Below are 56917 nucleotides of genomic sequence, written 5' to 3'. Positions count from 1 at the left end.
GGAAGGATTTCGGGTTGACATGGAATTCGGCTCTCGAAACGGGCGGAGTTCTGGTCGGTGATGAGGTGAAGATTACGATTGACGTGGAGCTTGTTCGCGACTGAGCGGAGCCTCCCGGCTGCTCCTGCCAGGAGGCTCATGGCCGTCTGTTAAACTAGGTTCATGAGTCTTTGGAATGGTGGGAGCACCGGGAGTGAATTGTTCTGAATACCGGGAGTCAGGAGCGAGGATTTTCGGGTATGTTTCAGTTGAAGCGAGCCGTGTGGTTTATCCGGTTTTTCGGCTTTCACTCCTGCACCCATAGACCTTATAGCAGAGGCTCTAGACAAGTAGAACCTGATCCAGTTTCTCTGAGCACGAAGCAGCGCCCACCTTCCAGTTCCACCTCTGATCGCACCATGCACCATCCGTTCGAGAACGTTCTGGCCCACCCTGGTTCAACTTTCGGCGGCATTCGTCTGCCCTTAGCTCAAATGGGTAAATCCTTTCATAGAGCCGCGATGCTCCTCTTTGTCGTTTCTCTGGGGACCATACCGCTCCTTGCGCAAGGTGTCCCTCCATCCTCGAGTAAAGTGTGGCATTCCAAGGCAGAGCAAAGCATTGCGCGCGATTTGGCGCCACCGGCAAACCCGCCTTTCACCGTGGATACTGCAAAGGTTTACACCCTGCCGGAGTTAATCGATCTCGCGGAGCAGCACAATCCTGAGACGCGTGTGGCCTGGCAGATTGCGAAAACAAGGGCAGCCGCTCTGGGTGTGGCACGCAGCGCTTTATATCCAACGATTGCAGCTACGGCTGTGGCGAATACATCGCGGGTGAGAATCCTCTTCGGCTCGGATTTCTTTCGGCAGACTTATGGGGTCTTTGAGCCGCAGCTTCATCTTGAGTATCTGATCTTCGATTTTGGGGAGAGAGGCGGCGCAATCGATGCGGCGAAGGCGAACCTTATGGGTGCCGACTTCGCCTTTAACGACACGCACCGGAAGATCATCTTTCAAGTAGCCGCTGCCTACTATCGGCTGCTGAATGAGTTGGGCCAGCAGAGCGCAGCCGAGGCTAGCCTCAAGAATGCGCGGGCGGTGCAGGAAGACACGGAAGACCGGCTCACCCACGGCCTGGCAACCAAGCCGGATGCTCTGGAGGCGGAGGCGGCAACAGCACAGGCAGAGTATGACCTGCAGGCGGTACTCGGAGCCGAAGAGATCGCGCGCGGAGATCTGGCCACGGTTCTCGGGCTGCCGCCGGAGACCCCCATTCAGGTTCAGAATATTGAGGATCTTTCCGCTCCGCTCGATTTGATGGATTCAGTGGATAAGGCCGTAGATCGTGCCTTTCAGCAGCGTCCCGACTTCAAGGTACAGGTGGCCAGGTTGCGGGCGGCGGAAGCGGGTACCAGGCAGGCGCGCTCAGCATATTTCCCGACACTCGGTTTTTCAGGAAGCGGCGGTTTGCAGCGCCAGTTTGGCCAGCAGGCTGATCTGCCTCCAGGATATGTCAGCGGTGAGACATGGAACGTTAGCCTGGGACTAAAGTGGACCGTTTTTGACGGCGGGCGAAGGGAACATGAGATAGCCCAGGCCGCGGCGGAAAAACGGGCCGCGCAGGCCGAAGTGGATACACTGCGGGATGGAATCGCCAACGAGGTCTGGGCTGCGTATTCCAATGTCAAAACTGCGCAGCGGCAGCGGCAAGCGGCGCAGGCTCTCCTTGCCTCCGCCAGCCAGTCGTACGCCGCGGCGCGGGAATCGTATCAGTATGGTGTTCGAAATCTTCTTGATGTAGTCTCGGCCCAGAAAGTCCTGGCCCAGGCCAGCTCGGTAGATATTTATACCCGTACGCAACTCTTGTTGCAGTTAGCGAACTTGGCTTTCCGCACGGGCGATCTTGTTCAGACGCCGTCGAGGCCGACCCCCTGATTCGGAAGAAAGAACCAAGAAAGGTAAGCTGACTCGTGCAATCCTCTTCAAGAAGGTTGGCAGCGTTTGCAGGCATTGGCAGCCTTATTATGCTTAGCGGATGCGGCCGTGCGCCATCCTTCAACATCCTGGGATCGTTTTTCCCCGCGTGGCTGCTCTGTATTGTGGCAGGGATATTACTGGCCGTCGTAGTCCATTGGCTGCTGGCGCGCGTTGAGCTGGATAAGGAGATCGAGTGGTCGATCGTTGTCTATCCTTGCCTCGCCCTGTTCTTCGCCTTCACCCTATGGCTGGTCTTTTTTAATCAAGGATTATGACATTGAACGCCACTCCAGAGACCCGTCGTCGTATCGGTCGCATCCTGAGCGTTGCGATCATTCTGTGTGCAGCTATCACGGGACTGTTGGTTGTGTTGCAGACGACAGAAAATCCGCGGACTGACGATGCCGAAGTTTTTGCGAATTTTATCGGTATCGCGCCCGTCGTGAACGGGCCCATCATGAAGCTGAATGTCGCGGATAATCAGGCTGTAAAACAGGGTGACCTGTTGTTCGAGATTGATTCGCGCCCCTACGCGTATGCGCTTGCCAGTGCGAAGTCCGCGAAGGCTTCCCTTGAGGGCCAGATTACCGATGAAAGCCTTAGAATCGCGGCACTGAAGAGTGGTGTGAACGTGGCGCAGGCCAATGCGCGAAGCTCTGATGCCAACGTGGCCCGAGCCGCTGCCGCGGTGGATGAGGCAAAGGCGGATGTGGCGAACTCCAAGGCGGCGCTGGCGCGTGCCGAGGCAGAGCTCACGTATGCCGGTAACAATCTTCATCGCCTGGAGCCTCTGCTTGCCAAGCAATTTGTAACTGTAGATCAGATAGACCAGGCGCGTACGCTGGTAGCTACCCGGCAACAGGCTGTGCAGCAGGCACGTTCGCAGCTGGCCTTGTCTGGCGCCAGGCTTGAGTCAGCGAATGCTCTGTATAAGCAGGCATCCGCAATGCTGGAACAGAGCCACCAGCAGGTGCACCAGGCATCGAGCAGCGTTACCACGCTGGATCCGCTGACCGCGCAGCGCTCTGGGAAAAGCTCTGCGATCGATACTGCACAATATGATCTCGACCATTGCAATATATACGCGCCCTTTGATGCACGCGTCACCAATCTGACGATATCGGAAGGCGCATACGCGCATGCTGGTCAGCAAATTTTCACGCTGATTGACACGCGGACCTGGTGGGTGATGGCGAACTTTCGGGAGACGCAGATACGGCACATCCGGCCTGGAATGCCGGCGTATGTCTATGTCATGTCCAGGCCCAATGTACGCTTTGATGCGGTAGTGGATAGCGTCGGATTCGGTGTGGCGCCCGACGCGGACATTGTGGGCCGCTTCTCGCAGGGGCTGCCAGACGTCCAGCGGACGCTTAACTGGGTACACCTGGCTTCCCGTTTTCCAGTTCGCGTGCGGATCAAGGCGAAGTCCGACGAGCTGTTTCGACTCGGTGAATCTGCCGTGGTGGTGATTCATGGTGAACCTTCGTTGACCGCGAAGAGGTAAGCAATGGCGACCACTGCGACCAATCTTCGCGGGACGAGTTCCTATGCCGACTGGTTCGTCGACTTCTTAAAAAAAGAACTCGCGCCCTATCCCGGGCGCGGAACGATCGTGGCCCGCATGGTGATCTCCGCGACCATCACCATGATCCTGATCATGACCTTCCGTCTGCCAGGCGGCTCCATAGGTCCGCTGTACGCCTTTGTTATCTCGCGTGAAAATCTGCTCTCAAGCGCTCGCTCCGCACTGGTCGTTGTTCTCTCATTCGCAGCCGGTGCGGCCTTTATTCCCATCGGCGCCAGGATGTTTGCGTCCACCCCGCTCACGCACTTTGCATGGGAAGCGGTGAGCCTGTTCATCATGTTTTTCCTCCTTCGCGCGCTGCGTGATTTCAACGTGGCTGTTGCCTTGGTCACCGTCGGAACGAACGCGTCTGCCATCTGGTATCTGCCTGGTCCGGCGGAGACCAACCTGGAACTCACGCTGTGGGCAACTTTAGTTCCGGCTGTTGGCGCGCTCGTGACCTTTGCAGTGGAGGCCGTCTTTCATGCCTTCAACAAGCAGGATGAGGTGCTGTCTGGCCTCTCAACGCGCTGGAGCGCGATGGAGAGCCTCTTGTTGAGCTATGCGAACAATGAGCCCGTATCCCACGATATAGAACGCAGGGTTGCACAGCTTGCGCTCGTGGGCGCTGGGTCATTGCGGAGGCGGCTCACGCGTTCAGACTACGACTCACTCTATCGAGTACAGATGATGGCGGTAGTTTCGCTCACCGCCCGTTCCATCGATCTTGCCGCTGTAATTGCCCAGCAAAAGGTAGAGCTTTCAACCGAGGAGAGGCAGCGCATCCGCCAGCTCGCGGCGCATATTGCCAGGATCCGGGAGTGCATTGTTACCAAGTGCAAGCCGGAAACATGGAGCGTGCCCCGAAACGCCTCGTCGGCGCTTCGTTTGCTCCCTGACTTGGAAAGAATGGTCTCTCTTATCCCGCGAGTCTTCGAGGGGTCGATTTCGCTGGAGCCTTATCAGGAGTCGGGGCACGAGCCGACTACGCAGAAGAAGGGCATCTTTGTGGATGATGCCTTTCAAAATCCTGAGTACATCAAGTTTGCCCTGACCGGATGCCTTGCCGCCATGATCTGCTACATCCTCTATGTGTCGCTGGCGTGGCGCAATCTCTCCACCGCAATTGTGACTTGCCTGTTGACAGCGCTGTCCGACATCGGCTCCTCTCGGCAGAAGCAGCTCCTGCGTATTGTCGGTGCCCTCATTGGTGGCTTTATCTTTAGTATGGGTGCGCAGGTATTTATACTCCCATACATCGATTCCATCTTTGGCTTTAGCATGCTATTTGCTGCTATTACCGGTATTGCAGCCTGGGTTGCTACTTCAAGCCCACGTCTTTCTTACTGCGGCCTTCAGATAGCATTTGCCTATTTCCTCGTTAACCTGAACGAGTTTACGATCCAGACCTCGCTCGGGATCGCACGTGATCGCGCCGTCGGTGTTCTGCTGGGCATCTTCGTGATGTGGCTGGTATTTGAGCGCTTCCATCCAAAGCCGGCCGCGCAACGCATGATCGAGGTCTTCGTGGAGAATTTGCGCCTCCTGGCTCAATTGGTTGTCAAACCAGGAGAGGCAAACGATCCGAAGTCGCTGGCACGGCTTCGCAGATTGCGCGATCAGATCTACCAGAACTTCACGATTGTGAATGCGCAGGCGGATGCGGTTCCATTTGAGACGGGCGCGATGCGCGCGCCACACTTGATTGCGCAACAGAAGATACATCGCTGGCAGGCCCAACTACGCACATTCTATCTGCTGGAAATTCCTCTCGTGCAGTTCCGGATCTTTGGCTTGCACGGCGAGATGTCAGAACCTGTCCGCGATGTGGAGCATCGTTTTCAGCAGAACTGTGCAATCATTCTGAATCGCATGGCCGATTGCTTGATCGTTCAGTTTGGGGAAAAAGAATGTACCCCGCCGCCACGTCCCGAGCTCGAGAAGCTTATCGATTCTGCAGTTCCTGCAGAGGAGCCTACTCCTTACCATCGCGATAAAACCATGTTGGCGATTTCCCGCGATATAGCGTCGCTGCTGGAAGGGTTAGACGACGACATGTCCGCAGTTCCACTCTTTCAGGAGAATTGATTCATTTTGTAACTGCAGTGGGAGCAATATCCGCAACCATGTTGCGAGGAAGAGAAGGCTATCGCGCTTGTCCGGTGAGAGGCTGTATCGTTCGGTTTTACTTCTGGTGCTGTATCTCTCCCTTTGCCTCCATGGCCGTCTGGCTGCGGCGGAGATGGATCGTTCCATAGATGAGGGGAAACATGATGAGGCGAAACAGCTTTTTGCCGAAACCGATGCCATCGGACCTCAGCGTTTTCTGGCGGTTCATGGACGCCGCTCCCTGATCCAGGGCTATGCTACGCATGGTCTCGAAGTATGGGGTTACCCGTTGCAGATCGTCAACGGATACCAGGTCGGATTTCGCAGTCAAGGTTCGACGACGGAAATTGACGGCGCGGCCTTGTTGAGAAAGATAAGTTATGAAGCGGAGGCAGTTACAAGGACCTATATAGGTTCTGACTTCATCGTTCGAGAGAGATTGTTCGTCCCGCTGAATCAGGCAGCAGCCATTCTCACTTACACCATCGATAGCCAGCACGCGGTCGATATCGTCGTTCACTTCACTCCAGTTCTAGATCTTATGTGGCCCGCGTCGATCGGAGGACAGAGCACGAGCTGGAATACCGCTGCATATGTACTATCCGAGCCGTCCCGCCGATTCTCCGCGTTTGTCGGCTCTTCCGATACTATTTCACACGATGAGCCTGTGAATAGTGCGCAGCCAGGGTCGGGCGAAAAGCGCTTCGCATTTACGATGCGCGCCGGAGGGAGTAGCGGTCCTCGATCAGCAACCGTGGTGGTCAGCCTTCTCGATCCATCCGCGTCCGAGCCTGCAAATGTAATGCAGAAGCTGCTTACGGCCCGAGAAGATCTGGAGCGCGAAGCGCATGCGCACTATGCCGCATTGGAGTCCAACTCGCTCGAGATCATCACGCCGGATGAGAACGTAAACCGTGCGCTGGCGTGGGCTGGAATTGCTCTTGACCAGTCATGGGTGTGCAATCCATATCTGGGTTGTGGCCTGGTGGCCGGGTATGGACCCTCAAGAGACGCGCGCCGTCCGCAATATGAGTGGTTCTTCGCAGGGGATGGACTTATCGCGATTGACGGGCTGTTATCTTCCGGCCAATATGACCGCGCCAGGGAAGCCCTGCTGTTCATCGACAAATATCAGGACCGCAAGACGGGCATGATCTGGCATGAGCTATCGCAAAGCGCGAGCTTTCTCGATTGGGTGAATCAGTATCCGTATATGTTTGTTCACGTGGACATTACGTTCCAGTATCTGAGTACTGTGGCGCGATACCTCTCCACGAGTGGCGATAAGCAATTTGTTATCGATCATTGGTCCTCGCTGCAATCTGCATATGACTATTGCAAGTCGCTCTCTAAGTCGGCAGATAGTCTCCCACGAATTCCATCCAGCAAGGAAGGGAGCAATGAGCAGGATCGACTGACCGACGAGTTAGGATTGTCGCTCAGTTGGGTTGAGGCTTCCGAGTCCTTTGCGCAGCTTGCTGAAGTTGCCGGGCATGCGGCGGAAGCTGCGGAAGCAAGACAGGTGAGCGAGCGAGCACGGAAGTCCATCGCAGGCCGTTACTGGATGAAAGACAGTAGCCGCTGGATCGATGGCTACACTGTGTCCGGCAAGCCTGTTGTGGGAGGCGGTATTGGAGGCATCCATCTTATCGATCACCACATTTTGCAGCAGGCTCAGAGCGATGTTGTTCTAAGTCGGATCGCATCCTCGGATTTCCAGACGGATTGGGGAACCAGAAGTATCGCCTCCAGCTCTCCACGTTTTAATGCCAATTCCTATGCAAGCGGCAGTGTCTGGGCGACTGGCACCACAAGCACCGCGTCAGCATTTTGGACCGAGCATCAGCCCTATACAGCTTTCCCGATCTGGCGCTCGCTGATCCAGTGGAATTCGCTCGACTCCCTGGGGCATCTGCACGAGGTATTAGCAGGAGACTTCTATCATCAGCAGACGGAGTCCGTGCCGGAGCAAACCTGGTCCTCGGCTGCGTTTCTATCCTCGTCGGTCCACGGACTCCTCGGCCTTGAAGTCGATGCACTGACAAACCATGTGACATTCTCTCCCCATCTGCCTGCACAGTGGGATAGCCTTCGCGTCAATCGTGTCAGGCTTTCCCATGGGAGCATGGATCTTTCTGTCGTGAGCACGAGAGAGGGGTTGGAGCTTACGGTGGAAAATGAAGGCGCTCCGCTAGCTCTTCGATTCGCGCCAGAGATCCCGCTGGGAGCCCGGCTGGAAGGGGCATTGCTGAACGGCAAGCAGGTTCGAGCCACACTGGAAAGCCATGACCAGGATTCTCACGCGGTCATGGATCTTCAGATTCCTCATGGAAAGACGCACTGCTCCATTCGCTATCAAGGCGGGGTCTCCATCGGCGTATCGCAGCGCGCGCTGCTCGCCGGGGAACCGAGCAGGGGAATCAAGATAACGGATGTGAGGTATAAGGGAGATCGCCTTGTGATCCAGGCAGACGCCACTGGCTTCGAGGCGACGATTTTTCTGCGGACCACCGAGAAGATTGTTAGGGTGACGGGAGCCGAGCTGCATCCACTGTCGAATGGCTCGGCGGAGCTAGCGATTGTTCCCGCTGCGGATAGCGCGGCTTCGCCGTCGACGTACCGGCATGTTGAGGTCGTGGTGAATTTCTCCCCATCCAAGGGGAAATCCACTCGGGCAAAGACAGAACTCACGCAGTAGATCGCATCATTCGTGCTGCATCGCTCATCCAATCTTTCATGGGACTGACTGTTTCTGTACTGGATCTTGTGGCGATGCGCCACGACGAATCTGCCGGCGGTGCGATTGCGCGCTCGGTGACCCTGGCGCAGCACGTCGAAGAGTTGGGATACAAGCGCTTTTGGCTGGCGGAGCATCACGCAATCGCAGGACTGGCTTGCTCGGCCACTCCTCTGCTGATCGGGCATGTGGCGGCGGCGACTAAGAGGATTCGAGTAGGCAGCGGTGGAGTAATGCTGCCAAACCATGCGCCTCTGGTGGTGGCTGAAGAGTTTGGAACGCTGGAGGCATTGTATCCGGGGCGTATCGATCTTGGCCTGGGCCGCGCTCCGGGAGGCGATGCTGCCACCATGCGGGCGCTGCGACGGGATCTGCGGCAGAGCGGGGATGACTTTCCTGAGCTGCTGCAGGAGTTGCGCACCTATCTGGGACCAGGAAGGCCGGGGCAGGCGGTTCGGGCGATTCCCGGTCAGGGGAGCAACGTCCCAATCACATTGCTGGGCTCGAGCGGCTTCAGCGCGCAACTAGCCGGGATGTCAGGGTTGCCGTTCGCATTTGCGGCGCACTTTGCTCCGGCGTATCTGTATGCAGCCGCCCAGTTGTATCGCGAACTATTCCGTCCAGGCAGTGTCCTGCAAAAGCCATATCTGATAGTCGCCGTGCAGGTGATTGCGGCGGAGACGGACGCTGCCGCCCGGCGACTGTTCACCACACCCCAGCAACGCTTTCTTCAATTGATACGAAACCAGCCACTGGAATTACTACCGCCCGTGGATTCCATGGATTCCTTATGGCATGAGTGGGAGCGCGATGCCGTGGAGAGCAAGCTGAGCGCGGCCATTGTTGGATCGGAGGCAACCGTGAAGGCGGGGCTGGAAAGGCTTGTGAACGAGACTGGTGCCGATGAGGTGATTGTCGTGACGGATACGTATGAGGAGGCCGACCGGCTGCAGTCCTATGATCGCGTCGCCCGCATCGCCAGCACGATCGAGAGGCCAGGCGCGGCACGCGAAGGCCAGCCCTGATTCTCAGCCGAAGTCAGCGCAAACGACGGGCCGCCTTCAGGCAGTATGCAAGACGGCCTGAATAGCTTCGGTTGCGCGGCCGTAGTCAGAGAGTTCGAGCTTGAGTTGCTTGCGTCCGGCAGGCGTCAAGCGGTAGAAGCGCACCTTCCGGTTTGTCTCGGAGATTCCCCAGTCGGCTGTTACCCAGCCTTTCAGCAGCATCTTTTGCAGTGCCGGGTAGAGCGAACCTTCTTCGACAGCTATCACGTCGCCAGATAGCGCGTGAATGCGCTGGGCAATCGCATAGCCGTGGAGCGGGCCAGAACGCAGCACGCGCAGAATCAGCATGGTCAAGGTGCGGGGAGGCATCATCATGGTTCAGGCATATCCTTCATAGGCATAGATAGTCTATGCCTATGAAGGAAGGATACCGCTGCCTTGCCTGGCGACTGTGCTCGGGCAGGCATTCAAGAAATTCTCTTGCGGATCGCGCAGATTTTAAGCAGTCTCCAGTCTGGTCCGCTATCCTAGATTCCTACCAATGGCACTTCTCTCGCACTTCCGGTCCCTGACCGCGCAACAGCGCCATGCATTCTACGCGTGTTTCCTTGGCTGGTCGTTGGACGCCTTTGACTACTTCCTGCTCGTCTTTTGCCTCTCGGCAATTGCCGGGGACTTCCACCGCAAGACCTCGGAGGTCGCCGAGGCAATCTTTCTTACGCTGGCATTTCGTCCCGTGGGTGCATTTCTCTTTGGCCGTCTGGCCGATCGTTTTGGGCGGCGGCCAACGCTGATGCTGAATATCGTCTGCTACTCGGGACTGATGGTGGCCTGCGCGTTTGCGCCATCTCTGCATGCGTTGCTGGTGCTTCGCGCTCTCTTCGGAATCGCGATGGGCGGAGAGTGGGGCGTGGGCGCCGCGCTCGCCTTTGAATCGCTGCCGAAAGAGGGACGGGGCTTCTTTTCCGGATTGCTGCAGGAGGGATATGCGGCCGGCTATCTGATTGCTGCTGCGGCTTACGGAGCGTTGTTTCACTTTGTGGGATGGCGGGGCCTCTTTCTTATAGGAGCTATCCCGGCAGTGCTCGTCTTTTACATCGGCTTCAAGGTGGAAGAGTCGCCTGCATGGTCGCGGCAGGACGCCAGATCGAATCTGGCAAAGCGAACGGGCTTTCTGCAGAATCTCCGTCAGTATGGATGGAATTTTCTGTCCCTTGTTGTGCTCATGACGGTGTTTACCGCCTTCAGCCATGGAACGCAGGATTTGTATCCTACGTTTCTTGAGAAGGACCTTGGCTTTAGTCCTTCGGTAGTTGGTGTGGTCGGCATCCTTTACAACATTGGGGCGATCTGTGGCGGGATCCTCTTCGGGTCATTGTCGGAGCGCTGGGGCCGCAAACGGGCCATTATTGCGGCAGCGTTGCTGGCGCTTCCTGTGATTCCTCTTTATGCGCTCTCTCATTCGGTGTACTGGATCGCTGCGGGGGCGTTTTGCATGCAGTTCTTTGTGCAGGGTGCATGGGGAGTGGTGCCTGCGTATCTCAGCGAACTCTCACCCGGCCCGGTGCGGGCGACCTTTCCAGGATTGGCGTATCAGTTAGGCAACCTCATCACCTCCAAGAATGGCGTGCTGCAGGCGCGCGCGGCGGAGCGGATGGGTGGACTGGGGCGGGTTCTCGCCGCGACCGTGCTTGTAGTTGCGCTGCTGCTTGCTCTCGTTACGAGCGTAGGAAAGGAGTCTCGCGGAGCCGATCTTGGCGGCTAAGCTGACTGATCGCTCTCACGCTGCATCACGCGTCGCGCCCCATCCTGAGGGTAACTGGGAGTGGAGCGCGCGACGATTGAATGGCAGAGCATCCTCTACGCCGCTTGCCAAGCAGCGTGGGGGTTCGTCATACTGACTTGGCGTAAATCCATCTTTCGCAGGTTCTCAACTTGGCCCGTCAGCTATTCACCGCCCGCCTCATGGAGAAGATCTGCCTCTCCGAGCGTACGCAATGTTTTCACCTGACATTTGTCGTCGAGGAACTCCGCTCGCTCGAATTCGTTCCCGGGCAATTTGTCTCCACTGTGGCGCAAGACCAGGGCGGAAAGATGCAGACTCGCGCGTACTCAATTGCTTCTGCGCCCCGTGGCAATCAATTCGATCTATGCGTGAATCGCGTGGAGGGAGGATTTTTTTCGAACCTCGTGTGCGATATGGAAGTGTGCGAGACGGTCAACTTTCATGGACCGCATGGTCTCTTCCTGCTGCGCAAGCCGCTGACAGACGGAATCTTTATCGCGACGGGAACCGGTATTGCGCCGATGCTGGGATTTACGCAATATCTCTTTCCCGAGGATGGCGAGGATCGCAGCGAAGGAAGAGAGTTCTGGATGGTCTATGGCACACGCTGGGAGACGGAGTTGTACTACCAGAACTATTTTGAATCCATCGCCGCGAGACATCCGAACTTCCACTACGTTGCTACGCTGAGCCGTGCCTCCGCGGACTGGCAGGGCAATCGCGGTTATGTGCAGCAGTATGTGCGCCACATTGTGGAAGAGCGCGCCCTGCTGTGCCATGCCTCACCAACGGATACCGTGGGCGAGAGAAACGGCTTCGATATCCACGCCTATATCTGCGGCCTGAACGAGATGGTCTCTGCGAATCGCGACCAACTGCTGGCGCTGGGCTGGGATAAGAAGCAGGTTATTTTTGAACGCTACGACTGAGAGAAGATTCTCCTAAAGCTTGAAGAGTTCGCGCAGGCGGCGAGTCTGCGTACGGCTGACGGGAATCTCGGTTTGTTTGCGATCATCCATGCGTAGCTGATAGCTGGACTTGAACCACGGCACAACTTCCTTAATGTGATTGATGTTCACGACAAAGGAGCGATGTGCCCGCCAGAATATCTCGGGGTCAAGCAGTTCCAGCAACTCTTCCAGCGTACGGCACTTCGATTGACCTTCCAGTGTGCGAGTGGCCACGGAGATCACACCTTCCTCAATCGAAGCAAAGCAGATCTCCCCCTGATCCGCCAGAAGCAGACGATTCTGCGTCTGCAGCACAATCTTGCCGCTCTGTGGGCGGGGAGGCAGCTTCTGTTGTTCCAGCAATCGCAGGAGCGCGTTGAGGCGCGGATCCGCGGCAATTGCAGACGCTGTTGCCGGATGCTCCTGCGCAGAATCATCCTGCTGCTGTTTCTCCAGGCGTTGCCTTGCGCGGGTGAGAGCCTGCAAAACGCGAGCACGATCAAACGGCTTTAGCAGATAGTCGATTGCGTTGACGTCGAAGGCTCGAACGGCGTATTGGTCAAAGGCCGTCGCAAAGATAATCTGCGGCATGGGCGTGGCGGGCTTCTTATCCAGCAGCTTCTTGATCACGGCAAAGCCATCGAGGCCGGGCATCTGCACGTCGAGGAAGACGATGTCGGGGTGATGCGTCTGTATCAGGTCTACAGCCTCAAATCCGTTGCTGCCTTCGGCCAGGATCTCTACTTCGCCGGTTGCGTCGAGAAGATATTTGAGCTCGTCGCGCGCCAGTTGTTCATTGTCGATAATGAGTGCAGTGATGGGCATCATGTTTCAATCTTCCAGTGTAGGAAGGGCAGGAAAGCAGGGTCAACTGCGGTGAGAGAAGCGCTCACGAGTGAAAGGCGCGCAACCGTGCTGGTGTGTTGTCCTTCGCCAGGTCGTGGCCGCATCGTACGCAGAACAGATCGGTCATGCTCACGCTTGTGTAGCAATTTCCGCATGCAGCGGAAACCTGGTGGGCGCATTGCGGGCAGTAATGGTAGTCGCTCTGCACGTCGGTGCCGCAGACGGGGCAATGTGTCACCACGGGCTGGCGCAGCATGAAGTAGAGCACCGCCCCAATTCCGCCGGGCATCACGCAGCAGATAGTGATCCAGAAGCGCCGGCTCATAGTGCGCCGCGGAGCGTCCCGGCTTACATAGCCGATCATGAGCATGTATAGGGCCGCCAGCGCGCTCCACGACAACGCAAAGTAGATGCGAACCCCAATGGGCGGGCCGCCCGGATGATGTTGATGCGCGGGCAGCACAACCCAGAAAAGATATTGGGTTGCAACGAAGGCGATGGCTGCCAGTGCTATCGACCAGCGAGGAATGAGCTTCATCTCCTCGTTAAAGGTGAATGGCTCAGGATCACGAATTGGAATGTTTTCGCTCATCGGATTCGTTGATGCCGGCAATGCTAGCTGTTGCGTTTTCCATGCCGTATTTCCGGCCCATTTCTCCAACTCGCGATAAGCGCGGCAATCAAGGCAGTAAAGAGCAGCAGAATGAGCAGGGTGACTTGGGTAACAAAGCTTCCAAAGTGCTCCTCGGCGATGAGGTTTTCCATGCTTTGCCAGAGAGCTGGTGAGAGCAGGACCAATATTCCCAGCGACGCCATGATGGCGAGGGCACGGCTGTGCCGCCGCTTTTCGTTCCGTTCGCGGCCGAAGAAGATCTTGCAAGCGACTTTCCGCCGTGTCGTTTGTGCGGTACGCATTTCCCCGTCGGCGTTCAGTCCAGCCAATGCCTGAATCAGCATCGGGTCCGGCGTGTATTCCCCAGGGTTCTCGATCGATGGATCAGGCCGATACGTGCTCATCGAAGCGCCTCCCGGCGTTCCGCGTCTTCAATGTGTGGTTTCAAGGCAGCCAGCCCGCGATACAGGCGGGACTTGACGGTGGAGAGCGGTGTGCTGGTGACGCTTGCAATCTCATCGAGGGAGAGGTCGTCATGGAAGCGCAGCAGCAGCACCTCCCGATGCAGGGGATCCAGGGAAAGCAGGGCCTCGGCAACGCGCTGGCTGTCTTCCAATTTCCGGTAGTTGTCGAAGGGCGTTGGATCACTGGCGGCGATGTCCAGAGGGCGGTTGTCTTCGCTGCCCTCGCAAAGCTCCTCCAGGCTGGCCATGGTTCGCTTGCGGCGTACGTCGATCACCAGGTTTCTGGCGATGGTGTAGAGCCAGGTATCGAAGCGCGCCTCGCCTTTAAATTGTGCGCCACGGACGAGGACTCGCATCCATGTTTCCTGGAAGAGGTCCTCCGCCAGTTCGCGGTTGCCCGTGAGGTAGAGCAGATAGCGAAATAACCGATGCTGGTACTGGACGATGAGTTGATCCAGCAAGCCGGGATCCTGTCGGCGAAGCCCCTGCGCAACCCGGGCATTTTCACGGCGCGACTGCTCGATCGAGAGAGACGTGGCGGACATGGCAATTACAGAGACGGGACTGCTGGCGGGAAAGTCGCGTCCGGAGAACAGTTTTCGTATTTTTCCGGTAACAGCCAAAGGATTCTCCAAAAAATGCTGGTCTGCCGGCGCAGATGCCCGTATATATCCAGTATCGTCTGCCCGAGCGGTTCGGGCAAGGACTCGCAAGGGCGGGTAGGGAGAAGGAAGAAAAGGGGGCCAGGAGGGGATCGGCGCTTCGCTACGATGGTGAGTGAAGGACGTTCTTCACCCGCCACCGCAGCCGATTCGATACCGCCGATGTTACAGAAACGGAGGCAGTTACTTCTGGCCCCAGAAATCCGGAGCACCCTTGACCCAGGAGTCCGGGGGGTAGCTTATCTTTGGGTTAATGGCAAAAAGGTGCGACTCGACGGATTCTATCGTGGACGCGGTGAGCTCCCTGATTTTCTGCATATCTTCCGCACTTACGACGGATGCGAATTTTTCCTGGTCTTTCATACTCGCGTCCACTTCCGCCAATGACTTCATCGGGGAGACCGCGATGTATCTTCCCCCGCTGCCCGTGCCGTACATCTTCTCGAAGGTGGCCCAGTGTGCATCAGGCATCTTTTCGAAGGCTTTCACATACAGCTTGGACAGCGTCTCCCAATCCTTCCGATGGCCGGGGCGTATCTGGAAGACCGAGATATCCATGTAACGCATATCCTCGATCTTGACTGGAGCCCGCAAGCTTAAATCTTCGCGAAAGGCGTAGATGCTGTTTTCAAATGTATCGAGCAGGTCGCCGTCCGCCACGCTTGCGCTGTCCAGCGCCGCTGAGAGCGTGGGATTCTTCCGGGTGGCATCGATATCCTTCTGATATTCCTCAAAGGAGGGGTAGCCGACCAGGAACAGCGACCGTGCTTTGCCCGAGAGGGCGTCCATCCCGAAGTAGTGTTGCTGCCAATTGGCGGCGGAGAATGCCTGGACAAATGCGCTCTCCGTCTTCGCGTGCATGTTACCTCCTCGGCCTGGCTTGAGACCCTCGTTCAACAGGAGCAGTACCTTGGGTGGTGGCGTGGTGCCGCCGGCCTGCCCTTGTGCCAACGCGTTACCTGACCCCGCAAAACCAAACCCTGCGAACAGCAGACACGACACTGCCAATGCCTCGAAATGCTTGTTCATAACTGATTGCCTCCTCAGGCGCGAAGTGCGATGTGCCAGGGCGTCGGCGATAGGAGGAGAGTCTTCGGCAGTTAGGAGTTACAACCCTGGGGATTCTGGGAAGGTATCGTCGTCCGTTCCTGGGCTCGAAAACCATACCTCTTCCAAGGACAAACGCCAACGGAAATCTTCAGCGCAATATTTGGGTACGGTAGAGAGGAGGTGGCCGGATGGCGCAAGCGGGACATGGAATAGACTGCTAAGAATGGAAATACTATACGGTCTGCACCCGGTGGAAGAGGCGTTGAAGGCCGGCAAGCGTCGTTTTGACCACGTTTGCGTCGCGCGGGAGCGACAGGATCAGCGTCTTCAGCAGATTATCGATGCCTGCCGCCAGGCTGGGGTAAGCCTTCGCGTGGAACCGCGGGAACATCTCACTCATCTGGCGAAGACTACCGCGCACCAGGGCGTAGTCGCGCTCGTTCGCGGGCAGGCGCCGCTCGAACTGGAAGATCTGCTGGAAACGCCGGATCACCAGCGGTTTCTGCTGGCGTTGGATGGGGTGGAGGATCCACAGAACCTGGGGGCTCTGTTGCGGACGGCCGATGGCGCCGGAGTCACCGGTGTGGTGCTGACGGAGCGCCGCGCTGCCCCCCTGAGCGCCGTCGCGGTGAAGGCTTCAGCCGGTGCCGCTGAGCATGTTCGCATGGCGCGGGTCGTGAACCTGGTGCGCGCGCTGGAGGAGATCAAGAAGCGGAACATCTGGTGCATCGGTTTAGATGAGCGCGGCACCATGGACTACGACGAGTTTGACTATACCGGCGAGTGCGCGCTGGTGCTCGGCAACGAAGGCCACGGGTTGCATGATCTGGTTCGCCGCACCTGCGACCATCTGATGCGAATCCCCATGGCGGGTGCGGTTTCCTCGTTGAACGTCTCCGCGGCCGGAGCTGTCGTGCTGTACGAGGCGGCTCGCCAACGGCGCGTGGCCAGTCGCGGCAGCCGCACTCCGGCTGCGGAACCAGCAAAGCCAAAGAAGCAGAAGGGGCTTGGCTCATGAGGCTGCTTCCGGCTGCGGCAGCGCGCATCTCTCTTGTCTCGATACTTTTACTGGTGCCTGCGAGTTCCCGGGCGCAGGTCTCTACTACCACCGCCCACAAGTCTCCCCAGAGCCATTCGAAGACGGCGGGGACGTCCCACCCGGCGAAGGGTGTGGACGCAGGTCAGACGATGCGCGGAGAGGCGAATTCCGGACCGAAGGCCACGGACGCGGAGCGCGACGCGGCGACCTTTACGGGCTACGATCTCGATGTTCGCCTGACGCCGCAAACCGAGTCGCTGGCAGTGCGCGCGCTTATCAAGGTCCGCAATACTTCGGATAAACCGCTGGCCCATCTACCCTTGCAACTCTCCTCGACGCTTATCTGGCAATCGATCCGGATAGCGGGACGTGAAGCTGTCTTTGGCCGCCAGACAGTGCAGAGCGACGCGGACCATACCGGCCAGTTGCACGAAGCGGTGGTGGTGCTGCCGCAGCCGCTCGCCGCGGGGAAGGATCTGACGCTGGATGTGGTGTATAGCGGACGTATTCCGCTGACCGCTCACCGGCTGGAGGCAATCGGCACGCCGGCTGACCTGGCCCGACACTCGGATTGGGATCGCATTTCGGAGAATTTTGTCGGGCTGCGTGGATTTGGCAACGTGATCTGGTATCCGACGTCGTCGGTGCCGGTGATGCTGGGCGATGGCGCGCGGCTCTTCACCGAGATTGGGCGGCAAAAGCGGAAGCAGTCGGCCGCGAAGGTCAGCATGCAGGTGACGCAGGACTTCTTCGGAGTCGCCCCCAATGTCGCGGTGCTGAATGGGCATAGCGTTCCCGTCCAGGGACCGCCGCCCGGAGAGGCGCCCTCGCCGAACGTCCCCCAGGTCATCCAGTGCAGCCTGCCTGCCACGACGCTTGGCTTTGCAACGCCAAGCATCTTCATCGCGAACCGCTATCGTCACGATGGGGATGGCTTGCGGATGTTTACGAGGGGCGCCAATGAGGTCAATGTTCAGTCCTACATGACGGCGGCGACCATGGTGCAGCCCCTGTTGCGCGAGTGGCTCGGCTCCAATGCGAAGACGCCGCTGACGATCCTGGATCTTCCCGAGGCAGAGGACTCTCCTTATGAGGTTGGCGCGGCGTTGTTTCTGCCCATGGCGGATGCCAAGCCGGAACAACTGACCGGGCCCCTGAGCCACGCCCTGGCGCATGCCTACTTCTCGTCTCCGCGGGAGTGGCTGAATGAGGGCGTAGCGCACTTTATGGCGAACCTGTGGATCGAGAGAATGCGGGGACGTGCAGCTGCCATTCAGGCCATGGATGGCAGCAGGAGCGCTCTCACAATCGCGGAGCCGGGCAGCCCCGGAGGAGAGGCTGGCGAGTCGCTGACCGATACTTCCGATGCGATCTACTATCGAACGAAGGCGAGCTACGTGCTATGGATGCTGCGCGATCTGGCTGGGGAAAATGCGCTCTCCGCCGCATTGCGCGGCTACAAGCCCGCCGACGACCTTACGCCGGAATACTTTGAGCGTCTGCTGGAGCAGGCCAGCCGGAAGAATGATTTGCAGTGGTTCTTCGATGACTGGGTATACCACGACAAGGGACTCCCCGACCTGTCGATTGCCGGAGTCTTTCCCAGCAAGAGCTCGGTGATCGGGTCCTACCTGGTGGCGGTGGAAATTGCTAACGATGGATACGTGCAGACGGAGGTGCCGGTGAGCGTGCGCTCGCAGGACACAAAGGTGACGGATCGCGTGCGCCTTCCGGCGCGGACGCACACCACGCATCGCATCGTGATTCAGGGCACCCCGGTTGAGGTCACGGTGAATGACGGAAGCGTGCCGGAAGTCGCCTCCAGCGAGCACTCGCGCATGCTCGACAACACTCCTGCGCAGTAGGTTGGCTGCGGCTGGCGCTAAGGACTGGTTCGGCTAGCTTTTAGGGACTGGTCCGGCTGGAGTGCTTCACCGGCTTGGCGGCTGTTGGCTCGAGGACGGGCTTCTGGAGTGTGCCCGTTACGAGGCTGGTCGAGCCGTCCTCGCTAAGGCTTAATTTCAGCGCCCGATCAAAGGAAATGCTTCCACTGGCCGCGACGGACTGGCCTCCGCGCGTGAGTGTGCTGTGCTCGATCGTGAGCTGCTGGTTCGCGATGGCGCCTTCAGCCTGAAAACGATCAAAGCGGGAGAGCGGCGAGCTGCCGTCGGCGAAGAAGGAGCCGCGCGTCCAATCCCAGCGATAGCTGCCTCTGGCCGAGGACTCAAACTCATTGTCGGTATATCCGGTGACGTCGAAATGGGTGTTGAGGCTGAGCGTGCCGCTCCCCCATTTCTCGTGGAAGAGAGGCGCGATCTCGGCGGCATTGGTCCTGGTGAGTTCGACATCGGCCGCGTAGTGAGGCTTGCCGCCGGTTGCGTCGAGTGCTCCGCTGGCATGCAGAGTGCCTCCCAGCGCATGCCCATCGAGAGACGAGATCTGTACATGGTTGCCGTCAATGACGAGCGTCGCACGGACATCGTGGACCGCCATTTCAGAGAGCGTGAGCGTACCCGCTTCGACCGTACCCTTCATCGCTGGCCAGGGAAGGGATGTGCGGCCATCGATGCGGGCCAGCAGATCCTTGAGCTTCCCTTCGCGCTCGCTACCACCCAGCAGGGCGGCTTCAACGTGGGTAGCGTCCAGGGCGGGGAAGCGCAGAGCGAACTCGGCGCCACAGCCCTTCTCCAGATGGCATGGAATGCGATAGCGAAGAGCACCCTCTCCGCTGATTCCGGCATAGGTAAAGGAGAATGGTGTCCACGACACCTGATCTTCGCTGAAGGTAGCCGTGGCTGAGGCCACATCCACCGGCGCTGGCAGAAAACCGGAAGCGATGCGCGCGTTGCGGAGCTGAAGCGTGCCCTCGGCGGTATCGACCGCCACGGGGTGATCCACATCGCTGACCGGCACCAGCCATGGGCCGTGAATCGTCAGGTCGATTGCGGCCTCCCCTTGCCGTGCCAGCGGTGCAAGCGCGGAGGCCAGGAATCCGAAATTCTTTCCAATGGCTGTCAGGTCCTTGATGGGGGCTTCTCCGGCAAGGTGAAAGGAGAAATTCTTTGCGGTGAAGCGGCCATCGGCCATCAAGGGCGAGGCGCCCGTTCCTGTCAGCGCGAACGGCTTCAACAGGAGAGCCGGCTCAAGAACGGCCGGTGCTGCCGCTTGCAGCTTACGGTGGCCGCGATGCGCCGGGTGCGGCTCCTCAACCGGCTTGCCGTCGGTTGTTGCCAGCTTTATCTGCGGAATGAGTAGCGGCTTTTCCAGATCGGGCATCGCCAGCTCGAGCGCATTCACCGTAGCGGAGCCATCCAGGATCGCGTCGGCATAGCCTTCCTGGGGACCGAAGCGAAAGTCGCCGTCGACGGTGCCGCGCGCGCGCAGGCTGGGAGCAAAGTCGCTACGGATGGAGCGAATCGACTCCAGCAAGGCGGAGACCGGAACCTTCTCCATGTGAAGCTGCACGTCGGGCTGCGGCTGTGTGGAAAGAGCGTGGACGGACCCGGCGAGCATCAATTTTCCGTTGCCGATGGGTGAGGTGCAGGCCAGGCCTTCGAGCGAGCTGGTGCCGTCAAGGTAGCTGCCCTGGCAGGTTGCGTCCATGTCCAGCGGCTCCAGCGGCGCAAATTCAAGGCGGTGCACGCCATTGGCGCGGATTCTCGCCTTGATCTGTGCATTGGCCGCGGTGCCTGTAATGTCTGCGCGAACGTCAAGATCGCCGCGCCAGCCCATATCTCGGCCAGCCAGCAGGCGGCTGAGTTGGCCCAGCGGAGCCTTGACCCATTCGGCATGGAGCACCATCCCCACCTGTTGCAGCTCCGTCGCGCGGTGGAAGGTTCCGTCCATGCGGACAAGGCCGGTATCGGAGAGTGCGAGGTCGAGATCGGTGCGAACCGGCTGCGCCTCGAATCTCAATCTCCATTGCCCCGGCTGATCGAGCCAAATAGAGACGTCGGCATTCAAAAAGGACAGGGGCTGCTTTTCGTAGCCCTGTTTAAAGTTGATCCGCGCATTCCTGGCCGCGATGTATGGGAAGCGCAGGGTTGCGCCAGGGCGGCTCTGCACGGTGGGAGCGATCTCGCTCTGCGAAGCCTTGACGAGGATTGAGTCAAAGTTCCAGTGGCCCTGGCCATCGCGCGCGAGGTTCAGGCTCGGCTCATCGAAGCTGATGCGACCGATCTCCAGCCGTCCGCGCCACAAGGAGGAGAGCCGGATGGACGCGATCACATTGGCGGAGCGCAGCATCGGCTCGTCTCCGAATGCGGGGTCTTCCTCTACCTCGAAGTCGGAGATCTCAAAGCCTGGCACTGGCAAAAGGTGCAGGCGGACGGTGGACATGTGTACCGGTCTGCCGATACTGGAGCTGATGCTGGTGGCGATGCGGCGCTTGTAGCGGCTGATATTGAAGAGTGGAGGCAGCACTACCGCCGCGATCAGCAGGACGATCGAAATCAGCAGCAGCCATTTGGCCCACGATGGCTTTGCAGCAAGCGGGGAGGCGCTAGATCCGGAGTCCAAGTCGTTCCTTCCTAGCGCACGATGTGCAGGGTTCGACTCCAGCGCGTCTGGTCGAAGAAGTGGAGAACCATGTGGCCGATAAAGCTGATTCGGTCGCCCGCGCTTTGTTTATTAATCTGGTCGCTCGGTGTAATGAAGGACCAGTAGACGAACAGTGGTCTGCCGACGATATTCGCCCGGGGAACGAAGCCCCAGTAGCGGCTATCGAGGCTGACCGTGCGATTGTCTCCCATGGCAAAGTATTGTCCCGCAGGCACCACCAGATCCTCGCCCTGAATATGTTCCGGCAAGTCCAGCGCCCAGCTGGCGGTTACGTCACTGCCTTCTCCCGGCTTGATGGCGGGGAAGTCGTCGCGATAGGGGTAGTAGTCAACATCGCTCGGCTTGGCGGCCTGCGGCTCGTTCTGCTCCTGCCCGTTCAGATACACGATGCCGTTGCGCAGGTGAATACGGTCGCCCGGGATACCCACCACGCGCTTTACCAGGTACAGATCCGGTTCCCCGGGCTTGAAGAACACAATGATGTCGCCGCGCCTGACATTGCGATAGTGGGCGAGCGGCATCCAGTTGGAAGGCGGCGCCAGTGCAATCCGGTCAACCAGCACGTGATCGCCAATCAGCAGGGTCTTCTCCATCGAGGAGGAAGGGATTTCAAAATTCTGGAAGATGAAGGTGAGCACGAATAAGCCAATCACCAGAACGCTGCAGATAGAGGCGAGTGCCTCGAAAGGAGTCTCCTCTACTGGCTTGATCGATTGGCTGCTCTGTTCCGCCGGGGTTTGGTCCATCGTCTCCTGCAACGTTTCTCTCGCAAAGGATTGCAATGCCTTGGATTCTGCTGCCAGGGAAAATGCTTTAACGCACAACCCGGAACATTCTGTTCCAGCGGGCAAAACTTACGACGTCCTTTGCCGGAACTTTCCCGTGTCCAAGTCTATCATCCTGCATTGCTTCGGTTGCCGACGGACGGCGCAGCGAAAAGTAGATCACGAATGGCCTGCCGACGATGTTCTGCATGGGCACGAATCCCCAGTACCGGCTGTCGCGGCTATGGTCGCGATTGTCTCCGAGAACGAAGTAGGAGTCCTGCGGGACGATAAGCTCTCCGTTGCGTACGTCCTTGCGCATCTGCATCCACCAGTGCGTATCCACGCCGGGATCGGTATAGATCTGCGCGGGGAACTGGTCGCGGAAGCTATCGTGGCTTATGTCTTCAAAGACCGCATACGGCTCCGAGACCGGTGCGCCGTTGACGAACAACTGTCCGTGGTCGAGGTGGATTCGATCCCCCGGAAGACCCGCGACCCGCTTGACCACGTGATCGCTGGGATCGAGCGGGAAGTGGAAGACGACGATATCCCCGCGGTGTACCTGCTGATAGGGCAGCACCTCTCCCCAGTGGCCATTCGGCCCGTAGATGGCCTTGTTCACCAGCAGAAAGTCGCCTACGAGTAGGGTCTTTTCCATCGACTCGGACGGGATGCGGAAGGGCTGGACCACGAACGTGAGTAAAAAGAGTGCAATGACAATGATGCCCATCAGGGAGGCAAAGGTCTCCAGCGGGCTGGGGAAGATGATCTCAGGTTGAGGCGGAAGCGGCACAGGCGCGACCGTGCCTGCGACCGTGGGCGTCTCGGTCTGCGCGGGGGAGTAGGAGTCCGGAAACTCGGATGACTGCTGCTCGCTCAAAACTTCTATATCTCCGACGCTGGGTTTAGGGCCTCGGTCTGCTGGCGCAATCGTTCAAAAGCGCGCCGCGCAGCTTCTTGCTCGGCCTTCTTTTTCGTCGATCCGATGCCACGCGCAAGCGCCTTGCTGCGAACCGGCTGGTCAGCAAGCCGAACCTCTACCAGGAAGCGTTTGCGATGGTCGGGACCGCTTTCACCCTTGACCACGTACTCCGGCGTCCCGCTCTTCTGTGCCTGCAGCAGCTCCTGCAGAGCGGATTTGTGGTCGCCGATGACTCCGTCGCCGCGCAGCTTCTGGCGCAACTCCCCGCAGAATGGCCCAACTACGGTGCGCTCCACGAAGTTTGCTGCAGCTTCCAACCCGCCGTCCAGATAGAGTGCACCCATCAGGGCTTCCATGCAATTGGCCAGCAGGGCTGTTTTTTTTCTGCCTCCGCTGCGTTCTTCGCCCTTGCCCAGCAGAATGTAGTTGCCGAGTTGGAGCGAGGCTCCGATCTGGCCCAAGTGCCTGCGGCTGACCAGATTCGCGCGTAAGCGGGTCAACTCGCCTTCGTTCAGCTCCGGATAGCGTGAGTATAGGGAGGTCGCTACCAGTAAACCGAGAACGGCATCTCCCAGAAACTCCAGTTGCTCGTTGTCTGAGGCCCCGCCGCTCTCGCTGTCTTGCTTTGCTCCGCTCTCGCGGTCTTTCTTTATTTTGGATGCCTTGCCGGCATCGTGGGCCTGTTCGGCGGCATTTTCATATGCCAGGGAGCTATGGGTCAGGGCCAGCGTCAGCAGAGGTTTCCTGTGGAAGGTATACCCCAAAAGCTCTTCGACCTTTGCCAAACCCTCCATGTTTCTTCCCTTTGCTTACTTTAGACGATTTTTCTTTTTGCTGCGGCATCGCAGTATGTTGCAGGCAGCCGCAGCAATGGTAGCTAAGGGTTTACGGTTTTGCGGCGACTGGAGCGGCATCGTTGCCGGCAGGCTTGTGCTGGGGGACAGCCCAGGGCTCCTTCAGTCCTTTTTCGGCTGCCAGGCGGGTATCGGCCTGGCCATCCCGTACCGTCAATGCCGCCTTGTACTCCTCTACCGCATCCTCACGACGATCGTTAATGTCATAGATCCTGCCGAGATAGATGTGCGACCACGCCAGCATGCGCGGTTCCTTGGAGACACGGATGGTCTCCTCGAATCGATCGACAGCGTCCTGTGTATTGCGGTTGAGAATCGCGCACCGGGCGAGGATAAAGTTGGCTCGCGCGGCGTCGCTGGTGTGTTGCGCAAGAGCTTTCTGCGCGAGGTCCGCCGCTGCGGCAGTGTCGCCCTTGATCAACTTCAGCTCGGCCAGGTCAAGTCCGCGAAGTTGCCTCGGGCTCCGGCGGAGGACATCCTGCGATCCCTCCTGCGCAAACTCGATGTTCTTGATGCGGCGGATCTGGGTATCGACATCCATTCCATAGACCATCTCGCCGATGCTGTCCTTCAGACTGGCCGGATCATTTTCGAAGGATTTGAGCGCGTCGTAAAAGTAGTTCGTAAGCACGTAGCCATGGGACATGGATTCCCGCACACTCTGCTGGCGGATAGCCTCGGTCTTCTGCTGGTATTGCGTGCGTTCGCGATCGACGCGTTCGAGGTCACTGCGACGTACATTGGCGGGAACCTTGTATTCCGGGATGCCCGTGTCCATGGTACGGGCCTCAATGGCGCGCACCAGGCACTCCACCACAAGCGACACGATATCGCTGCGGAAGACATAATCCAGCGGCGCCTCACGAACCGTTTTGAGGATAGGGAGAAGGCGATCGGTGGAGGACGCTCGCGAGAAGAGCAGCGGCTCAATTTCGTAATGCAGGTAGGCGTGGCGCACGTCCGTCATCCGTATCTTCCCATTGACGGGCGAGGCCACGACCAGATAATCCGATGCATAGATGCGAGCATTGATGTCGCCAGGAGCCAGCATCGGCTCCAGAACCACGAGAAAACGCCTCCCATCGTACGTACTGGTCGGCATCTTCAGATAGACATTGGTCGCCAGAATCATCTTGGTCAGGGGATCGTGGAGCTGGGCAACCTGCTCTTCATAAGCATTCCGGTTTGCGGCCCAGACAACGTGCAGACCCACTGTATTGGCAAAGCTCCGCAGTAACGGCAGAACCTCGAGAATCTGGGTTGAATCCGGCGGCAGCTCCGGCAGATCCACGCTCGGCGCCAGTTCGGGTGGCGGCGTCAGGTACAGGGCAAGGGAGATATATTGCGCCAGATCGCGGCTGCTGCTGGAAAGCTTGTGTTGCGAGATATAGGCACAGAGGCCATCGCGTGCTGTGCGCGCCTCTTCCGAGGTCTGGAGCACCGCGTCCATCTGCTGCCGTACCCGGAGACGAATGGGGTCGGAGCTTTCCAGTTCGTCGTCGTAACCGCAGGCGTTCAACCCGGCTGCCACCGTAAACAGAGCTTCGCTGACTTGCAGGCTGATAGTGGGTCCGGCGCGGTCAACCAGGGCTGGTGCCTTCTCCTGCCCAGGCCTCGACGAGGAAGAGGAACTTTGGGCCGGCGTATCAGCCGGTTCTCCCGTGTCCACGGCAGGTCCGTTCGAGGAGGACGAGGAAGCGCCCTCAGGATGAGCCGGAGCCTGTTGTGCAAGGGTCGGCACTGCGGTCGGCACGGCAAGCAGGGTGGCGACGCAGAGGGATGCTGCGCATCGCACCACGCAATCCGCCATGGGGCGGATCTGCGCCACGGGGCGGAGCCACGGATGCAACAACAATCGCACGGGATGAAAAGCCGAAAGTAAGCGAAACTGCATAGACGTATGTGGAAACCACTTCAGTCTATGCAGTGCGCAGGCACGGGTCAAACGCGCTATCGGATGAGACAGCGTTAACCGCGAACATCCACTCCGGCAAAGGAGAGCACTACCACGCCACGTACCGGCTCTCCAAAGACCCGCGCCGGCTCAAAGACGCTGAACAGCAGCAGGCTCGACAGAGCCGAACGGGTCGCAGGATCCTGAGGGCCGGAGACGATGTGGAAGTCGTAGACACGGCCCGCGCCATTGACGTAAGCCTCAACCACAACGGGGTTGTCGCGCTCTCCGATGTGCGTAGTCGCATCCTGGCTGGCGGTGTAGAGGAAGCGTGGAGCAGTTGCCATTCCCAGAGGTTCGTCGCGAGCCTCTACGGGTTCTGGCGTAGCAAACATGCCAACCAGCAGGGCAACGGTGCCCAGCAAAAGGACGGTACTCGCAAATCCAGCCGATGCCTGCAGAAGGAATGGGGCGATGCTGTTCTCCCATGCCAGTTGGAGCCGTGCCAGATCGCGCTTTGGAGTCTTGGCCCGCTCCTGCGAGATGGCAACACGCAGCCGCAGCGCAAGGTCGGCCGGGGCCTTTGCCGGTCCAATCTGGGCAAGAACCGACTGGGTATAACGCCACTCGTTGAATTCCCTGGAGCAGTCAGCGCAGCTTTGCAAGTGCGATGCGATCTGCTGCATTTCCTTGCCGGTGGTCATTCCATCCAGGTAACTCGAGAACTGCGCACGAACGGATCCGCATACATTCATCGGGCGGCCTCCTCTGTGCAAGAGGCCATGGAAATCGCCCCTGGCGCGGTACGAACTGGACGTTGAGCCGCCGCCGCGGCAAAGGTTGCCAAACGTGCTTTCAGATGGGCGCGTCCCCGCATCAGCCGTGATTTGACGGTGCCGAGGTTGATGTCGAGAATCTCGGCGATCTCTTCATACCCAAAGCCCTCGATGTCGCGCAGAATTACGACCGTGCGGTAGGGATCGGGTACATGCCGCAACTCCTCTTCCACGCGGGTTCGAATCTCCTGCTGGGCGGCTAGATCAAAGGGAGATTCGCGCTCATCAATCAGAGTCTCCTTGAGAGCGATGGGCGATCCATCACATTGTTCGCTTACTTCGGATTCAATGGTGACCTCGTGCCTCTGATGACGGCACCACCATCTTTTCTGGTTGGAGGCTTCATGAATTGCGATGCGATAAATCCAGGTGCGCAGGCTGGCTTCGCCGTGAAAACTCTTAATACCGCGGAAAACCTTGAGGAAGACTTCCTGCGTTAGATCAGAGGCGTCTGCCGGGTTCAGAATCGTGCGCGCAATCAGCGAGTAGATGGGCTGATGATACGTTGCAATCAGCCACGCATAGGCTTCTTCCGAACCGGCTTGCAGTTCAGAGACGAGTACAACTTCTTCCTGACGGATTCCTATAACACTCGCAAGGTTCCCCACAGCAGTTCCCGCTTGCATGTAGATTTTCCTCCACAGTAACAGGAAGTACGAGTGTTGTGCTCTCAGAACCTTTTCACCGGGGCCAAATATTTTCACGGAATCGGAGAAATGGAGTTCAGGAGCCTCTACATACTTAGACACCAGTGACCGCATGCAATGTTCCCTGAATTTTCGCCCCCGCTGTGGATAAGTAGACCTAAAATGCTGAAGGCGCTCAAGATACGAGCGCCTTCCATCTGCACCGCAATTATTTAGTACGTGGGTGGAGGGGCGGGAGAGGCGGTCGCCGCAGGTTTCTTCTTTCTTTTCTTTGTAGTGGCTGACGGACCATCGCTGACAACAACCTTTTTCGCTGGAGCCTGTGCGGCTGCCAACTGCGAAGCCAGTTGAGCGGAGGATGCTCGGAGTCGCACGACCTCCGTGTCCCGAGCCGAGGCCGCGTCGAAGATCTGGTTTCCCAGGGTCTTCCGCGCGCCCTCCAATCGCCTTAATTCGTTGTCCAGTGCGGCTGCTTCCTGCGGCGGTGCTGCCAGCGTGGCCGTCTCCGAGACGCGCAGCAAGACGTCATAGACGGCTCCCAGGTTGCGATAGATGGCGAAAGCGGGAGCTACGGTGTTGGGAGCAGCCTTGGCCTGATCGAGCAATCCGGGCAGCGTTGCCCGCAGATTTCTCTGGATCGAGGTGAGGTCGCCCTGCGCCTGCCCTTTGACCTCGTTTGGAGCCTTCCACTTTGTTACGTTGATGGCCGAGAGGGTCTGGGCAAGTTGTTCGGCAACCGGGCCGACATCCTCGGTTGTAATGGCGGTCGGGGTTGTCGCCGCTGCTGGCGAGGGAGCAGTCTGTGCGGCATTCTGCTGGGCCTGTGCGACAACGCCCAGCGAGAGCGCCAGGGCCAACGTGAAGAACGGGAAACGGAGACCAATGCGGTCCAAAGAGAAGTTCATGTTCTTTTCTAGGATGCGTTTCAAATCACTAGTGCCCATCGCCTTGCCGGATTTTGGCAAAGGCGCCTCTCGTGAACGTTTGACGAATTCCGTCTAGTCAACGAGAATACTGGAAGTATCCCCCACTGAGTGGGCCTGTGGCGCAGCTGGGAGCGCGCTTCCATGGCATGGAAGAGGTCATCGGTTCGATCCCGATCAGGTCCACCAATTCTCTCAACAACTTAGCGGATTCCATTTCTTCCAGCTTGGCAGCATTTTGGCAGCAAATTTTCAACGGCCTGCAAAAACTGCTTTGCTCTTTCCCTTTTCTACAGCAGCTTGCCGTACCGGCTTCCTCGTACTGAAGCTCAGAACCTTGGCCCTCTTCACAGACGGTCTTGAAGGTCCCGGTCCCCCATCGCCAGTCCCGCCGCCTTTCCGCGTCAGTTCCTGGTGAATGGAGTTCACCGTCGCCCGTACACCCTCTGGAAGTTCCTGCATATAGACATCCGTCGTTGTGGCCGTTCGCGAGTGGCGCAACACTCCCTGCACATCCTTTATGTCGCCTTTCTTCCGCGCCAATGTGGCAACCGTGCGCCGAATCACCTGGAATGTCAGTTTCGGCAACTCCAGTTCCTGGGCGAACCTGTGCAGTACGCGCTTCCGGTAGTTGCCCGAATCGATGAACCCGCCGTTACGTCCCGGAAAGATGAACCCCTCGGGATCATCTGCGGTAGGTCCATGCCAATGCTTCTTTCGCCGCTGCTCCTCCCGGCACTGCTCACGCCATGCCTGGAGTTCCTCCGCTAAGTCGGAGGCAATCGGGATCGTCGTCAGACTTCCCTTGGTCTTGCCCCAAGAACGAATCTTCCCTTTGTAGGTGGTTTCTTCAATCTTGATCGAGGAAGCTGACGCATCGAAGCACTTCCACTTCAGCCCGAACAATTCACTGGGCCGGAGCGCATTGGTCATTTCGAGTTCAAGCAAAATCTGGTCACGGCGTTCGAGCCTGGACAAGACAGCCCGCAACTGATCCCAGCTCAGCACGGTCTTGTCGGTCTCTTTCAGATGCGCCGGAACCTTGATCGTACGTGCTGGGTCTTTTCCGATGAAATCCTGGTCAACAGCTTCGGCAAAGATGGCCTGCATATACGCCCGGACTTGCAACACGCGGTCACGCGAACGGGTTTGAGCCAGCCGATTGAGATGCGTCTGCAGAGAGAATTTGTCGATGTTTTCAAGGCGCGCGTCCCCGAAAGTATCGACGAGATCAGCTTGAATCAGGTGTTTTTTCACCTTGGCCGTCTCCTCTCTCCAGTCCGCCTCTTTCACTGGCAGGTAGCGGTTGTTGACGAACCACTCGAAAGTGACCGAGCCGTTAACAACGGATTGATCGCCTACCGATTGGCCGCCAAGTTTGGCAATCTCGCGCTCCAGTTTCTCCCTGGCCTCGTACTTCGACATCTCTGGTTTCTGCCCAAGGATGACCTGCACGACATTGAGTTTCGATTGCTTCGTTTCAGGGTCCAACTCCGTTCTGCGGAAGTATCCATACCACTTCTTGCCGCGAAGACGGACCCATCCTTTCTGGTGTGAGATTCCCATTTATTCCTCGGATTTCTGTGTGGGGGAATAAGCGGGCCATCTCCATTTTACCGGTGTTTGCGCCGTAAATGAGAGGCCCGTTCCCGCTCTTTCAGGAATTCTTCGATCCCGCTTGCGCGATAGCGCAGGGCACCGTCGCTCATACGGATAACCGGTAAATAAGGCAGTCTCCGCGAGGAGTGATCCCAGACCCAATCCTTGCTGACCTTCAGCATGAGGGCGACCTCCTCGGCGGTCAGCAGCAGTTCGACTGCCTCTTGCATCGTTGTTGACATGGACCCCATAAAGGCGACCTCCATTGACCTCTGTGTGGCACTGAAATCTGCCGCGCTTTACGAGCGTGGGTGCTCGCATTGGCTACGAACAGATTGGTCGGCGACCGAATAATCGTCCAATGAAAAGTAGGAAACGCGTTAGGCGCGCCAGTCATAACGAGCGCTTTGGAACAATTTTGTGCAACTCGGTTTTCCGGAACTGCATCGAACGGTAATCTCAGCATCTGCGCATAGCGCGCGGAAACTGAGGTACTTGCCGTCCTGCCTTGGCCCCCATCTTGGAGGATTGCGATGGTGCTACCTGAAATCCGATTGCTTCAGGCCGCGATAGTTTTAGCGGAAGAACTCAACTTCTCCCGTGCAGCCGAACGGCTGCGCATCGATCAATCGACACTGAGCAAGCGAATCATGGAATTAGAAAGCCTGGTCGGGTCACGCCTGTTCAATCGCAATCACCAACTTGTCGAATTGACCGACGCCGGTCGCCATTTTGTGCAAGAAGCGCGCAATGCGCTGCTTCACGCTGAACGCGCTGTTTTGAGCGCCACGGCGGCATCGCGCGGAGCCGAAGAGGTTCTCAATCTCGGGAAGTCGGCTTACACCGATCCGTTTCTGGTTACGACCCTCCAGTCGATTCAGCTTCCTCTCTATCCTGGCCTGAAAGTGAAACTGTGGAGTAACTATTCGCAAGAACTCGCACGCATGGTTGCAACAGGGAAATTGGACATGGCATTGGTTACTGCCATTCCAGACACGCCTACTCTCAGCTTCCTAACAGTCGCGGAAGTTCCACTCTACATTGCCCTGTCCCAAGAGGACTCCCTTGCGGAGCGCAAAGAACTGCGCTTGGAAGATTTACAAGCCTGCGAGTGGATTCTCCTCGCGTCCTATGTCAACCCGCATGTTTTCGAGATGATCCAAAAAGCTGCTTCCGAAAAAGGGATTACTGCTTCGGACCTGCATTACGTCATGACCGCAGAGGAAGCGTCGGAACTGGTGCTGGCGCATAGGGGATTGGCATTCCTGCCCCGCGATGCAGCTTGGCGAATTGCGTCCGAGAGCGTTACGATGCGGCCACTCGTGGAGGATCGACTAAGACTTGTTACCCGCCTTGCGACGCGATCTGACAACAAGACCCGGCTCGTAAGCGAATTTGTCCGCGCTGCAGGACGCAAGTTGAAGACCACCCTTCCATCTCAGCAAGGCCGCTTGCCTCTAGCTGGATGAACCGATGTCAGATGAACTGTCCTTGTTTCCTGTAGAGTCTTTGATCTCACGTATGACGATATTCAACGGACCATCGAGGCCACATTTCGGACAATGGTAGATGCCGGAGGTAATTGCTCTACCTACGTATTCTTCTCTCCGGAACGCACTTCCGCAATGCAAACACACATGAAAATGATTAAGTTTTGGATCGTGTTCATCTGAATTGCTCACGGCTATACTCCTTTTTCCTCCTCTAATGGCAGGAGCGCGCCACGGGCGATCCCTGTCTTTTCGCCATTCTCTGTGTTTCGAGCCTCATAATCACTCCAATCAGCTACCGCTGGTCAAGTGGTTCCACACGCTCATAGAAGTGTTCACGACCTCTGTCAAAGTCTTGCGTGAACCGCCGTCCCTTGCCTGAATGGATAGGCCGTGAAGTACGGTTGTGTAAAAAGCGGCGATTGCTTTGATCGGCGCGTTTTTGGCTATGTCCCCCTCACGTTGACCACGCCGTAGACGAGCCTCAATGTCTACGCGGGTCTGTTTTCGCAAAGAAGACAGATAATCCTGTATACTTCTGTTCTCCGCCGTGCAATTGATTGTGCTCAGAACTAGAAGACAGCCGCGCGGCGTGTTGTTGGCCGTGAACATATCGACTCCATCTTGGAGCATGGCGTGGATTGCATCGCGCGTGGACAGGTCACTGGCGAGTGCGCGCGCCGTTGCAACTCCGTCGGTTTTCAAGTAGAGAGTGACAACCTCACGAAACAATTCCTCTTTATTGCCGTACGCAGCATAAAGACTCGCTTGATTGATTCCAAGGGCTGCTCGAAGGTCTGCCATGGAGGTAGCTTCATAGCCCAGGGACCAGAAGACCTGCATCGCCTTCCTCAAGCCTTGCTCCCGATCGAATTCACGCGGCCGACCGCGCCCACGATTTGCCGTTTGATTATCGGTATTAGTGGATCGTTCAGTCTGTAAATTTGCTTTTTCGCTCATGCCTGTGTCAGATTATAGATCAAGTAGTCTATAAATCGCATCAACAAATGCGCGGGGGTTTCAAATTGGGCAAACTAACAGGTAGGATTGCTGTCGTTACGGGCGCTTCCAAGGGGATTGGAGCATCCATAGCCGAGCATCTGGCGGCGGAGGGCGCCGCGATCATAGTCAATTATGCGAGCAGCCGGAGCGACGCAGAGGCCGTAGTTGCGCGCATCGTCGCTCAAGGTGGACAAGCTATCACGGTTCAGGCGGACGTGTCCAAGCAGGACGAGATAGGAAGGCTATTCTCTGAGACGAAGCGGATATACGGAAAGCTCGACATTCTGATCAACAACGCGGGTATCTACGAGTACCAACCGCTGGGAGCAATCACGCCCCAACACTTTCACAAGCAGTTCGACTTGAACGTTCTGGGCCTTCTGCTTACGACGCAAGAGGCAGTGAAGTCGATGGGAACTCAGGGAGGATCTATTGTCAACGTTAGCTCGATCGTAGGGCGGATGCCGTTACCAAAGGCTTCCGTCTACAGCGCAACCAAAGCCGCCGTTGACGCCATTACAGTCTCGCTCGCGACGGAATTGGGTCCCAAGCGCATCCGGGTGAACTCCATAAACCCGGGCATGGTAGAAACCGAAGGATTGCACAGCGCCGGCTTCGCGGGCGGAGATTTCCAAAGGCAGATCGAAGCGTCGACGCCACTGGGGCGCATCGCCCGTCCGGAAGATATCGCAACTGCAGCAGTGTTTCTAGCTTTAGATGATGCGGGGTGGGTTACCGGACAAACGCTCATTCTGGCCGGCGGAGCGCGTCACTGACATGACCGCTAAAGGGCAAACCGACTCACAGCCGGTCGCTGGACTGCTTGCGCTGGCCATGACAGGGTTCATAGCGATTCTCACCGAAACCATGCCAGCCGGGCTTTTGCCACAGATTGGCGCAGGGTTGCATGTATCACCCGCACTGGCTGGTCAGATGGTGAGTCTCTATGCTGTCGGCTCACTCGTCGCGGCTATTCCCGTTACAGCGGCTCTGCAAGGTTGGCGGCGACGTCCTAGGTTACTGCTCGCGGTGCTTGGATTCCTGATCTTCAACACTATCACCGCCCTATCTTCAAGCTACCCCTTGACGCTCGTCTCACGTTTTCTAGCTGGCGTCGCCGCTGGCCTTGGATGGGGGATTATTCCCGGCTATGCGCGCCTCATGGCTTCGGGTGAGAACAAGGGGAGAAGCATGGCGATTGCAATGGTGGGAACACCCCTTGCGCTCGCACTTGGAGTGCCTGCGGGCACATTCGTCGGCAAACTCGTGACCTGGCGTACAACGTTCTTGATCATGTCGTGCCTCGCGCTTGTTCTGATTTTCTGGATATTGCTAAAGGTACCCAACTATTCGGGTCGGACTGAGGAAAAGGAGCTTTCGGTCGGGCAGGTAATTCTCACCCCTGGTGTTCGACCTATCCTGGCTGTCATCTTCTTTTGGATGGTTGCTCACAACATTCTCTACACCTATGCCTCTCAGTTTGTGGCTCAGGCAAACCTTGGAAGTCATATCGATGTCGTGCTTTTGGTCTTCGGGATGACTTCTCTCGCGGGCATTTGGATCATCGGTTTACTCGTCGACCGCTGGTTGCGACCGCTCGTTTTGCTGAGCATTGGTGGTTTTATGATGGCATCGCTGTGTGTTGGCATCGCAGGACGAATTCCTATTGTCGTGTATGCATCGGTAACCCTTTGGGGGCTCACATTCGGAGGCGCCGCAACTCTGCTTCAGACAGCACTGGCAGATGCGGCGGGAGATGGCGTCGATCTTGCGCAAGCATTGAACACGACCACCTGGAATCTTGCTATCGCTGGAGGAGGGATGATTGGAGGTGCTCTGATCGCAACAGCGGGCGTCGATTCGTTTGCGTGGGTATCACTCGCACTCTTAACCATCGCTCTCTTGCTCGCCTGGAAGGCAAAGGCGAACGGATTTCCAGTTTCTGCTTCCAACAACACCGCCATGACAATCGAAAGGACCAAAGATGAACGTGCAATCATTCCCGATTGAATTAACACCAAAGGAAGTTCTGCTTCGCTTTTATGAGGCTGAAGCAAACTACATGAGGGCCTTTGCAGAGAACGGCACAGCCAGCTTTGAAGAGATGAAAAAGACCATGGCCCCCGACGTAGTGCTGCATCAGTCACCAGACCTTCCCTTCGGGGGAGAGTACATCGGCCACGGAGGATATGAGCAATGGGCAATGGCGATGAGATCGATCTTCGATAGGCTTGAGGTTACAGAGCGGGAGTTCTTCGAGCAGGGCGAGAAGATCATCGTGATATGCCGCTTCATCACCCGTTCCCGGATCAATGGCTCTGTTCAAGACTTTCCCATGGCACAGGCTGTAACTGTTCGCGATGGAAAAATCATCGATTTTCGTCCGTTCTACTGGAATGTTCCTGCATATGTCGCTGCCACTGAGCGATAAGCACTCGACCAGAACCTATCCGAAGGAGGATTTGCTATGAACATCCAAGTGCATCAACCTGCGCTCGCGACCCTGGCACAATTTTACGAGGCAGAGACTGCTTACCTTGCCTCGGAAGCCAGAGACTTTTCAGAAATCGCGGTTACGCTTGATCCGGAGTGCGTCATCTACCAGCCAGCATCCCTACCTTACGGCGGAGAGTGGCGAGGGCACAGTGGCTTCGAAGCATGGATGAAGGCCTTCGCGCAGCAGTGGTCTTCTTTGGAGGTTAAGGATGCGGAACTCTACCCCAACGGCGACGTCATCGTGAGCAAGTCACACGTCTATGCCGTCGCTAAAACCACAGGACATGCCGTGGACTGGCCACTGTTGCAGTTTTTCAGGATGCGCCAGAAGAAAATCATCGAATTGCGCCCCTTCTATTGGGATACCGCTGCCCTGCTTGCGGCACTCACTCACTAACCTCGGACTCTGTGTATCGGCGCACCACGTCTGCCAGTTCCTGCCGGCGTGCTGGCGTGTCCTTCTTCCTGTGGGCCATAGATAGTGGTGACAGGAATAGGCAGCTTTTTGCAAGGCTTCGGCATTCACTTGGGGCTCACTTGCGCTTAGTCTGAACAAGGAAGTGAGGTGGATAAGGAATGGCCCCAAAAAGCTCGCAGAACTCTTCAGGAAAAATCGCCATAGTGACAGGAGGAAGCCGCGGTATAGGCCGGTGATGCCGCTGCCCGCGCGTTAGCTCTAGTCTGACTGGAATCAGCGCGAGCTGTTGCCCTGGTCCGCACAGTCGGTCGAACAGGCCAGTTCACGTTGCATATCGAGCTGCGCCAGCCGGGCGGTAAGTGTCTTCGTGATGTGCGAATATACCTCGCGGGCGCTTTCCAGGTGACTCGCATCAAGGCTGGCGTCGGCTCTCGACAAGATCCGTCGGGCCAGTTTGTCCCACTCCGTGAACCAGCTTTCGAAATCACCCTCCTCAATGCGTCCGGCTGTAGCCATCATTTCCCCGATGTCTGCACCTCCGTAGCAGGTGAAGCCCAGGTTGCGAACGAATTCGAATTCGAATGCAAATGACTCATCTTTGAATGCAACTTTCATAATCCTCTCCGGACGGCGACGAAATATCCCTCGACCGTCATTCCTAACCCGTTTTGTCCTTGGAAGATAGTGAGCCGAAGACTGTCCGGCCAAGCCTGCTTCGGGCTGTGGTGATAGCCCCAAACGCCTAACTCCTGGTCGAGCCCGATTCCGAAGTTGCGTCCAGCACGCTCACCGGGTTCCAGTAGTCCTTCCAGTAACTGATCTGGCCATTGCGGAAGGTGAGTAATCTCCTTGCTTGTCGACGGGCTAGTCCTAGCGTACAACTTGCGTGATACCAGGATCACGGTAACCGCATGGACAAGGATCTGCGATGGTTATCAATGAGCGCAATTCTCGCCCAAGGCGTTTAGCGAAATGACGCGGGACGGAATCTTCTATTTGATATGGGATAGTAGCGATCACTTATGCCCGTCGGGAGGGCGAGAGAAGGCGCTCCCGCTGATGCGGGAGTCACGAAAAGGGCGGGCAAGACGGGCAGGCACAAGAATGCGGAGCCGGTCTTCTGGCCCCGCACAGTACATCTTGATTGGGTTGTTACGCCGCCGCTCTTTTCGCGGTCTTTGCTGGTGCCTTCGCAGGTGGCTTGGGCGCAGCCTTCTTCGCGGTTTTAGCTTTTTCCTTGGCGGCGAACTCCTGCTTGACCGTGGCCGTGATTGCGGCCACGTCCACCTTGTAAACCTCGGCGGCTTCGCGCAGAACGTGCGCTGCGTTCCCACGTGAGGCTGTGAGCAAGATGACTGCCTCGACCATGGCGCGGCCCAACGTGCCCTCGTCAGCGCGGCGAAGAAAGGCCGCGAACAGCTTGCCGATGGAGTCGTTGTCTTTGGCCTTCTTGATGCCGTGCTGCTTGGCAAGGATTGAGGCGCGGTTTTCGTCCAGCAGGTTTACCAGACGTTCCGCCACAAACAGCAGGTCGCGTTTCATCAACCGCACCGGGACCGCTGCGCTGATCGCAGAGAGAACGCGCAAGCCGGTTGCGTTGGCGATAGCTTCTTCCCTGCGCCGCTTCTCCTGCTCTGCCTTCCACTGCGCATCGCTGCCACCCCCCGCGCTGGTTTGCTTTTTCGGGTGATGAACGGGGCAGGCGGGATTGGCGCACACCTTCTGGATAGTGCCCACGCCGCTGCCTTCGGTGATGATGGCGTCAGCGGTGAACTTGCACACCTTGAACTCGGGACGCTTCGCCTCGTCCTTCGACTCTGGCTTGTCGTCACGAATCGCAGTGTACTTGTTGCGGGGCAGAACCGGGCTGCCTTCCTTCTGCCCGCCGTAGGCCGTGCTGATCTGTACAAGCTGCGGTTTGGCGGCAACGGTCTTTGCTACGTGCGCCGCGAGTTTTGCGTTGTAGCAGCCGGGGTCGGTGCAACGGTCCCCCTGTCTGCCGAGGTCATCGCCAAACAGGAGTTTGTTGTGTCCGGTGCGCTTCCGGCAATCGGCGCAACTGCCCGCCGTGAGCACAAGCTGCGCATCGCGCTTGTCAAAGGGCGCGTCTTTCAAAACAAGCAATACGTTCGACTCAATCCAGAATTGCAGGTTGCGCACAGGCAGAAGAACCCGAGCCGGTTTCTGCGTGCCGTTGTAGACTTCCTTGAAGCAAGCCGAAAGTGCCTGCGGTTGTTCATTGGCTGGCAATTTCGCAAGTAACAGCGCGTGGCCCACGCCGATTTCGTTGGCATAGAAGGCATCGACCGCTGCGGGAACAAGGTCAACCAATTTCAACCTCGAAGCCACGAAAGACGGTTGTTTGCCCACACGGGCGGCTATCTGTTCGATGGAGTATTTCGGTTCCTCCAACGCTAGAAGCCGGGCGAACCCTTCGGCCTCTTCCATCGGGTGAATTTCAGCGCGAATTAAATTCTCAACCAATTGTGCGGCCAAGGCTTCGGCATCGGAGAGGTTGACAATCCGCACTGGCACAGTAACAAGTTCGGCCATTTGCGCGGCGCGGTAACGCCGCGCACCCGCTACGATCTCGAAGCCGTTTTCGGTGAGTGGGCGAACGAGCAAGGGTGACAACACGCCCTGGCTACGAATGCTGGCGGTCAGTTCTTTCAGGGCCGCATCGTCAAAGGCGTGGCGCGGATTGCTCTTCGATTCGTTGAGTTGCGACAGCGGAACGTCGCGGTACTCGGTGGCATTGATAACTGTCGTTTCCATTGCGATAAGCTCCTTTCGAGCGGTTGAAGAGTGAAGGCGCGCGGAGCGGAGACATATCGGGCCGGTTCCGCTCCGCAGGGAGCGGACTAGCCACGAATCGACTTGTCCGTAAAGGCTTCGAGAAAGCCTTGATCGCGGATGTTTTTGTCCCACAGCCGGGCAAAGGCTTCGTGTTCTTCGTACAGGTCGGGAACGAAAACGTAATTCGCTCCGTCCCGATAGCGGGAGAACTGCTCGACTCCCATGTAGTCGTTGCGGTAGTAGTAGGCAGAGAGCACCTGACTGCACAGCGGTTTCGACAACTCGAAACACATCTCCGGGGCGCGCATCAGGTCGCCGTTCTGCTCGCCGTAGTGCGCAATGGAGATTGCGGGCAGATTCAACGGCCCCGGCTCCGGCACGGCTTCAATGACCAAAGCCATGTAAGGTGGGTTCTCGATTTTCAGGTAGAGCGCGGGCCGGTAGCCTCCGGCCCGCTCAAGGATGCGGAGAATGGTTTGCATTACGCCACCTCCGCAATGACTTCGGTTTGCTGGCGGGAGCGCCGCGCCCGCTTGGGTTCGGACGCTGGCTCCGCTATTGCCTCCGTTTGCGAAAACTCCGTGGGTGCATCCTGCGTACCGGATGCCTCCACGGTAACTGCGCCGAGAATGACAGCAGAGGTCCGCTGCACGACTTCAAGGCTTTCGGCCAAGAGCGCCGCATTGCCCGCGTACATCTGGATGTAATCGCTTGACGCCTTGCCCATCTCAAGGCCGATAGCCTGGCCCACGATGAAAGCAACGGCTTCGGCTTCCGTCTCGCGCACGGTGGCGGTGGTCATGGTGCGCCGCTCAGTCTTGTGCAAAAGCTCGTGCGCTAACTCATGGACCAAAGTCACGAACTCTTCGGCCTTCGACTGGCCCGGCAGAATGGCAATCTTTCCGCCATAGCTGACGCCGAGAGCGGGCGCGATGTTCTCGTTGTAGTCGAGCGCGATGTTCTGCGAATCGAGAAACGCAATGAGCCGGTCCCGGTGCTCGCCCACTTCGCCGGTGATATTGTGGTCGAACTCCGGCAGGTCCGCGCCTTCGGTCTGCGCCACATCGAAGACGTACACTGCGCGAAAGCCAATCAGCGCGGGCGCGGGCTTGGTGTTGTCGTCCTGCGCTTGGTTCCGGTCGGCGTCGTCCCTCCTGCGCCGGTAGCCAACCATCGGGGCGAGAATCTGGATACCTTTCTCACCCTTCTTGACGAACCGGCCTAGCTCCTTCCATGCGCCGTACCCTGCTACGCGCGTAGCTGTCGGGCGCTGTCTGGCGATGGCGAGAATGTTTCCGAAGCTGTACGAATGGAAGCGGGCCATTGCGCTGAGATAAGCTGCAAGGGTTTCGCTGTGTCCGGCCTCAAGCTGCTGCATGAGGTAGTCCACGGCCTGCTTGATGAGTTGCTGCGTGGGGTTGTCGCGCTGCGTGGTGCGCTGCTGATAGGGGGACTGGCTGCGCAGCGCCGCATTTTCACTGTGCGGCGCGGTGGTGGTGCTGCTGTTGGTGTAAGGCATACTGTTCGTTCTCCTGTTGCTGCCCGCTGCGGGGCGGAATTTGAAGGAGGGCGTCTGCCTCAACCAAATTTTTTTCGTTGAGTGCCCCCGCTTCATGTCTTGTGCGGCGGGCAGGGGCGAGGCGGGTTCCGTCAAGGGCGCGGCTTTTCGCGTTCATCGCAGCGCAGCGGAGACCCTTGACGGGTTCCGACCGGCTCTGCCATAAAGCCGCATGAAGCGGGGGTACTTAACGAAGAAAGAAATTGGGTCTTCTTCCGAATGGTTTTGGGGAGGGGCGTTGCGGGGAAGGAACGAACCCGCTGGGATGGGTCGTGGAAGACGCCGGGTTGATGGGCGGCTGGAATGAGGGAAGGGACTCCTTCCCTACAACAAACAGAATGCTCATCGATGGCAGGTAACCACTCAATCCCGTCAGAATGATTCTTGTCTGTCCGCTTCTCCCCAGAGCCCCTTCATATTGCGGTCCAGAGGCGCATTTGGTGATCGGTCACCGTAGCGTCTAGTAGGCGGGGTGCCAACAGTAGGTATGTCGTTGATTATAGATTTGTTATTGAATCTAGATTTTCTGCTTCCAAGACACTTCTAGATGCCTGACCACAGTCCCACCAAACGCTAGATCGATTGCTGTGCAGGAGGCTTTCTCAGGCCAACATTTTTCGAGTTTTTAGAAAAATACTTGACACAGAGTCAAGTCGTCATACACTATGCAATTACAACAGTTGCACAATGAAAGGAGGGTTAGATGGACAAAAAGCCAACAATTCAAGAGTTGGAACGCCTGCTCAATACCGAGGAGGACACACCGATCCAGATTCTCCCCAATGGAGAGATTAGAGCCGTTGGTCAAGCAAGCGGCTCAGACTTGGCTGGCAAAAAGCCATTAACCATGCGCGAAAACTTGGGCGGGGAGTACTGAGGGCGCCATGGACATCACTCGCATACAAAGAGAGTTTGTCGAGGCGCAGAAAACCTTCGCCTATCTGGAACTGCACCCCACTACCGATGGCAAGGTATACGCCAAGACTGCTTTACAGACCGCCACTGGGATGTATGTGCTGTCGATTAGGTTTCCGGAGAGCTATCCAAATGAGATGCCGAGGGTGTACGTAGATGCACCTGTCATCACCACCGCACCACATCGATATAACGCTGGGAATGTTTGCTACATGCACCCGACTATGTGGAACCCCGGCATCCACAACCTCACCTTTGTGATCGGCCGTGCGGCGAAGTGGCTAAACAAATATGAGATTTGGCGCGTGCGCGGAACTTGGCCAGGCGCGCAAATCAAACACTGACAGAGGTCACGTTGAAGATTGATTTCAAAACACTACCGATGATGGAGCTGCGGAGTTCTCCTGGCGAAGTGCTGGACCGCGTGGCGCGGGACGGTGAAGTGTTTGTCGTTGAACGAAACGGTCAGCCGAAGGCTTGCCTCGTCCCTGTCTCTTTCCTCTTGCCAGACGTTTCGCCAGATCGCATCAACGAAGAACTAACCAAGCTCGGCGAGAAAAAGGAGGAATTCAAGCTCACGATCAACGATCAGAAGGAATTGGAGATCAATTTCCACGAAGTTGTCGCCGGCGAGAGCCTTGTGATGAGTATTGTGCTGCCTCACGGGTATCCGGATTCGGCTCCTCGGCTCTACATCGCTCCAGTTCCCGCTGAGACGCCGCATCAATGGCCTGACGGCTCCTTATCCATTTTTGGCGCGACAGCAACCTGGAATGCAAAACGGCACGATGTGATTTATGCCCTTGGACTCACCCGGCTGTGGCTTAAGCAATACGCCAAGTGGCGGAGGACGGGGGAGTGGAATGATGAGCGGAGGCTTCATGACTAACGACAGAACATTCGACAGAATTGAAGCGTTGTTCGATGTACGGCTCTTCTCCGGCGTGAAGGTATTCATCGCCGGATGCGGCTCCGGCGGTGCCAGCGTGGCGTTGCAGCTTGTCATGTCAGGCATCCGTAATTTCACCTTGTTGGATCGGGACATTCTGGAACCTGAGAATGTGATCCGTCACGTCTGCGGAAGGAGATATCTCGGCTGGAAGAAGACGGAGGCCGTTGCAGATGTGCTCCGTGATCGCAACCCCAACATCGACATCAAGACCATTGATGACGATCTCATGAGTTATCCGGATCTTGTTTCGGAAATGCTCAAGTGCGATGTCGTCGTTTTGGCAACTGACAACGAACCGTCCCGGTACAAGCTCAACGAAATCTGCGTGCAGAACGATATACCGTTCGTGGTTGGCAGGGTATTTACGCGTGGCATCGGTGGCGAGGTCTTCGCTTATAGGCCGGGGCAGGGAGGGTGCCTTGCGTGTCTTGAGTCCTTCCTGCAGCGAACGACTTTCCGCGAGGGCATCAAGGAGATTGACCTGGTGTCCGAGGAAGAGCACGAGAAGGTCTACGGAATGGAGATCGAAGAGATTAAAGACTCGCCTGGTCTCGCCGTGGACATTTCTTTCATCACGGCATTTCACGCCCGGTTTGTTCTGGACGCCATCGCCAGAAAACTCGCCGAGCGACCGAAGTTCCTTACTCTGCTCAAAGAGAACTACATAGTTTGGGGCAACCGCCCTGTTCACCCATTCAACAAAGACTTTCAACTCCAGCGAATAGAACTGCCTCAGCAAGAGTCGTGCGCCGTATGCGCGGGGAGGATCGCCGACCATGTCCATGTTTAGATCGAAAGACATACCGATCTCGATCACCATCGCCAGAGGCGTGCTCGAATCGATTTTTGATGAGTGTGACCTTTACGATTCGCACGAAACCGGTGGTCGCTTGATCGGTACTTACTCAAAGAAGGGCTCTAACTATGACATTCAATTGCGTGGCGTCCTTGCGCCGGGTCCCGCCGCTCAGCGGTCGGCCACGAGCTTCATTCAGGATGGTGAATACCAGGAGGCGCTCTTCCGCAAAATCGAATTGGAGCATCCAGACATTGAGCATTTGGGGAATTGGCACACACACCATTGCAACGGTCTAGCCACGCTTAGTCACGGGGACCATACTACCTATCACCGGATCGTCAACCACGAGAAGCACAATACTGACTTCTTTTATGCTCTTCTCGTAGTAAGGAAGACGCCCGGTAATGACACCCGCTACTCGGTAAAGCACTTTATTTTTCACCGGAATAGCAACCGGGTCGATGAAGTTCCGTCGTCTGAGGTGCGTATCGTTGATGCGGCGGCTCTCGTTCCTAGAAACGACAATCGTCAGAAGGCCCCCCCAGCTTCGATCTCAGCGGCGATGCCGTCAGCATCGCTGAATGCCGAACGGGTCAAGGATCAGGAATTCTTTTCTGACATTTTCCCAAATCTCAGGGCTCTATTTTCGAAGAGTGCGAATGCGCTCTATTGGAAAGGCAGTGTTGAACTCGTGGATGGTTCTCGAGCCCAGGTCGTTGCCATTGAAAACCCTGACTCCGTCACGCCGAGCTACTCGATCACAACAGACTTTCAAAAACACGGAGTGGAAGAGCTGATCGAGAGGTACAAGAACCATACTTTTAGGTCGGCCCGACACGCCGTCCTGACGTTTCAAACGGATCTGAATAGGGTTCTTTATCAGAATCGGAAAGGATAGTTCGATGAACATCATCACAGCAGGAGTTGGTCAAGGCGCACTCACGATCGTTCGGCATGGTGGCGAGGCCATCATCGTTGATTCCCGCATTCCACCCGCCGACGATGACACCGTCGCATTCGTCAAAGAGTTACTTGCTGTGTCACTTAAGGGTCACAACGTGAAGGGATTCATCCTCACGGGGTTCGATGATGACCATTGCGACACGGTTGGCACATCGATCATCCTGCGGAAATATCGGCCTGATTGGGTGATGTATCCAAAATACTACAAGGACACGAGCGAGGCCGAATCGGTGTTCGCGGTCATTGATGAAGAAGAGCGTGCGCGCCGCAACTCCGGGAGTCCCCTGAAGCGAATTTCCGTTCGTCTTGACCGGCTGACCGACCGTAGGCTCTATGGACTGTCAGACCAGTTCGACTTTGAATTGTTCTCTCCACATATTGAAGATATGGACTGTTCCAACAATTGCAGCATCGTCCTGAAACTGACGGGCCGCGGCCCGCGCGGATTCTCCTATTTGATTACAGGCGACACCGAAAACGCGCGGTGGGACACCATTACACGCTTGTTCGGAGATTCGCTCAAGTCTCATGTCATGGCGGCTTCACATCATGGCTCGAAAAACGGTGCTCACCCAGCGTCCTTGCTTTTAATCGCCCCCCACACCATATTGATCAGCGCCGGAGTAGAGAGTCAGTATGGTCATCCGCATCCTGGTGCGGTGCAGGTCTTCAGCCGTGTTGCGCAACGTGTCTACTCGACAAACATGAATGGCGGTGTGTCGCTCCTTACACAGCCAGGCGCTACAGAAATCGTCACAACTCTCATCCCGTGCGCAGCGGCGGGAGTCGCGAGATCGGTGCCGGCGTGATGACAACGAAGAAAGCGGCGACCAGTGACACATCTCGGAAAGAGCCCTATCTCAAGGGTAAGAACTCGCTCTACCTGTGGAGCTTTGTCGGCTTGAACGTCGCCGTATTCCTCTCTCTTGTGGCAACTCGCCATTTCGATAGCGTCTCGATTGAATTCTGGTGGACGCATGTCACCGCCAAGAACGGGGTCTTTGCAGCGAGTATCCCACTAGCCGTAATTATCTTCGCCGGTTTACTAAGCGACATAAGCAAGGCGAGGCTTGTGTTTTGGAGGTGGCATCAGCCGCTGCCGGGAACCCGTGTTTTCTCTGAGCTGATTTCGACGGACTCTCGAATCGACTTGGCGGCGCTCAAGAAATACATCGGAAGGTTCCCTCGCGCGCCTCAAGAACAAAATGCCCTCTGGTACAAGCTCTATAGGAAGCACAAGATGACCCGTTCAGTTTGGGAGTCCCATAAGGTCTATCTGTTGACTAGAGACATGAGTGCAATTGCGGCATCTGCCGTCTTCTTGTTTTCAGTTGGTGCGGCAATTGCCGGAGTCGATTTGCGGACAGTAGTCACTTATTTCGTGTTCCTTGCAGCACAATATGTGCTAATAGCCAAAGCGGCTCGTAATTACGGCAATCGGTTCGTACTGAATGTCGTCTGTGAGGAATCGTCGTCCCTACTGAATCGCTAATCTCATGGGCCATCCCTCGCTTGTGGAGACTAGTGAACCTGTGAAGTCGTAGTCAGTACTTGCTGTTGCAGCCTGCTTTTGCGAAAGCTCAGAGTGCCAACCCAAGGCCCGCTCCGGGCGTCTTTTTCAACGCCGCAGCCTGTTCCAATCCCGCATGTGCGACCGGACTTTGAGATTTGGCGAAATCGAGAGCGGACGCTTTGCTCACGTCGCGGCCCAGGTTTTCGGCGAGCGTGGCCGCATCGTTGGTGAAAATTTGCGCATCATGCGAGGCACGAGAAACAGACACGTAGGCGAACCTGGTATTGATAAGCTCGGAGTGAACATTGGTGTCCATGTTCACCAGAACGCGCTCCGAAGTGATTCCCTGCGAGCTGTGCGAGGTTACCGCGTATCCATGATCGAAGTGCCGCATCTGGGCTGGGTCGAAGGTAACGGTTTTCTCTTTTTCGCCGTCCATGCGGACGGTGATCCTCCCGCTCCCGTCGATCTGTTGAATGGTGCCGAGGTCACGATTGGCAACGCCAAGCTCCTTAATGGGAGCCGTAAATTGAATCCGGTCATGAATAGCAAACTCCCGCTCGATCTCACGGTAAGCAGAGATGCCGTGCAGCCGGGAGGGATCGTAAGTTATCTGCTCTCCGCTCGGCGTGCGCACGGTGACAAGATTCTCGTCCGGGTTCGTAACCATGACCTGCGTATAGCTGCCGCGCTCAATGCCAGACTCCTTGCTCCCGCGAATGTAGTGCAGTACATCACCAGCTTGGTAGCGTGCGGCCCACTCCCGATCCGCGCCAGTCATGTCGGAGCGCGGCGTGAGCACGCGCATGGCGTGGTCGTTCCTGTCGAGAAGCCCACGCGCCTGTAATTCCTGGCGCACGGCCTGATTGATCGCCCGGCGCGAAGCGTTGTCCGGCGAAACAATGATGGTGTTATCGGGACTGTCGGCATAGTTCCGGGCTATCGAGGCAATGCGTTTTTGCGGGTCGGCAATCTCTGTGATCCGCCCCTGCTGATCGAGCAGAGCAACACCTTCGGCCACTTCGCCGCGCGACAGATGCTCGACGGCGCGCAGCAGTTCGGGGTCTTTCTGGCGCACGATCTGGTCGAGCCGCGCAGTCTGCATCCCGGCCTGCTGCAACTGCTCAAAGGGCTTTCCGGCTTCGACGCTCTGATGCTGCCGGATGTCGCCAATGAGCAGAACCTTGTCCTGGGGGCCAATCTTTTCGAGAAGATCCCGCATCTGTTTCGTCGATGCCAGTGAGGATTCATCAACCATATAAAGATGCTTCTGCGCTGAATCGCCGGCATTCCGGCTGCGGGCGAGGAAACCTTGCAGCGTGTCGGCGGAGATGCCGGCGTCGCGGAGCTGACGCGCCGCGCGGGAGGTCGGGGCGAAGCCCTCGACTGCATAGCCGCGCTGCTCGGCGGCTTCACGCACAATTTTGAGAGCTGAGGTCTTACCTACACCGGCGCTGCCTTGCAAGCCCTGTATCCGGTCGTGTGACGTAAGTATCTGTTCGATGGAATTTCGTTGCGATGAGTTGAGTTGCGCATGAGCATCCGTGAGCGGAACAGCCTGTTGTATAGGCATCAGTTGCGGTGCTTGGCCCCGCCCATCCAGTACCGTCCGCACGATCTCTTTTTCTGTTTGAACCATCTCAGCGGTCGTAAACCTGCGAGCCGAATCATGTTTCTCGCCAGAGACAAGCTGAAATTCACCGGATGCAATTCGCCTCTCGAAGCTGGCGCGAATCTCCGGGTAGGTTGTCTCTCCCATACCGCGCCTCATGGCGTCGGTAAGCAACGCCCGCTCATCCTGAACCGCCTCGCGCTCGAAGCCGCGGTCCCGCGCAAAAGTCAGAGCGGAGTGTGCCTGCTTCTGGCGTTCCTCGACCACCGGTTTCTGAGTTTGTCCGATGTGCCTCTTCCGCGCCTCGGCAACGACATGGTCAGCCTGGTTGCCGAACTCAACGGCGATCTGGCGATGCGCCGCCAACACTTCATCGGGTGACAGAATCACCTTCTTGTCGCGTGTGTTGTGGGCCGCAATCTGCGCCGCTTCCGGGCCGCTGAACCCGTTACGAGCCAGGGCTTCCTCGATCTGCTGACGCCGGGGACTGGAAGCGTCAAGGTACTCCTGCGAGTATCCCTTGATCTCCGGCGCACCGCTCTTGCCCGGTTCGATCTCGTAGCCGAGCTTGCGAAGCCGGTACATCAGCTCCGATTGGTAGACAGCGGTCGCGTAACTTTGAGTGGCAAAGAAACTCCGTTCCTGAAGCGCGCGCATTTGGCCGTTCTCACGTTCCGTCATATTGAAAATGACGGCGTGGGTATGAAGTTGAGGCGCGGCGTAGCCTTCCACCGGACGGGCGGTGTCGTGCTCGAACTTGGCGGCCACAAACTGGCCGGTCATTTCAGCCGGACGGTTACCGCCGATCCGCGCCTGGGTATATCGTTCCAACTCATTCAGCGCGACGTTTACTGCTTCTCGGTGGGCCTCGCGCACCTGGTCATCTCCGCCGACAAGGGCGGTCAGCGATACCGACTTTGGCGCGCTGAAAGTCGCGTCCCACCCGGCACGGTGCTCGACCGGCGCAACGGTCTTACCGTCTTCTGTCTTATATTCCTGCACCTTGCGGTGGCGAACCAACTGCTCGCCGGTCGTGGGGTTCTGGCCTTCGGAGAGCCGGGCGAATTCCTCGGCCCCTACTGCGCCGGAGAGACCGAGCCGCTGGGCCAGCTTACCGTGCCATTCCCCTTGTATCGTGTCGGTTTGCTTCCAATAGTTCTGCTCGGCAGACGTAAATTCTTTTTCGTGATAGGTCTGCGCCTGGCTGGCGGAAAGCGGTTTGGAGATGGTCAGCATGATTCACCTCAACCTCGCGTAATGAGGTTTTGCTGGTCGTCGGCATCGGGAGCGATGGCCGGTTCCGGTTCGATCTGTTGGGCGACCGGCAGCGTATTGGGCTGCGATGTGGGTGTGTCTTCCGGCACTTGTTTCAATTCCGTATTCGGTTCGGCGTCATTGACAGGCACGGGATCATACGGCAGCTTGTCGTCGGGCCGTTCGCGCCGCTCAAAACCTTCGGCAACTTCCGGCATGTTGAAGTACGGGAACGAAAATCGCGTGACGTAATTTTGATATTTCATGTAGGCGTGGAGGTCGGCGAGACCGGCGATTTCCGATTCCAGAACCAGCGGCTCCACCTGCCGGTCGAGTGCGAAGTTCCGGCCTGAGCGCGTGCCGTCAAAGTGCGTCTCGCGCAGCCGCTCGATTTCCACTTTGCCGATGAACTTCGAGACCCATTCGCCGGCATTCGGTTCCTTGGTGGTGAGCCAAACGCTGGTAGCGGGCTGCGAGAGCATGACCTCGGCCAGATGCCCATACAGATATTCAAGCTGGGCCTTGCCCTGAAAGCCAAGGACAACAGGGTTGTTGCTCTTGCGCGCCTCGGTGATCGCCGTATGGAGTTGCGGAAGTTTTTGCAAGCTCGCCAACTCGTCGATCACAAACCATACACGCTTCTGTGCCGCAGTCGGCTCATTGAGCAGGCGCAAAACCAGCCAATCAATCCACAAGCTCTGCAAGGGGCGCAACGCTTCACGCTCTGCCGGAAGTGAGGTAAGAAAGATCCAGCCCTGGCGTTTCTCAGCCCATTCCGTCGCCGTCCATGCGCCGTTGGCCTCGCTCTTTTTGGGGAGCAGGCGGAGGCTATCGGCAACCAGTCCCAGCGAAGCCAAAACACCGGCTCTCTGCTGGTGCGCGTGCGGGTCGATCAGGTGGGCGTGCTCCGTTCCCTGCAACCTGCGGTCGATCTCTGCCGGGTTCGACATCCACTGGACAAGTTGATCAGGCGTCGGCCTGTAGGCCATGAGAAACGCAAATATCTTCTGCGGCGATTCGATGAAAAACTCGCCCTTCTTGTCCTGCGGCGGTTGGAACAAAGAGACGGCCAGGGCTTTGGCTTCCGATCGGGTGCGCAGTTCTTCGGCTGGCCCCCAATAGGGGCAGCGCCGGTCGAGTGGATTCAGGATCATGTCGCCGCGGTCGGGGTCATAAAACCGTTTCACGTACTCGCGCGCCGGGTCATAGACAATGGCCGAATCACCCCGGCTGCGTACCTGCCGGAGTGCCTGGGCGAGTAGAGCACTTTTACCGGCCCCGGTGTCGCCGATGACCTGCATGTGCTGGGCCTCGGCGCGGGCCGGGATGCGCAGCATCTTGCGCATCCCATCGATTTTGAAGCCAATGCCGTCGCCTTTGACGACCCGGTTGAACTGCTGTGGCGTCAGCATCTCCGGGCCTTTGAGCCGACGGCCATAGCGAAGCTGTTTCTGCCGTTCCACATCTTTCCAAACCGCGAATGGCAGTGCGATTAGAAAAATCGCCACGCCGCAGATGAGCGGTGGCCGAAAGAAAACGGGCAGACTGGTTCCTCCGTAGATAACATCCTTCATGTAGTCGCGCAGCCGGGCATCATCGAAGCTGCGCAGCGGACCACGGAAAAGGAGCGTGTATCCATGCTGCAAAGCATCTTCGGTAAGTGCAAGGGGAATGGTTTTGTCGTCCGGTTCCGGAGTCCTCCCCAGCCTCACATCGGCGTTGTGCGCCGGCTGCGGCGGGAGTCCGTGCCCCGTGACAAAGAGCACCCGATAGTTGCTCCGATGGCTTTTGCTGAACGCGCCGATTACCGATGTGCGCTCGTAAAGTGGCAGGTAGTACCTCTGCAAAGGTGTCGTGGCGAGACGAATCCAGCCGCAGACAAAGAGGAAAGTCAGCACAACAGAAAAGAACGCCGTGCTGTAAGTGTAGATCGGAATTTGATAGGGCCAGACGACCGATTCTTTGCGACCCCATGTGGCGTTCCGCATACATCTACCTCTTGCGCTCAGACACAAGTTTTCCTGCCAGTTCGTACTTGGCTGTGCCGATCTCGTCGAGCAGTTTGTCGAACGCTTCCGGGGTCAATCTCTGCCCGGTAGCGAGCGTGCGAAGGACATTGACAAGCAGCAAGCGCACACCAATGATTTCGGGCAGAGCAACTGTACTGGTGCTCATGTCCGAGTTTTCATCAATGGCGCGCAGCGCCAAGTCACGCAACCACTCTCCGGTGGTTTTCATTTCAGCACCGGCAGTAGCTTCCACGGCACGTTGTTCGGCTTCGGTTAATTTGGTTGTGAGGGTGTGATTGCGGCTCTCGCGGCCACGGATAGCGCCGCGCTTGTGCGGTGTCTCTGAACTCAAAATCGGCATCGCAATTACCTCCAATTTCGGAAAATCGTGTGGAGCCGATAAGCTCCCTGTATTTCGTAAGTCGCTGTGTTTACGATGGAACCCATTGGCTCCCGCAGGGAGCTAAACAGCACCCTGCTAGGGATGGAGTGTCCAAATTCTTCCGGCGCAAAGCGCCGTAGTGGCTCTGCCACCCCTGTAGGCGCAGGATCATGCCTTCGATCCCGCCACGATTGCCGGTATATTGGCTGCCGATGACGCGGCGGAAACCGGCTTCTTTGCGGACGGCTCTACTGCATCATTGGCGGCTGCTCTACGCACACGAAGCGTGGGCGTAATCCGCCGCGCTTCGGGCGACTTGATGAACTCCTGAAAGTCGCGGTCCTTAGCGAAGACATAGGCGAGCGCTTGCTCCATGACTTCGTCCGCGGATGCGTGGATGAATGCGGCATACTGATCGAGCTGCAATGCGGTCGTATCCGTGAGCCGAATCGAGGCGCTGACGTAACGGGTTTGAGTGACTTCAAGCAGTGGCATATCGTTCTCCTTTTGGCTGTGGAATCAGGCCGTCCTTCGATGGGCAATCATGTGCTGGGCGGTGGTCGCAATCTCCCGTGCACGAGCCCCAGCTATGGCGGCGGGAATCTCAAAGCGGCGGCGGACCTCAAGCATGGTGACGACATCGCCAATGGGAATGCCCTCGGCAAGCCAAAGGCGAGCCGAAGCAATATCGACGGTGCGCTGTGCGTAATAGATCGGATCGGGTTTATCGGCGCGGCGCGAAGCAAGCTCGCGCGTTAGCTTCTCAGGGTCTTTGTTGTGGGCAAGTTGGCTGCAAACCCAGGCCCAATCGTTCTCTGAATGGGAGTGCTTATACGACGGTGATTTGCGTGCGTTCCCGCGTAGCGGCAGCACGCAAGAGTCGACAGTATCATCAAGCCGGATGTCGCCCGGACCGTAGGTGGCATCTGCCGGATATTCGACCGTGACAGGATGAACGGGAGAATACTTCCGGTTGAAGAAACCGGGGATGCGCAGCACCCGGTTTCTGTCGGTGCAAGCGGGATCGCCGCCGAAGGCTTGGGCGAGCAGCTTGAGCGTCTGTTCCTGGCGCTCGAAGTCAAAGCCGGCGACCCGCCAAAGCGCCTGATATTTGCCCGGCGAAGTCGAGAGAATGGTCGTGGGTGCTGGAACTCGATCCGACACCCGCAGCGCAGCGAGCCGGGCATCTCCATCCTCATCTATATCTATATAGATGTGACGGACAGAAGCGATGCACTCCTTGGTGCGCTTCCGGCTGCCGGGGCGGAGTGGATTGGCAGAGACATAGATGTTCGCGCCATTATCATTCTCGAAAGTGAGCCAAGCCATATAGCGCGGCGCGAGAACTTGTTCGAGCGTGACCACGCGCTGCTGTGGCCGGGTTGCATCTTCCCGGCGCAGCAAGAGCGCAATCGTCTCGCAGGAGGCGAAACAACGGGTGAGGAAATTGGCGGCAACCTGGTTCATGTTTGACCTCGTTCGGGGCGTGATTCCACAGGCCGGTTAGCAGAGGGGAAGCCCGGCAATGCCGGGCTTCCGTGAAGGGCCGAGACGAAGCCTTACGCGGCCTCGTCCTCGACAGGAATCTCCTCCTCGAAGACTTCCTCGGCGGCCTTTTCGGCGCGGTCGAGCTTGAGGATGGAGGCAACGCGGATGCTGTCGGTGCGCACCGGCTTTTTGGCCTTCTTGGGCGTGTACTCGGTGTGGCGAATCTCACCCTCGACCTGTACGTGCGCGCCCTTCTTGAGCGTGGCCGCGAACTCGCCGAACTTGCCGAAGACGATGCAGCGATGCCATTCGGTGTGCGAAATGTATTCGCCGGACTCTTTGTCTTTGTACGAGGTCTTGGTGGCGATGGAGAAGGTGGTGAACTTCTGGTTGTTCTTGCCGGTGCGAACTTCGGCATCGTTGCCGAGATAGCCAATGAGAGTTGCGCGATTCAGATACATGATTGAGTCTCCGTTTTTGAATTCCCGATCTTGCTCGGGTCACACCTGGCGAAGCTATGCGAGTGGGCGCGACTCCCAAGGTCGAAGCTCTGCATTTGCGGAGGGTCCGACGTAAATCTTTTCGGTGTTCTTTCCGAACAAGATTTCGATGGAAACCGTAAAAGCAGAAGAGCGAGCTTGCCGCCGGGCGTCGCATAGGCCCCGAAGCAGTGACCGAGCAAGAGACGGAATGGAACCGGGGAGACTCGCATCTGAACGCAATCTCTCTGCTTTTCGGCGATGGCATCAACCGGCAAACCAGATCCACGTTCCTCGCCAGACCTCGGGACAAAGAGCCGCGTTTCGCACCCCATGCTGCCGTCTTCACGTTCGGTGCGGCCCCGCTCAAGTGCGCACAGGGTGGGCGGGATTCTGTCTGCGACACCGTGCTCAAGAAGGCTGTTCATGGCCGTGCCTCTGATCCGCGTTTCCATCTGCTCGATCACGCCGCAACCGCAGAGGAAACCCGATAGAGTTCCTCGGTCTCGAAGGACTGGTCCGCGTGGCTGTAGCCTTTCACGGTGATAAGCTCGCGTACTCGGCGCCGGCCCGTGGAATTGCGTTCGCAGTAGAGAACGAAATCGACTGCCTTTCCGGTCTGCGACCGGATGAATTGTTGGTTCAAGTTCGTCCTGGCGCTCAACGCCATATCCGCCAGCCGGTCGAGCGCGTCAAGCGCGGAATCCGCATGGAGAGTCGAGAGTGTTCCGCCGTGGCCGGTGTTCATGGCCTGCAACAAGTCGTAGCCGCATTCATCGCGGATTTCGCCCATGATGATGCGGTCGGGACGGTGCCGCAGAGCGGCGGCGACAAGCTGGCTCGGAGTCACGGCGACTTGGCCCGGAATGGCGGCGACTGCCTCCCAGCGAACGGCATTGGGATGCGCAATCTTCAACTCGGCCGGTTGCTCGATCACAATAAGCCGTTCTCGCATGGGAACGTGATCGAGTAACGCTTTCATCAGGGTTGTTTTGCCAGATCCGGTTCCACCGGCAATGATGCCGTTCTTCCGTTGGCCGATAAGCTCCACCACCGCATCCCGAATCTGACGTGGCAAGCTGCCTGCTGCAACCAATTCATCCGAGGTAAACCAGCGGTTAAATTTGCGCACGGTCAACGTCGGGCCATAGACCGAAGAGGGCGGGCCGACCACGGCCACGCGCGAACCATCGGGCAGGCGTGTATTGAGAATCGGATTCTGGCCGGTGAGGTCCTGGCCGAGAATGCGCGCCACGCGCTCAATCGCCGCTTGAAGCCGCTCGTTTGTGTACGGCGTGCGCAGTTCAATGTGTTCAACCACACCATTGCGATCTGCGAACACACCGGTGGTCCCGTTAACCATTAAGTCGGAGATCGACGGGTCAAGTAGCAACTCGCGCAGTTCTTCGGGAAAGAACGGCAGAATCAATTCGTAACTCATCTTGCCGCTCCCGTGGTTTTTGTCGTGCTTGTTCCGGGCGTAACCACGTCCACCGAGACGCGGTTTTCGTGGAACTCGGTAATGGTGAGTCCCAGCGGATTGATGAACTCATATTGCGGAAACACGCGCGATTGGTCGCTGACCTGTTTGGGATTCAGATAGTAGGTAATGCTGAACAGCCAATGCTCTGTCCGCGGCTCATGGGAGTTTTGCGCAGAGTAGAACTTGTCGAGGGTCATGAGAGCCGTCCCGCGTGCGATGCGCGTACCCTGGACCATCTCTTCGGACATGGTAGTAATGGTCACGTTCTGGACCTGGACATCACTCGATTCAATCTGGCCTGCCGTGACCTGCGAGACGAGATGATTCGCATTGTCGTCGGCCATCAACTTAGAGGCGAGAGCCTGCGAGAGAAAGTAGTAGTTGAGCGGGTATTTCTTGGCGATCACGTCGCGGTTCACCGTATAGCGATAGTTCGCCCAGTCGGTCAGGTAGGTGCGGACTTCGCCCTCGCGTGGACTGTAATTCAAGTCCGAATACTGGATCGCCTGGGCGCGGCCCATCTCATCAATGCGAATGTAGCGGTTGGCAATCGGTCGGTGTGCCAATGATAGGTTCATCCCCAACGAGCCAAGCAGCATTACCGTGCTACAGGCCAGGATGAAGCGGTACGCTTTCCGCTCAGCATAGTGCGAGGCATACACTTCGTTGCCGATCTGATCGGTGAGCAAGACTTGCTCTGGGGTCAATTGTTCTTTAGTGCGTGCTGCGCGTGTGAACATGATGGGGATTCGTCCTTTGCTCAAGAGTGAGAAACAGGTTCAGTGTGTAAAAGAAAACGACAACGGATAGAATGCCGAGAACGGAGAGGAACAGGTAACGCAATGGCCTTGTCAACCCGAGCCGGCGAAGTAAGAGGATTCCGAGAAGGTATTGCCACATAACTTACAGACCTCCAGTCATGGCAATGGCTGAGGCGGCAACGCCGACAGCTTGCGTAATGTTGCTCGCCATTCCAGCGGTTCCGCCAAAGATCGCCTGCGTCATGCTGGGAATAAAGAGCATGTTGATGATGAAGGCAATGAACACCATCGTGCAGGGGATGAGATTGGCAAGCCACATCTCCATCGAATAGTTGCCGTTGAACGTCTGCTGAATGAACGCATTCATAAAGCCGCCCCAAACAAAGATGAACGCGGCGGCCACGGCGCGGATCATGGCAAAGCCGATCAGTACGTCGAGAAAGTGAAAGAACTTAGCCCGGAACGTCCTGGTCATCAACAGCGGAATGAAGACCGGGCCGAACAAGGCCGTGACGCCATAGAGGATGAACGAAGAGCAGTTGATAAGGAACAAAATCGCCGATGCCAACCCCAGGAGTCCCTGCACAATGAAGTAGCAAAGGATCTGTAGAGGAGCCATGAGCGAAGGCATAGCCGTGTTGTCGCCTGCCGTCTTCAAAAGCTGAAGCAGATTGTCGAGCGAGTTCTGGTCGAACGCGGCAACCATCGCCTGCGCGATATACGAAAAGAAGTGGTTGATGCCAAAACTCGCTCCAGGGAACGGATTGACCCAGTAATTGATGAGCAGGCAGCAGATGATAAGCCGTAGCAGAAAGTGGGTCAGATCGCCGGCACGAACCGGGTGCGTGTGAAAGCGCAACGTCATCCCCGACGTGTTCCAATTCACAACCATGCTGATAAGCGTGAACAGGGCGATGCAACTGAGTTCGGTCAATCCAAGCTGCGTCAAAGCGCCGCCGTTTTGTGTGGTCAGATTTGTTAAGTTGTTGGTGAACTGGTAGAGCCAGTCCACGCCGGAGCTCGCGCCCGGTAGCGCCTGCGCCAATAGAGCCGGGGAAACCATCATCTCTGCCTCCCATCGAATCAGGGAATATAGGACCGCCAGGCATCGCCTTCTTTGCCTGCGGCGGAGTTGTGCTGCTTCTTGTTCTGCTCGACCTGTCTGCGAAATTGCTCGCGCAGGACAGCCGCTTTTTGCGCTTCGTAGCGTTGGTAAATCGCGGCGCTGGCGAGAATGCCCAGCGCCGCAAGAATGGCAATCAGGATCTTCGTTTGCAGGAGTCTCAGCATAGAGTTGTCCTTCAGGGAAGATAGGTTTGCCAGGTATTGCCTTCGCGGGCGGCGCTGACATCGTTCGACGCTCGCTGCTGCTGGACAAAGGCCGCGGTATTGAGGTCAATCGCCGCCGCGTTCCTCTGCTGCATGTTGGCGACGGCCATCTGCGTGGCAAGACACGATTGCAAAGTGCCCTGTGTCTGCATCTCGGCCATCTTCTGGGCCTCGGCTGCATTCAGCAAATTCAACTGCTGAACTTCGCTGTTGGTCGTATCCGATCCATCGAGTTCGTTGGCGGCGAGCGTGTTCACAGCCGTTGCGTTCTGTGTCCGCGCTGCCCGGTACTGGCCCACGGCAGTGAGGCAGTCGGGCGAAACGGAGTCCGAGGCCTCGATCATGGCAAGCTGCGAAAGTTGCGCGCTGCCCGGCGTCTGACCCTGTAAGTAAGTGGTTGTGTTGCCCGATACCGCGACGGTCCCTGCCGTCCATGCCATTGAAGATGCGGACGGCGAGTTGGTATTGAGCGCCGTGGTCATCCCGTTAGTCTCGCCAAACAGGTTTTTTACGTTGGTGTTTTTCAACGTGGTCAATACCGCCTGCCATTGCTGCTTGGCCGAGAAGTGGGTGAGGTTGTTCTTGATCGCGTTGTACTGCATCTGGAGCGTGGTGAGTTGTTGGACCAGGCTCCCGTAGCTGGTCGGATCGAAAACGATGTCCCCGAGACCGAACAGGGCGAAGCCCGGCGTTGCGGTCGCGAGTACAGCCGTACCGGCGATAAGCCATTTGCGGTGTTTCTTCAGTTTGAGTTGCATGAAGCCTCCTTTTTTTTGCGCGGTTACAGACATTGCGGACAGGTCGGATCGAACCTGTCCAGGGTGAAACATTTGCCGTGCTCCAAAAGAGTGCATGGGAAATGCAACACTCGTTCGGTGATCTCAGCGCATTCATCCAACGCGCACGCGAGGATGTTCTGTGTGACAGGCATTGCGAGGACGAAAAGCGCCAGTGCGATCAACCCGGCCTTGACGAAAAGCCTGCGGCGATTGATTAGGTGCGGCATCATGCGTCTTCCTCGTTAGCAAGCTGGCGTGCAGCCTGCGGGATCATGGCAACCCACTCCTGGCCGGCACGTTCGATGGCTTCCGCGAGGGTGTAGTCGTACTCGGCAAGCCAATCGGCGCGGTTGAGGACAAGCGCGACGGCGACCTTCTCTCCGGTGGACTGCGCGGCCCAGGCATCGTGACCGCCGCGCTTTGCGCTTCTGGCCTTATTGAGCAAGTGCTTGTATCGATCGTTTAATATGCTCATCGCCCTGTTTCTCTTTACAGCGTGGGGTCCATGCGGTGTTCCGCGTAAGACGGAATGAGGATGTCGCGGCCCACGTAAACGCGGGCCCGCGACCCTTCCTTCAGCGTGATAACCGGAAGTCGATTCAGAAAGTGATTGAGTACCTGTTCGCCTTCGGCAGCCGTCTGCTCGGAGATG

General features: G+C 57.5%; 57 protein-coding genes and 1 tRNA gene (1 of these 58 cut by a window edge). 25 read left to right on the top strand and 33 right to left on the bottom strand.

Translation table 11 applies throughout. The features are described 5' to 3' along the window. From VM554_14050 to VM554_14020, 7 genes are all read left to right on the top strand, one after another. Nucleotides 1-104 carry the final stretch of a YceI family protein gene (locus tag VM554_14050; protein HVJ09497.1) on the top strand. The gene continues 427 nt to the left of window position 1, outside the view, so only the last 104 of its 531 coding nucleotides appear in the window; the start codon falls outside the window, past its left edge; it ends in the stop codon at nt 102-104. A gap of 396 nt (nt 105-500) precedes the next feature. Further along, on the top strand, nt 501-1916 hold the full coding sequence (locus VM554_14045; protein HVJ09496.1) for a TolC family protein: 1416 nt from the start codon (nt 501-503) through the stop codon (nt 1914-1916). A gap of 56 nt (nt 1917-1972) precedes the next feature. Continuing rightward, complete coding sequence (locus VM554_14040) at nt 1973-2233, top strand: YtcA family lipoprotein (GenBank protein ID HVJ09495.1); 261 nt, start codon at nt 1973-1975, stop codon at nt 2231-2233. After that, complete coding sequence (locus VM554_14035; protein HVJ09494.1) at nt 2230-3465, top strand: biotin/lipoyl-binding protein; 1236 nt, start codon at nt 2230-2232, stop codon at nt 3463-3465. The genes VM554_14040 and VM554_14035 overlap by 4 nt, the downstream gene beginning before the upstream one ends. A gap of 3 nt (nt 3466-3468) precedes the next feature. Continuing rightward, on the top strand, nt 3469-5613 hold the full coding sequence (locus VM554_14030; protein ID HVJ09493.1) for an FUSC family protein: 2145 nt from the start codon (nt 3469-3471) through the stop codon (nt 5611-5613). 67 nt (nt 5614-5680) lie between these two features. After that, a complete protein-coding gene (locus tag VM554_14025) occupies nt 5681-8332 on the top strand; it encodes a hypothetical protein (GenBank protein HVJ09492.1) in 2652 nt (883 codons plus the stop codon). Between the two features lie 38 nt (nt 8333-8370). Further along, entirely contained in the window at nt 8371-9396 is a 1026-nt protein-coding gene (locus VM554_14020; protein HVJ09491.1) for an LLM class flavin-dependent oxidoreductase, read from the top strand. Between the two features lie 36 nt (nt 9397-9432). On the opposite strand, the gene VM554_14015 is transcribed toward VM554_14020, so the two are convergent. Next, the gene (locus tag VM554_14015; GenBank protein ID HVJ09490.1) at nt 9433-9750 is read right to left on the bottom strand and encodes a PadR family transcriptional regulator; all 318 of its coding nucleotides are present in this window, start codon (nt 9748-9750) and stop codon (nt 9433-9435) included. A gap of 166 nt (nt 9751-9916) precedes the next feature. On the opposite strand from VM554_14015, the gene VM554_14010 reads away from it, so the two are divergent. Next, nucleotides 9917-11140 carry an MFS transporter gene (locus VM554_14010; GenBank protein HVJ09489.1) on the top strand — a complete coding sequence of 408 codons (1224 nt, stop codon included), beginning with the start codon at nt 9917-9919 and terminating at the stop codon, nt 11138-11140. A gap of 170 nt (nt 11141-11310) precedes the next feature. Beyond that, a complete protein-coding gene (locus tag VM554_14005; GenBank protein ID HVJ09488.1) occupies nt 11311-12090 on the top strand; it encodes an FAD-dependent oxidoreductase in 780 nt (259 codons plus the stop codon). Nucleotides 12091-12102: 12 nt separating this feature from the next. On the opposite strand, the gene VM554_14000 is transcribed toward VM554_14005, so the two are convergent. From VM554_14000 to VM554_13980, 5 genes are all read right to left on the bottom strand, one after another. Then, on the bottom strand, nt 12103-12939 hold the full coding sequence (locus VM554_14000) for a response regulator (protein HVJ09487.1): 837 nt from the start codon (nt 12937-12939) through the stop codon (nt 12103-12105). Nucleotides 12940-13000: 61 nt separating this feature from the next. After that, nucleotides 13001-13549, bottom strand: coding sequence for a zinc ribbon domain-containing protein (locus tag VM554_13995; GenBank protein ID HVJ09486.1), 549 nt, complete (start codon nt 13547-13549; stop codon nt 13001-13003). A gap of 23 nt (nt 13550-13572) precedes the next feature. After that, nucleotides 13573-13974, bottom strand: a complete 402-nt coding sequence (locus VM554_13990) for a hypothetical protein (GenBank protein ID HVJ09485.1) — start codon at nt 13972-13974, stop codon at nt 13573-13575. Further along, nucleotides 13971-14657, bottom strand: a complete 687-nt coding sequence (locus VM554_13985; protein HVJ09484.1) for an RNA polymerase sigma factor — start codon at nt 14655-14657, stop codon at nt 13971-13973. Before VM554_13985 ends, VM554_13990 begins: the two co-directional genes overlap by 4 nt. Nucleotides 14658-14879: 222 nt before the next feature. Then, complete coding sequence (locus VM554_13980; protein HVJ09483.1) at nt 14880-15725, bottom strand: hypothetical protein; 846 nt, start codon at nt 15723-15725, stop codon at nt 14880-14882. A gap of 244 nt (nt 15726-15969) precedes the next feature. Here VM554_13980 and rlmB point away from each other — a divergent pair, with 244 nt between their 5' ends. Further along, nucleotides 15970-16764, top strand: coding sequence for a 23S rRNA (guanosine(2251)-2'-O)-methyltransferase RlmB (gene rlmB, locus VM554_13975; GenBank protein HVJ09482.1), 795 nt, complete (start codon nt 15970-15972; stop codon nt 16762-16764). Then, entirely contained in the window at nt 16761-18650 is a 1890-nt protein-coding gene (locus tag VM554_13970; GenBank protein HVJ09481.1) for a hypothetical protein, read from the top strand. The genes rlmB and VM554_13970 overlap by 4 nt, the downstream gene beginning before the upstream one ends. Nucleotides 18651-18690: 40 nt before the next feature. Here the strand turns inward: VM554_13970 and VM554_13965 are convergent, their stop codons facing one another. The 8 genes from VM554_13965 to VM554_13930 form a co-directional block, all read right to left on the bottom strand. After that, on the bottom strand, nt 18691-21303 hold the full coding sequence (locus tag VM554_13965; protein ID HVJ09480.1) for an AsmA family protein: 2613 nt from the start codon (nt 21301-21303) through the stop codon (nt 18691-18693). 11 nt (nt 21304-21314) lie between these two features. Then, nucleotides 21315-22091: a signal peptidase I gene (gene lepB / locus VM554_13960; protein ID HVJ09479.1), complete on the bottom strand. Its 777-nt coding sequence runs from the start codon at nt 22089-22091 to the stop codon at nt 21315-21317. A 67-nt stretch (nt 22092-22158) separates the two neighbouring features. Beyond that, nucleotides 22159-22992 carry a signal peptidase I gene (lepB, locus tag VM554_13955; GenBank protein HVJ09478.1) on the bottom strand — a complete coding sequence of 278 codons (834 nt, stop codon included), beginning with the start codon at nt 22990-22992 and terminating at the stop codon, nt 22159-22161. Nucleotides 22993-22997: 5 nt separating this feature from the next. Beyond that, nucleotides 22998-23819 (bottom strand): ribonuclease III, encoded by an 822-nt coding sequence (rnc, locus tag VM554_13950; GenBank protein HVJ09477.1) that lies wholly within the window; start codon nt 23817-23819, stop codon nt 22998-23000. A 100-nt stretch (nt 23820-23919) separates the two neighbouring features. After that, nucleotides 23920-25782, bottom strand: a complete 1863-nt coding sequence (locus tag VM554_13945) for a hypothetical protein (protein ID HVJ09476.1) — start codon at nt 25780-25782, stop codon at nt 23920-23922. Between the two features lie 74 nt (nt 25783-25856). Beyond that, on the bottom strand, nt 25857-26537 hold the full coding sequence (locus VM554_13940) for a zf-HC2 domain-containing protein (protein HVJ09475.1): 681 nt from the start codon (nt 26535-26537) through the stop codon (nt 25857-25859). Then, nucleotides 26534-27244 (bottom strand): sigma-70 family RNA polymerase sigma factor, encoded by a 711-nt coding sequence (locus tag VM554_13935; GenBank protein HVJ09474.1) that lies wholly within the window; start codon nt 27242-27244, stop codon nt 26534-26536. Before VM554_13935 ends, VM554_13940 begins: the two co-directional genes overlap by 4 nt. Before the next feature lie 233 nt (nt 27245-27477). Next, nucleotides 27478-28170 (bottom strand): hypothetical protein, encoded by a 693-nt coding sequence (locus tag VM554_13930; GenBank protein ID HVJ09473.1) that lies wholly within the window; start codon nt 28168-28170, stop codon nt 27478-27480. A 131-nt stretch (nt 28171-28301) separates the two neighbouring features. On the opposite strand from VM554_13930, the gene VM554_13925 reads away from it, so the two are divergent. After that, nucleotides 28302-28377 (top strand) — tRNA-Ala (locus VM554_13925). A 63-nt stretch (nt 28378-28440) separates the two neighbouring features. Here VM554_13925 and VM554_13920 read toward each other — a convergent pair. After that, nucleotides 28441-29754, bottom strand: coding sequence for a site-specific integrase (locus VM554_13920; protein HVJ09472.1), 1314 nt, complete (start codon nt 29752-29754; stop codon nt 28441-28443). Between the two features lie 47 nt (nt 29755-29801). Beyond that, nucleotides 29802-30038, bottom strand: a complete 237-nt coding sequence (locus VM554_13915; GenBank protein HVJ09471.1) for a helix-turn-helix domain-containing protein — start codon at nt 30036-30038, stop codon at nt 29802-29804. A 282-nt stretch (nt 30039-30320) separates the two neighbouring features. On the opposite strand from VM554_13915, the gene VM554_13910 reads away from it, so the two are divergent. After that, the gene (locus VM554_13910) at nt 30321-31256 is read left to right on the top strand and encodes a LysR family transcriptional regulator (protein HVJ09470.1); all 936 of its coding nucleotides are present in this window, start codon (nt 30321-30323) and stop codon (nt 31254-31256) included. Nucleotides 31257-31568: 312 nt separating this feature from the next. Here the strand turns inward: VM554_13910 and VM554_13905 are convergent, their stop codons facing one another. Further along, nucleotides 31569-32237, bottom strand: a complete 669-nt coding sequence (locus tag VM554_13905) for a TetR/AcrR family transcriptional regulator (protein HVJ09469.1) — start codon at nt 32235-32237, stop codon at nt 31569-31571. A 65-nt stretch (nt 32238-32302) separates the two neighbouring features. Between VM554_13905 and VM554_13900 the strand changes: the two genes are divergently transcribed. From VM554_13900 to VM554_13885, 4 genes are read left to right on the top strand one after another with little or no spacing between them, the layout of a single operon-like run. Continuing rightward, nucleotides 32303-33055: a glucose 1-dehydrogenase gene (locus tag VM554_13900; protein HVJ09468.1), complete on the top strand. Its 753-nt coding sequence runs from the start codon at nt 32303-32305 to the stop codon at nt 33053-33055. A gap of 1 nt (nt 33056) precedes the next feature. After that, on the top strand, nt 33057-34289 hold the full coding sequence (locus VM554_13895) for an MFS transporter (GenBank protein HVJ09467.1): 1233 nt from the start codon (nt 33057-33059) through the stop codon (nt 34287-34289). After that, on the top strand, nt 34264-34710 hold the full coding sequence (locus tag VM554_13890) for a nuclear transport factor 2 family protein (protein HVJ09466.1): 447 nt from the start codon (nt 34264-34266) through the stop codon (nt 34708-34710). Before VM554_13895 ends, VM554_13890 begins: the two co-directional genes overlap by 26 nt. A 36-nt stretch (nt 34711-34746) precedes the next feature. Further along, nucleotides 34747-35172, top strand: a complete 426-nt coding sequence (locus VM554_13885) for a nuclear transport factor 2 family protein (protein ID HVJ09465.1) — start codon at nt 34747-34749, stop codon at nt 35170-35172. 294 nt (nt 35173-35466) lie between these two features. Here VM554_13885 and VM554_13880 read toward each other — a convergent pair whose 3' ends face one another. From VM554_13880 to VM554_13865, 4 genes are all read right to left on the bottom strand, one after another. Further along, complete coding sequence (locus VM554_13880; GenBank protein HVJ09464.1) at nt 35467-35808, bottom strand: hypothetical protein; 342 nt, start codon at nt 35806-35808, stop codon at nt 35467-35469. Nucleotides 35809-36345: 537 nt separating this feature from the next. Then, a complete protein-coding gene (locus tag VM554_13875; GenBank protein ID HVJ09463.1) occupies nt 36346-37968 on the bottom strand; it encodes a ParB/RepB/Spo0J family partition protein in 1623 nt (540 codons plus the stop codon). 86 nt (nt 37969-38054) lie between these two features. Then, nucleotides 38055-38471 (bottom strand): hypothetical protein, encoded by a 417-nt coding sequence (locus VM554_13870; GenBank protein ID HVJ09462.1) that lies wholly within the window; start codon nt 38469-38471, stop codon nt 38055-38057. Beyond that, a complete protein-coding gene (locus tag VM554_13865) occupies nt 38471-39508 on the bottom strand; it encodes an ArdC family protein (GenBank protein ID HVJ09461.1) in 1038 nt (345 codons plus the stop codon). The genes VM554_13870 and VM554_13865 overlap by 1 nt, the downstream gene beginning before the upstream one ends. 742 nt (nt 39509-40250) lie before the next feature. On the opposite strand from VM554_13865, the gene VM554_13860 reads away from it, so the two are divergent. The 7 genes from VM554_13860 to VM554_13830 are packed head-to-tail and all read left to right on the top strand — an operon-like array spanning nt 40251 to nt 44668. Beyond that, entirely contained in the window at nt 40251-40424 is a 174-nt protein-coding gene (locus tag VM554_13860; GenBank protein ID HVJ09460.1) for a hypothetical protein, read from the top strand. A gap of 7 nt (nt 40425-40431) precedes the next feature. Continuing rightward, a complete protein-coding gene (locus VM554_13855; protein HVJ09459.1) occupies nt 40432-40806 on the top strand; it encodes a hypothetical protein in 375 nt (124 codons plus the stop codon). Between the two features lie 11 nt (nt 40807-40817). Further along, nucleotides 40818-41351 (top strand): type II toxin-antitoxin system Phd/YefM family antitoxin, encoded by a 534-nt coding sequence (locus tag VM554_13850; protein ID HVJ09458.1) that lies wholly within the window; start codon nt 40818-40820, stop codon nt 41349-41351. After that, nucleotides 41326-42204 (top strand): ThiF family adenylyltransferase, encoded by an 879-nt coding sequence (locus tag VM554_13845; GenBank protein HVJ09457.1) that lies wholly within the window; start codon nt 41326-41328, stop codon nt 42202-42204. The genes VM554_13850 and VM554_13845 overlap by 26 nt, the downstream gene beginning before the upstream one ends. Next, the gene (locus VM554_13840) at nt 42191-43111 is read left to right on the top strand and encodes a hypothetical protein (protein HVJ09456.1); all 921 of its coding nucleotides are present in this window, start codon (nt 42191-42193) and stop codon (nt 43109-43111) included. The genes VM554_13845 and VM554_13840 overlap by 14 nt, the downstream gene beginning before the upstream one ends. A gap of 4 nt (nt 43112-43115) precedes the next feature. Continuing rightward, nucleotides 43116-43985, top strand: a complete 870-nt coding sequence (locus VM554_13835) for a hypothetical protein (protein HVJ09455.1) — start codon at nt 43116-43118, stop codon at nt 43983-43985. Then, nucleotides 43985-44668 (top strand): hypothetical protein, encoded by a 684-nt coding sequence (locus VM554_13830; GenBank protein HVJ09454.1) that lies wholly within the window; start codon nt 43985-43987, stop codon nt 44666-44668. The genes VM554_13835 and VM554_13830 overlap by 1 nt, the downstream gene beginning before the upstream one ends. Before the next feature lie 88 nt (nt 44669-44756). On the opposite strand, the gene mobF is transcribed toward VM554_13830, so the two are convergent. The 6 genes from mobF to VM554_13800 all read right to left on the bottom strand — a co-directional run bounded on the left by mobF (nt 44757) and on the right by VM554_13800 (nt 51895). Continuing rightward, on the bottom strand, nt 44757-47537 hold the full coding sequence (gene mobF, locus VM554_13825) for a MobF family relaxase (GenBank protein HVJ09453.1): 2781 nt from the start codon (nt 47535-47537) through the stop codon (nt 44757-44759). Between the two features lie 8 nt (nt 47538-47545). Continuing rightward, a complete protein-coding gene (locus VM554_13820) occupies nt 47546-49543 on the bottom strand; it encodes a type IV secretion system DNA-binding domain-containing protein (GenBank protein HVJ09452.1) in 1998 nt (665 codons plus the stop codon). Between the two features lie 4 nt (nt 49544-49547). Continuing rightward, nucleotides 49548-49925 (bottom strand): hypothetical protein, encoded by a 378-nt coding sequence (locus tag VM554_13815; protein HVJ09451.1) that lies wholly within the window; start codon nt 49923-49925, stop codon nt 49548-49550. 189 nt (nt 49926-50114) lie between these two features. Continuing rightward, nucleotides 50115-50441 carry a hypothetical protein gene (locus tag VM554_13810; GenBank protein HVJ09450.1) on the bottom strand — a complete coding sequence of 109 codons (327 nt, stop codon included), beginning with the start codon at nt 50439-50441 and terminating at the stop codon, nt 50115-50117. A 24-nt stretch (nt 50442-50465) separates the two neighbouring features. Further along, nucleotides 50466-51413 (bottom strand): RepB family DNA primase, encoded by a 948-nt coding sequence (locus VM554_13805; GenBank protein HVJ09449.1) that lies wholly within the window; start codon nt 51411-51413, stop codon nt 50466-50468. 92 nt (nt 51414-51505) lie between these two features. Further along, on the bottom strand, nt 51506-51895 hold the full coding sequence (locus tag VM554_13800) for a single-stranded DNA-binding protein (protein HVJ09448.1): 390 nt from the start codon (nt 51893-51895) through the stop codon (nt 51506-51508). Nucleotides 51896-52104: 209 nt separating this feature from the next. Here VM554_13800 and VM554_13795 point away from each other — a divergent pair, with 209 nt between their 5' ends. Then, nucleotides 52105-52407, top strand: a complete 303-nt coding sequence (locus VM554_13795; GenBank protein ID HVJ09447.1) for a hypothetical protein — start codon at nt 52105-52107, stop codon at nt 52405-52407. Here the strand turns inward: VM554_13795 and VM554_13790 are convergent. The 6 genes from VM554_13790 to VM554_13765 all read right to left on the bottom strand — a co-directional run bounded on the left by VM554_13790 (nt 52377) and on the right by VM554_13765 (nt 56740). After that, the gene (locus VM554_13790) at nt 52377-53354 is read right to left on the bottom strand and encodes an ATPase, T2SS/T4P/T4SS family (GenBank protein ID HVJ09446.1); all 978 of its coding nucleotides are present in this window, start codon (nt 53352-53354) and stop codon (nt 52377-52379) included. The two genes, VM554_13795 and VM554_13790, sit on opposite strands and share 31 nt — an antisense overlap. Beyond that, nucleotides 53351-54103: a VirB8/TrbF family protein gene (locus tag VM554_13785; GenBank protein ID HVJ09445.1), complete on the bottom strand. Its 753-nt coding sequence runs from the start codon at nt 54101-54103 to the stop codon at nt 53351-53353. The genes VM554_13790 and VM554_13785 overlap by 4 nt, the downstream gene beginning before the upstream one ends. 196 nt (nt 54104-54299) lie before the next feature. Then, nucleotides 54300-55223: a hypothetical protein gene (locus VM554_13780; GenBank protein ID HVJ09444.1), complete on the bottom strand. Its 924-nt coding sequence runs from the start codon at nt 55221-55223 to the stop codon at nt 54300-54302. 17 nt (nt 55224-55240) lie between these two features. Next, nucleotides 55241-55447 carry a hypothetical protein gene (locus VM554_13775; GenBank protein ID HVJ09443.1) on the bottom strand — a complete coding sequence of 69 codons (207 nt, stop codon included), beginning with the start codon at nt 55445-55447 and terminating at the stop codon, nt 55241-55243. 11 nt (nt 55448-55458) lie between these two features. Further along, complete coding sequence (locus VM554_13770) at nt 55459-56244, bottom strand: hypothetical protein (protein ID HVJ09442.1); 786 nt, start codon at nt 56242-56244, stop codon at nt 55459-55461. A gap of 247 nt (nt 56245-56491) precedes the next feature. Further along, nucleotides 56492-56740, bottom strand: a complete 249-nt coding sequence (locus tag VM554_13765) for a hypothetical protein (protein ID HVJ09441.1) — start codon at nt 56738-56740, stop codon at nt 56492-56494. Between the last annotated feature and the right edge of the window lie 177 nt (nt 56741-56917).

It is taken from the genome of Acidisarcina sp., from assembly GCA_035539175.1.
Lineage (GTDB): Bacteria > Acidobacteriota > Terriglobia > Terriglobales > Acidobacteriaceae > JANXZS01.
The sequence above is the reverse complement of the archived record's forward strand: the minus strand, read 5'-3'. Positions and strand labels throughout refer to the sequence as shown.

Excerpts from the sequence above, each read along its gene's own strand:
- VM554_13990 (HVJ09485.1), bottom strand. The coding sequence starts at position 13,974 with ATGAGCACGTATCGGCCTGATCCATCGATCGAGAACCCTGGGGAATAC.
- lepB (HVJ09479.1), bottom strand. The coding sequence starts at position 22,091 with ATGGACCAAACCCCGGCGGAACAGAGCAGCCAATCGATCAAGCCAGTA.
- VM554_14020 (HVJ09491.1), top strand. The coding sequence starts at position 8,371 with ATGGGACTGACTGTTTCTGTACTGGATCTTGTGGCGATGCGCCACGAC.
- VM554_13915 (HVJ09471.1), bottom strand. The coding sequence starts at position 30,038 with ATGGGGTCCATGTCAACAACGATGCAAGAGGCAGTCGAACTGCTGCTG.
- VM554_13775 (HVJ09443.1), bottom strand. The coding sequence starts at position 55,447 with ATGCTGAGACTCCTGCAAACGAAGATCCTGATTGCCATTCTTGCGGCG.
- VM554_14015 (HVJ09490.1), bottom strand. The coding sequence starts at position 9,750 with ATGATGATGCCTCCCCGCACCTTGACCATGCTGATTCTGCGCGTGCTG.
- VM554_13890 (HVJ09466.1), top strand. The coding sequence starts at position 34,264 with ATGAACGTGCAATCATTCCCGATTGAATTAACACCAAAGGAAGTTCTG.
- VM554_13805 (HVJ09449.1), bottom strand. The coding sequence starts at position 51,413 with ATGAACCAGGTTGCCGCCAATTTCCTCACCCGTTGTTTCGCCTCCTGC.
- VM554_13810 (HVJ09450.1), bottom strand. The coding sequence starts at position 50,441 with ATGCCACTGCTTGAAGTCACTCAAACCCGTTACGTCAGCGCCTCGATT.
- VM554_13885 (HVJ09465.1), top strand. The coding sequence starts at position 34,747 with ATGAACATCCAAGTGCATCAACCTGCGCTCGCGACCCTGGCACAATTT.
- VM554_13855 (HVJ09459.1), top strand. The coding sequence starts at position 40,432 with ATGGACATCACTCGCATACAAAGAGAGTTTGTCGAGGCGCAGAAAACC.
- VM554_14000 (HVJ09487.1), bottom strand. The coding sequence starts at position 12,939 with ATGATGCCCATCACTGCACTCATTATCGACAATGAACAACTGGCGCGC.
- VM554_13820 (HVJ09452.1), bottom strand. The coding sequence starts at position 49,543 with ATGCGGAACGCCACATGGGGTCGCAAAGAATCGGTCGTCTGGCCCTAT.
- VM554_13815 (HVJ09451.1), bottom strand. The coding sequence starts at position 49,925 with ATGCCGATTTTGAGTTCAGAGACACCGCACAAGCGCGGCGCTATCCGT.
- VM554_13910 (HVJ09470.1), top strand. The coding sequence starts at position 30,321 with ATGGTGCTACCTGAAATCCGATTGCTTCAGGCCGCGATAGTTTTAGCG.
- VM554_13935 (HVJ09474.1), bottom strand. The coding sequence starts at position 27,244 with ATGCAAGCGGGAACTGCTGTGGGGAACCTTGCGAGTGTTATAGGAATC.
- VM554_13800 (HVJ09448.1), bottom strand. The coding sequence starts at position 51,895 with ATGTATCTGAATCGCGCAACTCTCATTGGCTATCTCGGCAACGATGCC.
- VM554_13765 (HVJ09441.1), bottom strand. The coding sequence starts at position 56,740 with ATGAGCATATTAAACGATCGATACAAGCACTTGCTCAATAAGGCCAGA.
- VM554_13905 (HVJ09469.1), bottom strand. The coding sequence starts at position 32,237 with ATGAGCGAAAAAGCAAATTTACAGACTGAACGATCCACTAATACCGAT.
- VM554_13845 (HVJ09457.1), top strand. The coding sequence starts at position 41,326 with ATGATGAGCGGAGGCTTCATGACTAACGACAGAACATTCGACAGAATT.
- mobF (HVJ09453.1), bottom strand. The coding sequence starts at position 47,537 with ATGCTGACCATCTCCAAACCGCTTTCCGCCAGCCAGGCGCAGACCTAT.
- VM554_13945 (HVJ09476.1), bottom strand. The coding sequence starts at position 25,782 with ATGCAGTTTCGCTTACTTTCGGCTTTTCATCCCGTGCGATTGTTGTTG.
- VM554_13940 (HVJ09475.1), bottom strand. The coding sequence starts at position 26,537 with ATGAATGTATGCGGATCCGTTCGTGCGCAGTTCTCGAGTTACCTGGAT.
- VM554_14010 (HVJ09489.1), top strand. The coding sequence starts at position 9,917 with ATGGCACTTCTCTCGCACTTCCGGTCCCTGACCGCGCAACAGCGCCAT.
- rlmB (HVJ09482.1), top strand. The coding sequence starts at position 15,970 with ATGGAAATACTATACGGTCTGCACCCGGTGGAAGAGGCGTTGAAGGCC.
- VM554_13860 (HVJ09460.1), top strand. The coding sequence starts at position 40,251 with ATGGACAAAAAGCCAACAATTCAAGAGTTGGAACGCCTGCTCAATACC.
- VM554_14035 (HVJ09494.1), top strand. The coding sequence starts at position 2,230 with ATGACATTGAACGCCACTCCAGAGACCCGTCGTCGTATCGGTCGCATC.
- VM554_13875 (HVJ09463.1), bottom strand. The coding sequence starts at position 37,968 with ATGGAAACGACAGTTATCAATGCCACCGAGTACCGCGACGTTCCGCTG.
- VM554_13840 (HVJ09456.1), top strand. The coding sequence starts at position 42,191 with ATGTCCATGTTTAGATCGAAAGACATACCGATCTCGATCACCATCGCC.
- VM554_14045 (HVJ09496.1), top strand. The coding sequence starts at position 501 with ATGCTCCTCTTTGTCGTTTCTCTGGGGACCATACCGCTCCTTGCGCAA.
- VM554_13995 (HVJ09486.1), bottom strand. The coding sequence starts at position 13,549 with ATGAGCGAAAACATTCCAATTCGTGATCCTGAGCCATTCACCTTTAAC.
- VM554_13780 (HVJ09444.1), bottom strand. The coding sequence starts at position 55,223 with ATGATGGTTTCCCCGGCTCTATTGGCGCAGGCGCTACCGGGCGCGAGC.
- VM554_13980 (HVJ09483.1), bottom strand. The coding sequence starts at position 15,725 with ATGAACAAGCATTTCGAGGCATTGGCAGTGTCGTGTCTGCTGTTCGCA.
- VM554_14030 (HVJ09493.1), top strand. The coding sequence starts at position 3,469 with ATGGCGACCACTGCGACCAATCTTCGCGGGACGAGTTCCTATGCCGAC.
- VM554_13790 (HVJ09446.1), bottom strand. The coding sequence starts at position 53,354 with ATGAGTTACGAATTGATTCTGCCGTTCTTTCCCGAAGAACTGCGCGAG.
- VM554_13770 (HVJ09442.1), bottom strand. The coding sequence starts at position 56,244 with ATGCAACTCAAACTGAAGAAACACCGCAAATGGCTTATCGCCGGTACG.
- VM554_13835 (HVJ09455.1), top strand. The coding sequence starts at position 43,116 with ATGAACATCATCACAGCAGGAGTTGGTCAAGGCGCACTCACGATCGTT.
- VM554_13870 (HVJ09462.1), bottom strand. The coding sequence starts at position 38,471 with ATGCAAACCATTCTCCGCATCCTTGAGCGGGCCGGAGGCTACCGGCCC.
- VM554_13895 (HVJ09467.1), top strand. The coding sequence starts at position 33,057 with ATGACCGCTAAAGGGCAAACCGACTCACAGCCGGTCGCTGGACTGCTT.
- VM554_13970 (HVJ09481.1), top strand. The coding sequence starts at position 16,761 with ATGAGGCTGCTTCCGGCTGCGGCAGCGCGCATCTCTCTTGTCTCGATA.
- VM554_13880 (HVJ09464.1), bottom strand. The coding sequence starts at position 35,808 with ATGAAAGTTGCATTCAAAGATGAGTCATTTGCATTCGAATTCGAATTC.
- VM554_13830 (HVJ09454.1), top strand. The coding sequence starts at position 43,985 with ATGACAACGAAGAAAGCGGCGACCAGTGACACATCTCGGAAAGAGCCC.
- VM554_13930 (HVJ09473.1), bottom strand. The coding sequence starts at position 28,170 with ATGAACTTCTCTTTGGACCGCATTGGTCTCCGTTTCCCGTTCTTCACG.
- VM554_13920 (HVJ09472.1), bottom strand. The coding sequence starts at position 29,754 with ATGGGAATCTCACACCAGAAAGGATGGGTCCGTCTTCGCGGCAAGAAG.
- VM554_13865 (HVJ09461.1), bottom strand. The coding sequence starts at position 39,508 with ATGCCTTACACCAACAGCAGCACCACCACCGCGCCGCACAGTGAAAAT.